This window comes from Nocardioides mangrovicus, from assembly GCF_003674065.1.
Classification (GTDB): domain Bacteria; phylum Actinomycetota; class Actinomycetes; order Propionibacteriales; family Nocardioidaceae; genus Marmoricola; species Marmoricola mangrovicus.
Genome location: NZ_RDBE01000008.1, coordinates 177636 through 225265 on the forward strand (window position 1 = coordinate 177636; position 47630 = coordinate 225265).

Consider the following 47630-nt stretch of genomic DNA (forward strand, 5'->3'; position numbering starts at 1 on the left):
TCCCGGCCGTAGCGATGACGCCGGTCGGCGCGCCGGGGACGTTCGTCTTGGCGCAGTCGGGCACGCCCGCCAGGTGCGCGTCACCGGTGATGTAGACGTTGGACACGAAGCCGGAGGTGGACGGCAGGACGACCCAGGTCCAGTACTTCGAGGTGTAGCCGCCGTCGCTGACGGTGGCGCCGCTCTGCTGGCACAAAGCGGTGATCGTCGAGGGCTGGATCGTCGCGCCCACCGTCGGGCAGTTCGCCACTGACGGGTTGTTGTTGCACGTCGTCCCGCCATGCCGCACGTTGACGCTGGTGGCGTACACGTGGACCGAGGCGGGGTCGCCACTCTGGCAGTCCGGCACGTTCGCCAGGTGCGCATTACCGGTGATGTAGACGTTCGAGACCCACCCGGAGCCGCTCGAGAGCGCCACCCACGTCCAGTACTTCGAGGAGTAGCCGCCGTCGGAGATCGTCTGGCCGGCGCGCTGGCACAGGGCCTTCTGGTTCCCCGCGTTCAGCGTGGCGCCGACGGTCGTGCAGGTCGACGTGCTGGGACTGGAGTTGCAGGCCGAGCCGCCGTGGCGCACGTTCACGCTCGAGGCGTAGAGGTGGACCGTCGGTGCGCTCACCGGCGAGGGAGCAGCCGACGCCGCCCCGGCTCCCAGACCCGTCCCCACACCGGCCAGCAGCAGCGCCGCCATGAGGCTCATGGCGACTCGCCACCAGCGGGGGCGTCCTGATCCGTCGGGTCGAGCGGTGGGTCGAGTCATTCGACGATGAGTGCTCACGGTTCCTCCTGCAACGGGTGACGTGAGCACTCAAGGTGGCTGTGCGCGGCCTGGCAACACGATTCGGGCAGGAGCGAAACTCCGTCGGACCCGCCCGGCAGACCGGCGCTCCCGGCCGAGAGCAGTGCTCTTCGCAGTACTCGTTCCAGGACGGCACGGCGCAAGGATCTTTCGCACATCGCCTCACGTGGTGCAAGATCGGGGGGTCCCTATCTCGGAGGGTGCTGCCCATGTCGTTGGTCTCGTTGCTGTCGTTCCGTCGCGCCCGCGCCGTCCTCACGCTCACCACCGCCGTCGCCTGCGTGTCCGCGGGCGTCGCAGCGACCGTCCCGGCCTCCGCCGCCCCTGGTGCTGCCCCTGGTGCCGCCCGGTCGGCCGACTGCCACCCCGCCGCTCTCGGCCTGGCCGGCAAGGGACTCACCCGCAGCACGGCGAGCTGTGAGCCCGGCACGGCCCGTGCGGGCACGACGTCCGCCACCGCGGAGAGCTCGCCCTACCTGGACTGCCCGGCGAAGCTGCTGTGCCGGTGGTTCGGGGCGCCGTACCAGCAGAACGACCCGGCCGACCCGACGAACTACGGCAACCACGACCTGGCGAACCGTCCGAACGCCGGCAGCCCGAACATCCGTTACATCGTCATCCACGACAGCGAGGCGACCTTCGCGACGGACAAGCAGCTGATCAAGGACCCGACGTACATCTCCTGGCAGTACACGATCAACTCCCGCAACGGCAAGGTGCTGCAGCACGTGCCGACCAAGGACGTCGCCTGGCAGGCCGGCAACTGGTACGTCAACATGCACTCGATCGGCATCGAGCACACCGGCTTCGCCGCCCGCGGCCAGCACTACTACACGGAGAAGATGTACCGGACGTCGGCGAAGCTGGTGAAGCGGCTGGCGCGGCAGTACCACATCCCGATCGACCGGGCGCACATCATCGGCCACGACCAGGTGCCGGGCACCACCCCCAGCACCGTCGCCGGGATGCACTGGGACCCGGGACCGTTCTTCGACTGGGAGCACTACTTCTCGCTCCTCGGCCACCCCATCGGCGGCACGCACGCCGCGGCCAAGGCGAAGCGCGCCGCCAAGCGGAGCAGCTTCCGTGACGGCCAGGTCGTCACCGTGGTGCCCGGCTTCGCCCACAACCGGCAGCCCGTCACGGGCTGCGACGCCCAGGGCTCCGGCCACGCGTGCCGGCGGCAGCCGACCGACTTCGTCTACCTCCACCAGCAGCCGAGCCTCTCGTCGCCGCTCGTGGTCGACGCCGGCATCCGCAGCACCCCGGCCACCACCGACATCGCCGACGTCGGCGCCCGCGCCACGGCCGGCGCGAAGCTGGCCGTGGCCGCCACCCACGGGCACTGGGTGGGCGTCTGGTGGCTGGGCCAGCTCGCTTGGATCCGCAACGCCCCGCGCCACCCCGTGCTGGTGCACTCCCACGGGGTCACGGTCAGCCCGGCGGTCGCCTCGACGCCGACCTACGGCCGGGCCTACCCGGAGGCCACGGCCTACCCCTCCACCATCCCCGCCAGCGACGTGCAGGCGGTGACGCCGCTGCAGTACGTGCTGCAGCCCGGGCAGCGCTACGTGCTCGCCGACGGCGGCATCCAGACCGACTACTACCACGCCACCTCCTTCGCCGACGGTCCCGGACAGCGGGTCGACGTCGTCGGGGCGACGCGGTACTACCAGGTCTGGGCCGGGCACCGGCAGCTCTTCGTGCCCGCGGCCGATGTCCAGCTGGCCAGGCGCTGACGTGCGGCGCCGTCTCCTCGTCCCCGTCCCCGCCCTGGTGGTCACAGTGCTGGTCACGGCGCTGGCCTCAGTGCTGGGCGCGCTGACGCTCGCGCCCACGGCGGTGGCGCACGGCCGGCACCACCAGCGCTCCTTCGCCTGGCACACCACGACGGTCGACGCCACGCAGAGCTTCCGCGGCCTGGCCGCGGTGGACAGCCGGACGGCGTGGGTGGCCGGACAGAGCCTGACCGACGGCGGACCCGGCACGGTCTACCGCACCACCGACGGCGGCCGGCACTGGCGCGACGTCAGCCCGCCCGACACCGACGGTCTGGCCTTCCGCGACGTCGAGGCGCTGGGCCGCGACGGCGCCGCGGTGCTGGCCATCGGCGAGGGCACGGCGTCGCGCATCTACCGCACCTACGACGGCGGACGGCACTGGACGCAAGCCTTCACCAACGCCGACCCCGCCGCTTTCTACGACTGCTTGTCCTTCTACCCCGGCGGGAAGGTCGGGCTCGCGGTCAGCGACCCGGTCGACGGGAAGTTCCAGATCGCGCGCTCGGTCGACGGCGGCCGGTCCTGGCACGTGCTGCCCGGCGACGGCATGCCGAGCGCCGAGGGTCAGTTCGGGTTCGCGGCCAGCGGCGACTGCCTCGTGACGGCGGGCCACGACGCGTGGTTCGGCGGCGGCGGAACGGCCGCGCAGATCTTCCACAGCACCGACCTGGGCCGCACCTGGCGCGCCACCGACTCCACCATCGCGCCCGGCGACGCCGCCGGCGTGTTCGGCCTCGCGTTCCGCGCCGGCCGCCACGAGAGGGGGCGCCAGGGCATCGCCGTCGGTGGCGACTTCTCGAACCCGACGAACGGCACGGACGCGGTGGCACGGACCCTCGACGGCCGGTCCTGGCACAAGGTCGGCAGCCTCACCCACCTCGGCGAGGCCGCCGCCTGGCTGCCCGGCACCCGCGACTCGGTGCTGGTCACCGGCGAGTCGGGCACCACGATGGGCACCAGCCTGAGCCGCGACGGCGGCCACACCTGGACGCTGGTCTCCACGACCGGCTTCCACGCGCTGACCTGCACCCGCGACGGCGTGTGCTGGGCGGCGGGCGGCAACGGCCGGGTCGGACGCGGCTGACCTCAGCCGCGCAGCCGGGCGGGCTGCCGGGTGAGGCGGGTCAGCAAGTACGTCATCTCGGTCCTCCCTCGTCGGTGGGTGTGCTCACCTCAGGGACGGAGCCGGTCGAGGCTTCTCGACATCCGTGCCACCAGCTCCTCGAGCATCTCCTGCGAGGTGGCCAGGTTGACGCGTACGAACCCCTCCCCGGCACGACCGAACGGTGGACCAGGGTTGACCGCGACCCCCGCGTTCTCGAGGAACCAGGCGGCCGGCTCGTCTGGCAGGTCGAGCGCCCGGCAGTCCAGCCACGCGAAGTACGTCGCCGCGGGCGGGGTGTAGCCGACGTCGGGCAGCCGCTCGGCCAGCAGCTCGGCGAACCAGGTGCGGTTCTCGTCGAGGAAGGCGATGGTCTCGTCGAGCCAGGGGCCGCCCCGCACGAACGCCGCCTCGGTGGCCGCGATGCCCAGCGAGGAGGTGCCTTCCGTGCGCAGCACCGGGATCCGCTCCCAGGTTGCCAGGTCGGCCTCGGAGTGGGTGATGGCCACCGCGCACTTCAAGCCGGGGAGGTTCCAGGCCTTCGACGCGGCCGTCACGGTGAGGGTGTGCCCGGTCGCGGCCGCCGAGACCGAGGCGTACGGCACGTGCTCGTCGTCGTAGACGATCGGCCCGTGCACCTCGTCGGAGACCACCCGCGCGCCGTGCCGCTCGACGATCTCGGCCAGGCCGCGCAGGTTCTCCACGTCGAAGACCCGGCCGGTCGGGTTGTGCGGATGGCACAGCACCACGGTGCCCGCACCCTGCGCCAGGGCCGTGTCGATGGCGTCGAGGTCGAGACCCGCCTCGACCAGGGGCACCTCCACGACCTCGCGCCCGGCGTTCGCGCAGACCCCGAAGAACGGCATGTAGGCCGGGGTAGGCAGCACCACCGCCGAGCCGGGTGCCGCGTAGTGCTCGATGCCCAGCTCGACGCCCTTGAGCACGTCGGGGACGAGGTGGACATGGGCAGGGTCCGGGGGCTCGCCGTCGTAGCGGTTGCGGTACCAGTCGACGACGGCGTCGGGCACGTCGGTGAGGTCGTCGCGCGGTGGGTAGCCCAGCCGCTCGTCGTCGACCGCGGCGTGCAGCGCGCTGAGCACCACCGGGTCGGTGGGCAGGTCCATCTCGGCCACCCAGGCCGGCAGCACGTCGTCGGCGTAGGTGCTCCACTTGCGGTTGCGGCGGGCCCGCATCTCGTCGTGGTCGATCCTCATGCATCCTCCCGGGTCGCGTCGGCGACGTCGTCGGGCAGCCGCCGCAGCCCGACGAAGGACACGGTGCCGCCGAGCACCAGCAGCACCGCGCACACAACCATGCCGCGCTGGAACCCGTGGGTCAGCACCTCGGGCCGCTGGTAGTCGGCGCCGCTGAGCCCCACTGCCGCCGGCAGCGCGGCCACCGCCAGCAACGAACCCGCTCGCGAGACGGCGTTGTTGACCCCGCTGGCCGCACCGGCGTAGCGGTCTGGCGCGGCGGCGAGCACCGCTGCGGTGAGCGGCGAGACCAGCCCGGAGAGGCCGAGCGCGAAGACCAGCATGCCCGGCAGCACCCCGGTCCAGTAGGAGGTGCCCGCGCCGACGCCGAGGAGCAGCAGCACGCCCGCGGCGCAGACCAGCGGTCCCAGACTCATCGGCAGCCGCGGTCCGGTGCGCGCGGCGAGCGCCGCGAACCGCGAGGAGAGCAGCAGCATCACGATCGTCAGCGGCAGCGTGGCCAGCCCCGCCTCGAAGGCGGAGAAACCGGCCGTCACCTGCAGCTGCAGGACGAGCAGGAAGAACACCGAGCCGAGCGCGCCGTAGACCAGGAACGTCATCAGGTTCGCGGCGGAGAACACCCGCGAGGTGAACAGCGCCGCCGGCGCCATCGCCCCCGGGTGGCGTTCGGCGAGCACGAAGGCGACCGCGGCCACGGCCCCGACCAGACCGGTCGTCCACACCACCACCGGGTCTCCCGCCCGGCCGGCGGTGAGTGCGTAGGTCACCAGGCCGAGCGCCACCACGCCCAGGACGGCACCCCGGACGTCGAAGTGGGGCGGCGTCTCGCCCTCGTCCTCGGCACAGGACTCCGGCACCCACCGGCACAGCACCACCACGACCAGGCACAGCGGCAGGTTGATCAGGAAGATCCAGCGCCAGCCACCGTGGTCGAGCAGGTAGCCGCCGACGAACGGGCCCAGCGCCGTGGTGATGCCCGAGACGCCCGCCCAGGTGCCGATCGCGGCCGCCCGCTCCTCGCGCCGGAAGCTGCTCTCGATGATCGCCAGCGCGCCCGGGGTGAGCAGGGCGGCGAACACGCCCTGCAGCACCCGCGCGCCGACGAGCTGGTCGGGGTTCTGCGCCACCGAGCACAGCAGGCTGCAGGCGGCGAAGCCGACCATGCCGATGACGTACACCCGGCGCCGGCCGTGCCGGTCGCCGAGTGCGCCGCCGACCAGGATCAGCGACGCCAGCGCCAGCAGGTAGCCGTTGACCACCCACTGCAGCTGGGCCAGCGAGGCATGCAGGTCCTCGCCGATCGAGCGGATGGCGATGTTGACCACCGACCCGTCGAGGATGGCGATGCCCGAGCCGATCGTGACCGCGGCCAGCGTCAGCCGGCCACGGTGCTCGCTGCGGGACAGCGGCTCCTCGGTCACGGTGTGTAGGTCACGCCGCCCAGGCCGGTCACCCAGGCCACGACCTCGACGCGCTCGGCGTGACACATCAGGCCGACGACGTCACCGGGTCGCGCTACCTCCACCAGCGCCTGCAGCGACTCCAGCTCGGTGGGGTACGCCGCCAGGCCGCTCACCCCGACCCGCTCGGCACCGGCGCGCATCAGAACGTCCATCTCCTCAGGCACGCGACCGCGCAGGTAGCGCTGCTTGTGGCCGATGGCCACCACGTCGGCGCCCTTCGCGGCGATCTCGCCCAGGTTGGTGATCAGCTCGTCGGTACGGTCGCCGACGGCGCCGAGGCCGAGCAGCACGCGGCCGGGAGGCGAGGAGCGGTCGGCGAGCCCGCGCAGCACCTCCAGCAGGCCCTCGAGGCCGGCCTCGTTGTGCGCGAGGTCCATCACCACGACGGGACCCTCGGGCAGACGCCACATGTTGAGCCGCCCGAAGTTGTGCTCGACGTCGGGCTGGAAGGTCCGCAGGCCGGTCACGACGGCCTCGCGCGGAAGCCCGGCGCCCAGCGCCGCCGAGGCCGCGGCGAGGGTGTTCTCGACGTTGAACCGCGACAGCCCTCCCAACGTCATCGGCACGTCGGCCACCCGCACCAGGGGGTCGGGCTCCTCCCCCGGCACGAGCACGGTGACCCAGCCGTCGATGACGGTGGTGGCCCGGCCGCCGGCGGCCAGCACCTCGCGGACGGCGGGCGAGTCGGGGTCGCGGGTGAACACCCACGGCTGAGCCGGCGTGGTGGTGCGCATCGCGAGCACGCGCGGGTCGTCGGCGTTGAGCACCGCCCAGCCGGACTTCTTGGTGATGCGCGCGACGACGCCCTTGACCTCGGCCAGCTGGTCGACGGTGTCGATGCCCTGGAGCCCCAGGTGGTCGGCGGTGACGTTGGTGACCACCGAGACGTCGTTGTGCTGCACGCCGATGCCCTTGAGCAGGATGCCGCCGCGGGCGGTCTCGGTCACCGCGAACTCCACCTCGGGACGCGCCAGCACCCGGCCGGCTCCGCTAGGACCGGAGTAGTCGCCGGCCTCGACCAGCTCGCCGTCGACGTAGATGCCGTCGGTGCTCGACCAGCCGACGTGCTTGCCGGCCTGCCGCGCCACGTGCGCGACCATCCGCGAGGTGGTCGTCTTGCCGTTGGTGCCGGTGATGGCCACCACCGGGACCTTAGGGCGGATCGTGGTCGGGCCCGGCCCCGGCTCGGTGTCGCGCACCCGCTGCACCGCGGCGGCCTCGTCGCCGCCGTCGAGCACCGCGGCCACCGCCTCGCCCAGCACCCGGCCGCGCTCGCGCCGCCGCCAGGGGTAGGCCACCACCAGCACGTGCGGGTCGGGAGTGGGTCGCACCCGCACGCCGAGGCGGCTGGTGCCGGCCTCGCGGGCGATGCGGCGCACCAGCTGCTCGACGCGTCGGGCGGCCTTGCGCTGCTGCAGCCCGCCCGCGTCCTCGCCGAGCAGGGCCGAGACGTCGAGCGTCAGCTTCACCGCGGCGCGCGGGAAGTAGAGGTTGGGCCCTTCCAGGATCCGCAGCTCGACGAGGGAGGTCACCCCCGTACTCAAGCACCCATCGCGTGGAAGCCGCCGTCGACGTGCACGATCTCGCCGGTGGTGGCGGGGAAGAAGTCCGAGAGCAGCGCGACGACGGCCTTCGCGGTGGGCGTCTGGTCGGTGTTGTCCCAGCCCAGTGGGGAGCGGCTGCCCCACATCGCCTCGAGGTCCTCGAAGCCCGGGATGGCCTTGGCGGCCAGGGTCTTCAGCGGTCCGGCGGAGACCAGGTTGACCCGGATGCCCTGCGAGCCGAGGTCGCGCGCCAGGTAGCGCGAGCACGACTCCAGGCCGGCCTTCGCCACGCCCATCCAGTCGTAGGCGGGCCAGGCGACGCTGGCGTCGAAGGTCAGCCCGACCACCGAACCGCCGTCCTTCATCAGCGGCGCGCACGCCTGCGTCAACGACATCAGCGAGTAGGCCGAGACCTGTACCGCCTGCGCGACGTCGGCCCACGGACCGCCGAGGAACTTGCCACCCAGCAGCGTCTCGGGATTGCCGTAGGCGATGGAGTGCACGACGCCGTCGAGTGAGTCGACGTGCTCGCCGAGCGCCTCGGGCAGCCGGGCCAGGTGCTCCTCGTCGGTGACGTCGAGCTCGATCACCGGCGCCGGCTCGGGCAGCCGGTTGACGATCCGCTTGGTGATGCCCAGCGCGCGGCCGAAGTTGGAGACCACCACCTGCGCGCCCTGCTCCTGTGCCACGCGTGCCGTGGCGAAGCCGATGGAGCTGTCCATGGTCACGCCCGCGACCAGGATCTTCTTGCCGTCCAGGATGCCTGTCATCTCAGTGCCCCATTCCCAGTCCACCGTCGACGGGGATGACGGCCCCCGTCACGTACGCCGCGCCGTCGGAGGCCAGCCAGGTGACCACCGAGGCGACCTCGGCCGGGCTGGCGAACCGCTGGAGCGGGATCTGCTGCTTGTACGACGCCTGCTGCTCCTCGGGGAGCCCGGCGGTCATGTCGGTCTCGACGTAGCCCGGCGCCACGACGTTGGTGGTGATGCCGCGACCGCCCAGCTCGCGCGTCAGCGAGCGGGCCATGCCCACCAGACCCGCCTTGGACGCCGCGTAGTTGACCTGCCCCGGAGAGCCCAGCAGGCCCACGACCGAGGACACCAGCACGATCCGGCCCTTGCGCGCCCGGAGCATCGTGCGCGAGGCCCGCTTCACCAGCCGGAACGACCCGGTCAGGTTGGTCTCGATGACCTGCGACCAGTCGTCCTCGCTCATCCGCAGCAGCAGCGTGTCGCGGGTGATGCCGGCGTTGGCGACCAGTACCTCCGGCGCACCCTGGTGCTCCTCGGTGGCCTTGAAGGCGGCGTCGACGCTCGCCGGGTCGGTCAGCTCGCACGCCACGCCGTAGGCACCCTCGGGCGCCTCGCCGCTGCGCGTGGTCACCGCGACCGCGTCGCCCTGCGCCACGAAGGCCTCGGCGATGGCCCGCCCGATCCCGCGGTTGCCGCCGGTGACGAGCACCGACCTCTTCACGGGGCTGACTTGTTCCTCGCTCACCGACGCGACGCTATCGACTACTCACCGGTACCTAGTCATCCTCGAGCCGGAAGCCGAGCTTCATGCTGACCTGGTAGTGCTCGACGGTGCCGTCCTTGACCTGACCCCGCACGCCGGTGACCTCGAACCAGTCGAGGTGGCGCAGGGTCCGCGACGCCCGCTCGACGCCGTTGCGGATGGCCTGGTCGATGCCGTCGGTGGACGTGCCGACGATCTCGGTGAGGCGGTAGGTGCGATCTGTCATGCGCGCAGCGTCTCACCCCTGGGGCTGAACGGTGGCCGCCGGTGCCGACGTAGGGTCGGTGGCATGGCGAAGGGTGCGCGCCGTGACGAGGGCGTCGTCGAGATCACCTCGGCCGCGCCCAGCCGCGACGTCGACATCCGGATCCGCCAGCGCCGCTACCTGTTCTCGATGGCCCTGCGCACGATGTGCTTCGTCGGCGCGATCGTCACGCAGGGCTGGGTGCGCTGGACTTTGGTGGCCGGCGCGATCGTGCTGCCCTACGTCGCCGTGGTGATGGCCAACGCCGCCAGCCCCCAGCTGCCCGGCGCGGGCCCCGAGTCCCCCGGTCCGGGCCGCGACCAGTACCCGCAGCTGCCGCCGGGCGCCCAGCGCCACACCTGAGCCCACCGGGCACACCGCGACGGCGACACGCCGAAACAGATCACCCTCACGGGTTTGTTGGTCTGGACGCGGGGTCATGCAAGAATCGAGCCATCACGTCCGGTCTCCCCCGTCCGGATGTGTGCTGAGTGCCGGACGACTCCCCCCCGTAGTCGTCCGGCACTCCCCTTTTTTTCAGGAGTGTGGCCGGAGGCGTGAGTGGACATCTGTTCCGCCCGTGGCTGTCAGCTCCCCGCCCAGTGGGAGCTGCGCTGGAACAACCCCAAGCTCCACATCCCCGAGCGTCGCAAGGTCTGGCTGGCCTGCGAGGAGCACCGCACCTCGCTCTCGGACTTCCTGACGGCGCGGGGTTTCCTGCGCGAGGTGGAGCCGCACCCGGCCGAGACCTAAGTCGGGCCCTGGGGTGGCGGTAAGTCGGACCGGGTTCGGGTGACCGGGTTCCCGGTCTGGCGCACCGCTGCCGGGGCAGCTAGCCGCCGATGGCCGACATCGGACGGGTCGGCTGGAGGAAGGTCTCGTCGTCGATCCCGTGGCCGGGGCGCTTGCCGTGCATGGCGAAGCGCCAGCGCTGGGCCAGCTCGTCGTCGGCGGCGCCGGCGCGCAGGGCGGCACGGAGGTCGGACTCCTCGCGGGCGAAGAGGCAGTTGCGGACCTGGCCGTCGGCGGTGAGGCGGACGCGGTCGCAGTCGCCGCAGAAGGGGCGGGTCACCGACGCGATGACGCCGACCGTCTGCGGGCCGCCGTCGACGTGGAAGAGCTCGGCCGGGGCGCTCCCCCGCGGGGTGTGGGCCGGGGTGAGCACGAAGCTCTGCTCGAGGGCGTCGAGGATCTCCTCGGCGGTGACCATCGCGGTGCGGCTCCAGTCGTGCTGGGCGTCCAGCGGCATCTGCTCGATGAAGCGCAGGTCGTAGTCGTGCTCGAGGCACCAGGTCAGCAGCTCGGCGGCCTGGTCGTCGTTGACGCCGCGCAGCAGCACCGCGTTGACCTTCACCGGCCGCAGCCCGGCGTCGTACGCCGCGCGCAGGCCGGCCAGGACGTCCTCGAGGCGGTCGCGACGGGTGATGGCGGCGAAGGTCTCCGGGCGCACCGTGTCGAGGCTGATGTTCACCCGATCCAAGCCGGCCTCGGCCAACGCGGCAGCGGTGTGCTTGAGCCCGAGCCCGTTGCTGGTGATGGAGACCTCCGGTCGCGGCGCGAGGGCGGCGGTGCGCCGGACGATGTCGGGCAGGCCCCGACGCAGGAGGGGTTCGCCGCCGGTGAAGCGGACCTCGCGGATGCCCAGCCGCTCGACGCCGATGGTGACCAGCCGGACCACCTCGTCGTCGGTGAGGACGTCCTCGCCGGGCAGCCAGTCCAGCCCCTCGGCCGGCATGCAGTAGCTGCAGCGCAGGTTGCAGCGGTCGGTCAACGAGACCCGCAGGTCGGTCGCGACCCTGCCGTAGCCGTCGCTCAGACCAGTGCTCATGAACCCACCCTAGGTGTCTGCCATAGCCTCAAGGCGTGGGATTCCTGCTCTCGCGGCGCTGGCTCGGCTTCTTCCTGGCCGTCGCGGTGCTCGCGGTCGTGGCCTGGCGGCTCGGTGTGTGGCAGTTCCACCGTCTCGACGAGCGGCGCAGCGAGAACCGCACCATCGTCACCAACCTCGCCGCCGCCCCGCTGCCGGCCGACGAGGTGCTCCCGGTGGGTCGCGCGCTGCCCGAGGCCGACGAGTGGCGCCGGGTCACCATCACCGGACGCTGGGACGACCGGCACACGGTGGTGCTGAAGTACCAGACCCGCAAGGAGAACCCGGGCGTCGACGTCGTCACCCCGCTCGTCACCTCCTCGGGCCGGGCGGTGGTGGTCGACCGCGGCTGGATGGTCACCCAGAACAACGGCCAGGAGCGCCCGCGCACGCCCACGGCGACCACCGGGCAGGTCACGGTCACCGGCTACGCGCGCGTGGACGCCACCGGCGGAGCGGCCACCGTGCACGACCTGCAGACGCGCGCGCTCTCGAGCCTCGAGATCGGCCGGGCGACGGGTCACCGGGTCTACCGCGGCTTCGTCATGCTCACCGACCAGGCGCCGACCCCCGCGGTGCACCTGCGGGGCCCGGAGCTGCCCGCCATCAACGACGGGCCGCACTTCTTCTACGGCCTGCAGTGGTGGTTCTTCGCGCTGCTGGCGGTCGGCGGGTTCTGCTACCTCGCCTGGGACGAGCTCAGGCAACGCCGGGCGACCCGGCCCAGCGAGGAGAGGGAGCGGGCCGGGGCCGAGGTGGGCTGATCGCCGATCAGACCGCCGCCTCGTCGCCGGCGAACTGGGTCCGGTAGAGGTCGGCGTAGAGACCACCGGCGGCCAGCAGCTCGGCGTGCGTGCCGTGCTCGACCACGCGGCCGGCGTCGACGACCAGGATCTGGTCGGCCTGCCGCACGGTGGAGAGCCGGTGGGCGATGACCAGCGACGTGCGCCCGACCAGCGCCTCGTCCAGCGCCCGCTGGACCGCGTGCTCGGACTCGGAGTCCAGGTGGGCCGTGGCCTCGTCGAGCACCACCACCGGCGGCGCCTTGAGCAGCAGCCGGGCGATGGCCAGCCGCTGCCGCTCGCCACCGGAGAGCCGGTAGCCGCGGTCGCCGACGACGGTGTCGAGACCGTCGGGCAGTCCACGCACCAGGTCGGCCACCTGGGCGGCGGCCAGCGCGTCCCAGATGTCCTGGTCGTCGGCCGAGGGTCGGGCGTAGCGCAGGTTCGCCCGGATGGTGTCGTGGAACATGTGCGCGTCCTGGGTGACGTAGCCGACGACGTCCTCCAGCGACTGCAGGGTCACCTCGCGCACGTCGACCAGCTCACCGTCCGGCGCCCCGACCCGCACCGCACCGCCGGTGGCGTCGTAGAGCCGCGCCATCAGGTGGGTGATGGTGGTCTTGCCGGCCCCCGACGGGCCGACCAGCGCCACCATCTGGCCGGGCTCGGCGCGGAACGACACGCCACGCAGGACCTCGGCGTTGTCGGCGCTCTCGCGCCGGGTGACCGTCTCCAGCGAGGCCAGGGACACCTCGTCGGCCAGCGGGTAGCGGAAGCGCACGTCGTCGAACTCGACCACCGTCGAGTCGGCCGGCAGGGCCACGGCCCCGGGCTTCTCCTGCACGGTGGAGGGCAGGTCGAGCACCTCGAAGACCCGGTCGAAGCTGACCAGCGCGGTCATCACGTCGACCCGGACGTTGGAGAGCCCCTGGATCGGGCCGAGCAGACGCAGCAGCAGCGTGGCCAGCGCCAGCAGCGTGCCCACCGAGAGCGCACCGGACATCGCCAGGTGGCCGCCGACGCCGTAGACCAGCGCCGTGGCCAGCGACGGCACCAGCACCATCGCGGCGTAGAAGACACGGGAGACGACGGTGATCCTCACCCCCAGGTCGCGCACCACCGCGGCCTTCTGGTCGTAGAGGTCGTCCTCCTCCTCGCGGCGGCCGAACAGCTTGAGCAGCAACGCGCCGCCGACGTTGAACCGCTCGGTCATGACGTTGCCGAGGTCGGCGTTGCCGTTCATCTGCTCGCGGGTGAGTCCGGCCAGCCGTGCGCCGACCCAGCGCGAGGCCAGGAACAGGATCGGGAAGGTGACCAGGCACAGCAGCGTCACCTGCCACGACAGCGCCAGCATGGTGATGCCGACCACGAGGAGGCTGATCGAGTTCGACACGACGCTGGAGAGCACCGAGGTGAAGGCCCGCTGGGCGCCGATGACGTCGTTGTTCAGCCGCGAGACCAGCGCGCCGGTCTGGGTGCGGGTGAAGAAGGCCAGCGACATCCGCTGCACGTGGGCGAAGACGCGGGTGCGCAGGTCGTAGATCAGGCCCTCGCCGATGCGCGAGGACAACCAGCCCAGCACGATGCTGAAGCTGGCGTCGACCAGCGAGACCAGGACCATGACGACGGCCAGCCAGGTGACCACCGAGCCGTCCTTGCGCAAGATGCCGTCGTCGATCAGGTGGCGGATCAGCAGCGGGTTGACGACGACGATGGCGGCGTCGAGGACGGTGACGGCCAGGAAGCCGGCGATGACCGGACGGTGGGGGGCGGCGAAGGCGACGACGCGGCGCACGGTGCGCCGGCTCAGCTTGGCGTCGACGGCGGAGCGGTCGGTGCGGTACCCGCGGCCCAGCGGGCCGCCCATGCCGACCGGCGGTCGCGTCACGCTCATCGGTACCTCCTCGTCGTCATCCCCCGGCCAGGCGTCTCAGCAGCGGCACCTGCGCGGTGCGCTCGGCCTCGCGCTGCTCGGTCAGCGACCGCACGCCGGCCCCCTGCAGCAGTGCCTTGGTGCCGGCCACCGCGTCGTGCGGGTTGGCCAGCAGCGCCGTGACCAGGCCCGCCACGGTGGTGTCGAGCTCGTCCTTCGGCACCACCTGGTTGACCAGCCCGATCGCCTGGGCCTCGGTGGCGGCGACGAAGCGGCTGGTGGCGCAGATCTCCAGTGCCCGCGCATACCCAACCGCGCTCACCAGCGGCTTTGTTCCCGCCAGGTCGGGCACCATGCCCAGCGCGGGCTCGCGCATCGCGAACCGGACGTCGTCGGCCACGACCCGCAGGTCGCAGGCCAGCGCCAGCTGGAAGCCGCCGCCGATGGCGTAGCCGTGCACCTGCGCGATCGACACGATGCGAGGGTCGGCCAGCCACACGAAGCCGTCCTGGTACCGGGAGATCTCCGCGCGCACCTCCTCGTCGGTGTGGGCCAGCAGCTCGCCGAACCCCGACTCCCCCTCGGGGCCCTCGGGGGTGAGCATGGCCCGGTCCAGCCCGGCCGAGAACGCCTCCCCGGCCCCCTTGACCACCACCACACGGACCTCGGCCGGCAGCGCCGCCCCGACGTCGGCCAGCGCGTGCCACATGCCGGGCGTCATCGCGTTGCGCTTGGCCGGGCGGTCGAGGGTCACGGTGAGGACCTCGCCGGCCACGGTCACGGCCAGGCCGGCGCGGGCCAGGGTGTCGGCGTCGGGGAGCATGCGGCGAACTCTGCCACCCGGGTCCGACAGGAATATCGGCAGGCGCGGCGGGCTTCCCGCCTCATGCGCGCAGTCAGGTTCGACCGGTTCGGCGACGTCGACGTCCTCGAGGTCCGCGACCTCGAGGAGCCACGGCCCGGGGCCGACGAGGTGGTCGTCGAGGTGCTGGCCACCTCCATCAACCCCGGCGAGATCATGATCCGCACCGGCGGGGCGCCCTCGGACGCCTACTCCTTCCCGATGGGCCAGGGCAGCGACCTGGCCGGCCGGGTCGTCGCTGTAGGCGGTGGCGTCTCGACCTGGCAGGTGGGCGACGAGGTGGCGGGCTGGACCGACGCCCGCGCGGCCCAGGCGCAACAGGTCGCGGTGCCGGCGCACCAGTTGACCCGTCGTCCTGCGGAGGTCTCGTGGGACCAGGCGGGCAGCCTCTACGTCGCCGGCGGCACCGCGTACGCGATGCGCGACGCGGTCTCCCCGCAGCGCGGCGAGACCGCCGTCGTCACCGCGGCCGCGGGCGGCGTGGGCGCGATCCTGAGCCAGGTGCTGGTGCACGACGGGGTGCGGGTGCTCGGCGTGGCCGGCCCGGACAACGACGACTACCTGCGCAGCATCGGCGTCGAGCCGGTCAACCGCGGCGAGGACCTGGCCGGCCGGCTGGCCGGCGACCCCCACGGCGTCGACGTCTTCTTGGACTGCTTCGGCGCCGGCTACACCGACCTCGGGCTGCAGCTGACCGACCGCGTGGTGACCATCGCCGACTTCGAGGCCGCCCAGCACAACGCGGCCACGGTCGTCTTCGGCTACCAGAGCACCTCCGCCGACACCCTCGCCGTGCTGCTCGGGCTCATGGCCTCGGGTGAGGTGGGCGTCGAGATCGCCGCGAGCTACCCGCTGGAGCAGGTGCGCGAGGCCTACACCGAGCTGGCCGAGCGCCGCACCCGCGGCAAGATCGTGCTACACCCCCACGACTGAGGTCGGCGGTCCCGCCGCTGTGGTTGGATCGTGCCAATGAGCAACGAAACCGCGGTCTGGCCGGGCGAGCCCTATCCCCTGGGCGCCACCTACGACGGCAACGGCACCAACTTCGCGTTGTTCAGCGAGGTGGCCGAGCAGGTCACCTTGTGCCTGTTCGACGCCGATGGGTCCGAGCAGCAGGTCCCGCTGCGCGAGGTCGACGCCCACGTGTGGCACGGCTACCTGCCCCAGGTGCAGCCCGGCCAGCGCTACGGCTACCGCGTGGACGGCCCCTACGACCCGCAGCAGGGGCTGCGCTGCAATCCGCACAAGCTGCTGCTGGACCCGTACGCGAAGGCCACCGACCGCGAGATCGACTGGGACCCCTCGCTGTTCGGCTACGACTTCGACGACCCCGAGCAGCGCAACGACGCGGACTCGGGGCCGCACATGACCCTCGGCGTCGTCACCAACCCGTGGTTCGACTGGGAGGGCGACCGCCGGCTGCGCGTGCCCTACAACGAGTCGGTCATCTACGAGGCCCACGTCAAGGGGCTCACCCAGCTCCACCCCGACGTGCCCGAGGAGCTGCGCGGCACCTACGCCGGCCTGGCGCACCCCGCGGTCACCGACCACCTGACCCGTCTCGGCGTGACGGCCATCGAGCTGATGCCCGTGCACCAGTTCGTGCAGGACAACACGCTGCTGGAGAAGGGGTTGCGCAACTACTGGGGCTACAACACCCTGGCCTTCCTCGCCCCGCACCGCGAGTACGCCGCGAGCCGCAGCAACGGCCAGCAGGTGCAGGAGTTCAAGCAGATGGTCAAGGCGCTCCACCAGGCCGGGATCGAGGTGATCCTCGACGTCGTCTACAACCACACCGCGGAGGGCAACCACCTCGGCCCGACGCTCAGCTACAAGGGCATCGACAACCCGGCCTACTACCGGCTGGTCGAGGACGACCAGCAGTACTACATGGACTACACCGGTACCGGGAACTCGCTCAACGTCAGGCACCCGCACTCGCTGCAGCTGATCATGGACTCGCTGCGGTACTGGGTCACCGAGATGCACGTCGACGGTTTCCGCTTCGACCTCGCGTCGGCGCTGGCGCGCGAGTTCTACGACGTCGACCGGCTGGCCACCTTCTTCGAGCTCGTGCAGCAGGACCCGGTGGTCAGCCAGGTCAAGCTGATCGCCGAGCCCTGGGACGTCGGTCCCGGTGGTTACCAGGTGGGCAACTTCCCGGCGCAGTGGACCGAGTGGAACGGCAAGTACCGCGACACCGTGCGCGACTTCTGGCGAGGCGAACCGGCCCTGGGCGACTTCGTGAGTCGACTCGCCGGGTCCAGCGACCTGTACGAGCACTCCGGGCGGCGCCCCTTCGCCAGCATCAACTTCGTCACCGCCCACGACGGCTTCACCCTGCGCGACCTGGTCTCCTACAACGACAAGCACAACGAGGCCAACGGCGAGGACAACAACGACGGCGAGAGCCACAACCGCTCGTGGAACCACGGCGAGGAGGGCCCGACCGAGGACACCGACATCCTCGAGGCCCGGGCCCGCGCGCAACGCAACTTCTTGACGACGCTGCTGCTGAGCCAGGGCGTGCCGATGATCCTGCACGGCGACGAGCTGGGACGCACGCAGGGCGGCAACAACAACACCTACGCCCAGGACTCGGAGATCTCCTGGATGGACTGGGAGAACGCCGACGAGCCGCTCATCGCCTTCACCGCGGCGCTGGTCAAGCTGCGCCGCTCGCATCCCACCTTCCACCGCAAGCGCTTCTTCACCGGTACGACGGTGCGCACTGGCGACGACCGGCTCAACGACATCGTCTGGCTGCACCCCGACGGCCGGCCGATGGAGGACGACGACTGGACCGCCGAGGACGCCAGGGCGATCGGGATGTACCTCAACGGTCAGGGGATCGCCGGGCCCGACGCCCGCGGCGAGCGGATCGTCGACGACCACTTCCTGCTCTACTTCAACGCCGCCACCGAGCCCGCCACCGTCACCCTGCCGGCCGAGGAGTACGCCACGGCCTGGGATGTCGTGCTCGACACCGCCGACGGCACCAGCACCGGGCACGAGGCGGGTTCCGCGATCGAGCTCGCCGCGGGGAGCGCGATCGTGCTGCGGGAGGCCACCGAGCCCGATGAGGTGCCCGACGTGTCGGTCGAGGCCTCCCTGGCCTCCTCCATCGCCAGCGCGAAACGGGCGGCCGAGAAGGCCGAGCAGCAGAACTCATGACCGGTCCGGCCCCAGCCTCGACCTATCGCATCCAGGTCACCGCCGAGTTCGACCTGTTCGCCACCGCCCGGCTGCTCCCCTACCTGCACGACCTCGGCGTCGACTGGGTCTACCTCTCCCCCGTGCTGCAGGCCGAAGCGGGCAGCAGCCACGGCTACGACGTCGTCGACCCGTCGGTGGTCGACGCCTCACGTGGCGGGCCCGACGGCCTGGCCGCGGTGTCCGCGCAGGCGCGAGAGCTCGGGATGGGCGTGCTGGTCGACGTCGTGCCCAACCACCTCGGCGTGGAGTCGCCCGGCGAGGAGGTCGGCCAGAACGCCTGGTGGGCCTCGCTCCTGAAGTCCGGTGAGGCCTCGCCCGTCGCCGGCCACTTCGACGTCGACTGGGCCTACGGGCAGGGCCGGCTGGTGCTGCCCGACGCCGAGAACGGCGGCGACCTGAACTACCGCCGATTCTTCACCGTCAGCGGTCTGGCCGGCGTGCGCGTGGAGGACGAGGGCGTCTTCGCGGCCACCCACGGCGAGATCGAGCGGTGGTTCGCCGAGGACCTCGTCGACGGGCTGCGGATCGACCACCCCGACGGCCTGCGCGACCCGCGCGCCTACCTCGACGACCTGGCGGCCGCGACGGGTTCGCCGTACGTGCTGGTCGAGAAGATCCTGGAGGAGGGCGAGGTGCTCCCGGCGGATTGGGCGACGGCGGGCACCACCGGGTACGAGGCGCTGGCCGCCATCGACCGGGTGCTCACCGACCCCGCGGTGGCCGCCCGGCCCGCGACGGACTGGCACGAGCTGATCCACGACACGAAGCGCGAGGTGGCCGACGGGGCGCTGCACCCCGAAGTGGCCCGGATCGTGCGCGAGCTGAGGACCGACGGGTTGCGAGACGGTGCTGGCGCACCTGCTCACCCCGCGTCGGCTCTTGAGGATGCCGTGGCCGAGCTCCTGGCCTGCTTCCCCGTCTACCGCTCCTACCTGCCCGAGGGTCGCGAGCACCTGGATCAGGCCTTCGCGCAGGCGCGCCGCCGTCGGCCCGACCTCCCCTTCGACGACCTGGAGCCGCTGCTTTCGGACGCCTCGCACCCGGCGGCGCTGCGGTTGCAGCAGACCTCGGGCATGGTGATGGCCAAGGGCGTGGAGGACTGTGCGTTCTACCGCTACGCCCGGCTGACCTCGCTCACCGAGGTGGGCGGCGACCCGTCGGTGGTCTCGTTGAGCCTTGAGGAGTTCCACCGGCGGATGGCCGAGCGGCAGCGCGAGCGGCCCGATGCGATGACCACCTCGACCACCCACGACACCAAGCGCGGAGAGGACACCCGCGCCCGGATCGCGGTCCTAGCGGAGATGGTGCCGGCCTGGGACGACGTGCTCTCCCGGCTGCAGCGGCTGGCGCCGATGCCCGACGCCGGCTTCGCCGACCTGGTCTGGCAGGCCGTGGTGGGTGCCTGGCCGATCTCCGCGGACCGGATGCACGCCTACGTCGAGAAGGCGATGCGCGAGGCCGGCGACCATACCGGCTGGCTCGACCCCGACGAGGACTACGAGCGGGCCGTGCACCGCGCCGTCGATGCGGCGTACGAGGACCGCGAGGTGCGCCTCGTGCTCGACGAGGTGCTCGAGCGCGTGGCCGGGCCCGGCTGGAGCAACGCGCTGGCCGCGAAGCTGCTGACGCTGACCGTCCCCGGTGTGCCCGACGTCTACCAGGGCAGCGAGCTGTGGGAGCAGAGCCTGGTCGACCCCGACAACCGACGTCCGGTCGACTTCGCGCACCGGGCCGAGCTGCTGGCGGCGGTGCGCGACGGGGCCGCGGCCCACCTCTCCGACTCCCTCGACGACCCTGCCGTGGCCAAGCTGCTGGTCGCCCACCGCGCGCTGACGCTGCGCCGCGACCGGCCCGAGCTGTTCGGCGGCTACACCCCGCTCGTGGCCGGCGGCAGCGCCGCCGACCACGTGCTCGCCTTCGACCGGGGCGGTGCGATCACGGTGGTCACCCGGCTGCCGCTGGGCCTGGGCGCCTCCGGGTGGGGCGACACCGAGATCGAGCTGCCCGACTGCGTCGACACCCTCACCGGGTCGTCGTGGGGTGGGCGGGTGCGGCTGGCCGACCTGCTGGCGACGTACCCGGTGGCGCTGCTGGAGCGGGCATGAGGGGCCGGTTCGACGTCTGGGCGCCGCTACCGTCGCGGGTGCGGCTCAGAGTCGGCGACGGCGTGGTCGACATGACCCGCGGCGAGGGCGACTGGTGGACGCCGGCCGGCGAGGTGCCGCCCGGCGAGGTCGACTACGCCTACCTCGTCGACGACGACCCGACGCCGTGGCCCGACCCGCGGTCGCGGCGCCAGCCCCACGGCGTGCACGAGCCCTCGCGTACCTTCGACGCCACGGCCTTCGGCTGGACCGACCAGGCCTGGACGGGGCGCCAGCTGGCGGGGTCGGTCCTCTACGAGCTGCACCTGGGCACCTTCACCGCCGAGGGCACCCTCGACGCGGCGATCGGCCGCCTCGACCACCTCGTCTCCATCGGGGTCGACCTGGTCGAGCTGATGCCGGTCAACGCCTTCAACGGCGAGTGGAACTGGGGCTACGACGGCGTCCTCTGGTACGCCGTCCACGAGGCGTACGGCGGCCCGGCGGCCTACCAGCGCTTCGTCGACGCCGCCCACGCGGCCGGCATCGGCGTGGTGCAGGACGTCGTCTACAACCACCTCGGCCCCAGCGGCAACGACCTGCCGAAGTTCGGTCCCTACCTCTCCAGCGAGGGGCGCAACACCTGGGGCGAGCACGTCGACCTCACCCAGCCCGAGGTGCGTCGCTACGTCCTGGACAACGCCGCGATGTGGTTCAGCGACTTCCACGTCGACGCGCTGCGGCTCGACGCGGTGCACGCACTGGTGGACGACGCCCCCGGCCACATCCTGGAGGAGATGGCCACCGAGACCGGTGTGCTCGCCGCGCACCTGGGCCGGCCGCTGACGCTGATCGCGGAGTCCGACCTCAACGACACCGTGCTGGTGCGACCGCGCGAGGGCGGCGGCTACGGGCTCGACGGGCAGTGGAGCGACGACTTCCACCACGCGGTGCACACCGCGCTGACCGGCGAGACCGACAGCTACTACGGCGACTTCGCCACACCGCAGGCGCTGGTGAAGGTCTGTGAGGCGGGCTTCTTCCACGACGGCACCTGGAGCTCGTTCCGCGAGGCCGACCACGGCCAGCCCGTCGACGTCGCCCACATGCCGGCCTGGCGCCTGGTGGTGTGCACCCAGAACCACGACCAGATCGGCAACCGGGCGCGCGGCGACCGGCTCACCGCCAGCCTCGACGAGGACCAGCTCGGGTGTGCGGCGCTGCTCAACCTGTGCTCGCCGTTCACCCCGATGCTGTTCATGGGCGAGGAGTGGGGCGCCACCACGCCGTTCCAGTTCTTCACCAGCCACCCCGAGCCCGAGCTGGGCGAGGCGGTCGCGAAGGGCCGCATCGAGGAGTTCGCCCAGATGGGCTGGGACCCCGACGTGGTGCCCGACCCGCAGGACCCGATGACCTTCGAGCGCTCGAAGCTGGACTGGGCCGAGCTGCAGAGCGGACAGCACGCCCGGTTGCTGGCGCTCTACCGCCGGCTGGCCGAGATCCGGCGCGAGCACGCCGACCTCACCGACCCCCGGTTCCCGGCGCTCACGGCGTCGGCCGATGACCGGGTGTTCCGGCTGCGGCGCGGCGCCCTGGAGCTGGTGGTGAACTTCGGGGACTCCCCCGTCACCGTCGAGGACGTGCCCGCCGTCGTGCTGGTGGCCACGGCCTCGGGCGCCATCCTCAGCGGCAGCACGCTGAGCCTGCCTCGCCACGGCGGCGCGCTGCTCGGCGGGGGCTGACGCCGTCGCGGACGTGCCGCAGCCCACCGCGTCCGCCGGAACCCCCGTCCCCGGCGACCGCGATGGGCTGCGTTGCTCGACCAGCGAGCTGGGCCGCGCCCGGGAGATCAGCGACCTCCCCGGTGGGCCCTACGCGACGGCCTCACCCCCCGTGTCGGTCGTCGCTTCGAGAAGGGCCTGGTGGCGGCTGGCGGTGTGGGTGTCGGCCAGCAGCGCGCGTGCTTCGGACAGCGGCACCGGGCGAGACCAGAGGTAGCCCTGGCCGATCTCGCACCGGGCCAGCGTGAGCCGGCGGGCCTGGGCGGCGGTCTCCACGCCCTCGGCCACGGTGGACAGGCCGAGGCTCTCGGCCAGCCCGATGATGGTCCCGACCAGCGACTCGCCGCCGAGGCAGACCTGGTCGACGAAGGACTTGTCGACCTTCAAGATGTCGACGGGCAGGTCGGCCAGGTAGGCCAGCGAGCTGTAGCCGGTGCCGAAGTCGTCGACCGCCACCTGCACGCCGTGCTCGCGCAGCGCGGTGAGGCCCTGGACGACGACGGCCCGGTCGGTGAGCAGCATCGACTCGGTGATCTCCAGCTTGAGCCGGTGCGGCTCGAGCCCGGTCTCGCGCAGGATCTCCAGCACCTGGTCGCCGAACTCGGGGTCGGCCAGCTGCAGGGCGGCGACGTTCACCGCGATCCGGGGCCGCAGGTCGCCGTGGACCAGCTCGTCGGCGGCGGCACGGCAGGCTTCGCGCAGGACCCAGGTGCCCATCGGCACGATGAGCCCGCTCTCCTCGGCCAGCGGTATGAACTGCGCCGGCGGGAGCATGCCCAGCTCGCGGTGCTGCCAGCGGACCAGCGCCTCGTAGGAGTGGATCTCGCCGCTGCGCAGCTCGACCGTCGGCTGGTAGTGCAGGGTCAGCTCGTCGCGGGCGATGGCGCGCGACAGGTCGTTCTGCAGCTGCAGCCGGGCCAGCGCCGAGGAGTGGATCTCGGGGTCGAAGACGGTCAGCTGGCGCGCGCCGCGCTCCTTGGCCCAGTGCAGCGCGACGTCGGCGTTGCGCAGCACCGTCTCGTCGGAGTCCGTCCCGGGGATGCCGACGGCCAGCCCGATGCTGCTGCCCACCACCACGGGCTCGCCCTGGACCACGATGGGCTCGCTGAGCACAGTGAGCGTGCGCTCGGCCACGTCGCGAGCCGCCACGGGGTCGATGTCCTCCATCAGCACCGCGAACTCGTCGCCACCCACCCGGGCCGGGGTGTCGCTCTCGCGCAGGCTCTCACGGAGCCGGTCCGCGGTGCGGCGCAGCACCTCGTCGCCCACCTGGTGGCCGCGCGCGTCGTTGACCGCGCTGAAGTCGTCGAGGTCGATGAGCAGGACGGCCAGCGGGTGCAGCGCGCCGTCGCGGCGGCGCAGGCCGTGGCGCAGCCGATCGGTGAACAGGCGGCGGTTCGCCAGCTCCGTCAGCGGGTCGTGCACGGCCTGGTGAGCCAGCTGCTCGCGCAGCTGCAGCTCCTCGGTGACGTCGCGCAACGTCAGCACCCAGCCGGCCCCGCCGGCCTGCGAGCGGTGCAGGTAGCCGTCGAGCACGAGCAGCCGGCCCTCGACGTGGCGCGGCCGCAGGCGCACGCGGTGCTGGACCGGGCTCTCGACGGCCATGACGGTGTGCAGCACCTTGGCGTCGCGCACGGCCAGGTGGTCGGTCAGCAGCCGCCCCACGAGCTCGGCAGGATCCAGGCCGAGCACCAGCGCCGTGGCCGGGCTGGCGTACTGGACCCGCGTCACGTCGTCCAGCACGAGCACGACGTCGGACCCGTGCTGCAGCAGGGCCGCGAAGCTGCGCTCCTGCTCCGACCTGGTCTCATCGGCTGAGGTGAGACGTCGCCGCAGGGCGTCGATCTGGTGCCCGTGCTCGCGGGCGGCGCGCCGAGCAGTGGTCGACCAGGCCAGGCAGACCGCGAACGGCGGAAGCGCGAGTGCGGCGGCACGGCGCCATCTCGAGACCGACAACGCCACCATCACGCACCTTCCTAGTGCCTGGTCCGGCGGGCCTTCCATGGCCGCGCCACTACGTCCATCGGCCGCGGATGCCTCCACCTGAGGCATCCGCGGACCGAATCGACGTCAGCGCTTGATGTTGACCAGGTCCTCGAGGACCTGGTCGGAGGTGGTGATGACGCGCGAGCTGGCCTGGAAGCCCCGCTGGGCGAGGATCAGGTTGGTGAACTCCGAGGCCAGGTCGACGTTCGACATCTCGACCGAGCCGGTCAGCAGGGTGCCGTTGAGGCCCGAGCCGGGCACGCCCACGGTCGCGGTGCCGGAGTTGGCGGACGCGCGGTAGGAAGTGTCGCCGACCTTCTCCAGGCCGGCCGGGTTGTTGAAGCTGGCCATGGCGATCTGCGCGACGTCGGCGGTGGAGTTGTCGGAGTAGACGACGTGGAGCTTGCCGTCGCTGCCGATGTTGTAGGAGGTCATCTCGGTGCCGGTGGGCGGCGTCGGCAGCTTGACGTCGGTCAGCCCGCCGGTGGGGTTGCCGCTGGCGTCGAGGGCGTAACCCTGCACCCGGGCGCCGGTCGGGGTCTCCAGCGTGCCGGTCTCGTCGAAGGTGAAGGAGCCGGCGCGGGTGTAGAGGTCCTCGCCGTTCTTCTTGACGATGAACATGCCGTCGCCCTGGATCATCAGGTCGGTGGCCTTACCGGTGACCTCGGCCGAGCCCTGGTTGAAGTTGGTGGTCACGCCCGCGACCTGGACGCCCAGGCCGATCTGGATCGGGTTCGTGCCGCCGCGGGCGGTGCTCGACCCGGAGGCCGGGGTGAGCATCTGGCTCAGCGTGTCCTGGAAGACGGTGTTGCTGGCCTTGTAGCCGATGGTGTTGGCGTTGGCGATGTTGTTGCCGGTGACGTCGAGCATGGTCTGGTTGACGCGCATGCCGGAGATGCCGGCGAACAGCGAGCGAAGCATGGTGGTACCTCTCAGAGAAGAAGAGCGATGGCGGCGGACGCCGCCGGGGACGGGACTACGGAGTGGGTCAGGACCCGGTGGTGCTGCTGGTGGTGGAGCTGGTGCTGCCCTTGACCGACTGCACCTGGCTCAGCGAGAGCTGGGTGCTGCCGACGTCGAGCATCGGACCGTCGGTGCTGAAGGTGACGCCGCTGACCGAGCCGGTCTGGGTGGCGCCGTTGCTGTCGGTCCAGCTGACGGTCCGACCGACCAGGCTGCTGGCCCCGAACGCCATCTGGCTGGTGAGCAGCTGCGACGTCTGGTCGGCGACGTCCTGCATCTTCTCCAGCGAGGTGAACTGCGCCGACTGCGAGAGGAACTGGCTGGAGTCGGTGGGGTTCATCGGGTCCTGGTACTTCATCTGCGCCACCAGGAGCTGGAGGAACATGTTCTTGTCCGTCGAGCTGCTGGTGGTGGTGCTCGCTCCGGTGGAGCTGGTGGTGCTGGTCGTGCCGAGCATCCCGGTGTAGCCGGTGGCCTCGGTCGCGGAGACGGACATGGCGTCCTCCTTCACATCCGAAGGTCGACCCCGCCCCGGGAGGGGACGGCGGCGACCTCGTGGATCGGCCGGCTCCCGCGGTCGCGGGATCCGGTGTCGGGGCCGTCCGTGGCCTGCTGGTCATCGCCCGTCCATGGCTGTGATGACTTCTGCTGAGTGCTGCTGTCGAAGTCGGCAGCAGGCTGCTGCCGCTCCTGGGACCGGTCCTCGGTCCCGTTCCCGCCGGCCGACCCGGACCCGGTGTCGGTGGTCGTGCTGGCCCCCGACAGGTCCGTGACGGTGAGGCGGTGGTCCTTGACGCCGATCTGCTCCAAGGCCCGGGTGAGCTCTGAGGACCCCGATGCGAGGGCCTCGCGGGCCTCCGCACCGGCGGCCAGTCGCACGTGCACGTCGCCGTGGCGCACCGTGAGCACGACGCGTACGTCGCCCAGCGCGCGTGGGTTGAGCTGCAGCGTCACGCGGTGCACGCCCTCGCCGTTGCTCGCCAGCCGGGTGACCTCGGGCACGACCTGGCCGGTGACGGCCGCCGACGTGGCGGTCGTCGTGGTCGCCGTGGGGGTCGCCGTGGGGCTCGTCGTCGTGGTCGTGGTGGTCGGGGCGATCGCACCCGCGGCCGCCGACTGCGCGACGGCCTGGTCCGGCTGGCTCGCCTGGCTGGGCTGGCTCGTCTGGGTCTGGCTCGTCTGGGTCTGGCTCGCCTGGCTGGGCTGGCTCGTCTGGGTCTGACTCGCCTGGGTCTGACCCGCCTGGTCGGTCTGGCCCGACCCGACCGCCGGAGCGGCGGACGCGCCCGCGTCGGGCGTGCTGGTCGCCGCGGTCGCCGCGTCGTCGTGACCGGTCCTGGGCTTGTCGGCCGTGCCCTGGGTCGTGTCGGTGGTGCGCGCCGGGGTCGCCGGGGCCGTCGGCCTCGTCGGCTGCGGCGCGGCCTGGGCCGGCAGCGCCGTCGCGGTGGTGCCCGCGGTGGCGGACTCCTCGCCCGTCTGCTGGGCGGGCGCCGTGGTACCTGCCTGGCCGGCCGGGGTCGCGCCGGTGGCCGTGACGCCCTGGACGCCCTGGACGCTCGGGACGCCCGGGACGCCCGGGACGCCGCTGTTTCCGCCAGCGGCCACCGCCTGCTGCGCGGCCGGGGCGCTCAGGGCGGCCGAGACCGCGGCGGCCAGCCCGGCGGCTACGGGTGCGGTCACCACGAGGGACGAGAGCGCCAGCGCATCGGGCACCAGGCTCGCTGCCGAGGTCGGCTGGTTCGCCGCAGCAGTGGGGTCCGCCGCCGTGTCGGCGTCCTCGCCGGCGGTCGCGGACGCGGTCTGCTTGCCCGCGCGGCCCGTGCCCGGTTGGCCGGGCTGACCCGTCTGGCCGGGCTCACCGGCGTTCGCGCCGGTCGGGTCCGGGGCCACCGTGGGCACGGTCGTGGCCGGGACGGCCTGCAGGGCCTGCGACATCTGCTGGGCGAAGTCGCTCCCGGCGGCGGCGGGCTGAACGCTCGACGGGGTCGGCTGGGCGCCCGGCAGGATGGTCGGTTGGGCGGCCATCGTCGGCATCGCGGGGGCGCTCACGACGCGCTCCGCAGGTTGCTCATGATGGCGCTGACGTAGTGCTGGGTCTCCGAGTAGGGCGGGATGCCGCCGTACTTGAGCACCGCACCGGGCCCGGCGTTGTACGCGGCCAGCGCGAGCTGGGTGCTGCCGAACCGGTTCTGCAGGTCGCGCAGCATCCGGGCCGCACCGTCGACGGCCTGCGTGGGGTCGGTGGCGTCGGTGACGCCGAGCCCCTTGGCCGTGCCGGGCATCAGCTGCATCAGGCCGCGGGCGCCCGCGGGGCTGACGGCGTCGGCGCGGTAGCCGCTCTCCTGCTTGGCCACGGCCGAGAGCAGGCTCGGGCTCACGCCGTACTTGGCGCCGGCGGCGTTGAACAGGTTGGCGTAGGGCACCCCGGAGACCGCGGTGTCGGACGTGGCGGCGGCGGTGGTGCGCTGGGTGGCGCTGGTGCTCGACGTGGCGGTGGTACCGGCGTCGGGCAGGATCCGGCGGATGTAGTCCGGGGTAGAGGGCACGTCCACCAGTCGGACGTCCAGCCCGGTGCGGGGGGCCTCGATCATCTTGCCGTTGCCGACGTAGATCGCGATGTGGTCGGCGCCGTTGTTGCGCGAGGAGTTGTTCCAGGCGATGAGGTCCCCGGGCTGGGCCTCCTCGAGGCTGGCCACCGCGCGGCCGGAGCGGGCCTGGTCGGCGGAGAGCCGCGGGAGCGAGATGCCGAACTTGGCGTAGGTCTGCTGCACCAGGCCCGAGCAGTCGACGCCCTTGCTCATCGAGTTGCCGCCCCACACGTAGGGGACGCCGATGGCGGTGGAGGCCTCCTTGACGATGTCCGCGCCGGTGACGCCGCCGTCGTCGGCGGTGGCCGTGGCGCTGGTGGTGCCGGCGTCGCGCAGGGCGGAGGCGAACGAGGTGGAGTCGAGGCTCTGCAGCGAGCTGGTCTCGACCGGCGTCATCTGCGCGAGCCGCGACTGCAGCTCCTGGATGCGCGAGGTGATGGTGTCGATGCTCATGAGGCCACCGGCCCGGTGGTCCGGGTGCGCAGCCAGAGCTGGGTGGCGACCTCGTCCTGGCTGCGTGCCTCGGCGCGGGCCCGCTCGGCGCGCGCCTCGTCGCGGCGCCGCTCCTGGAGCATCTCGATCGAGCGGAGCCGGGTGCGGTCGGCCTGCCAGTGGGCACGGGCCGAGAGCGAGACGTTCTGTGCGCTCTCGAGGTCCTCGCGGGCCTGCTGCAGCAGCTCGCCCAGGGCCAGCAGCCCCTGCCGCAGCTGCACCAGCTCGCCGGCGCTGCTGACGGTGGTGGTGCCGTGGCTGGTGAGCTGCCGGTCGAGCCGGGCGACCTGCTCGCCGGCGCGGTTGACCTCGCGCTCGGCCATCAGCAGGCCGTAGCGGCTGTCCTCCTCGCGCACGCGACGCACCCGCGCCACGGCCTCGAGCCCGCTCATGCGTTCACCATCAGGTGCAGGCGCTGCCAGGTGGCGGCGACGTCGGTCGGGTCGTCCATCGACTGGCGCAGGAACTGATCGATGTGCGGCATCAGGGTGAGCGCGGCGTCGGCGTCGGCGTCGGAGCCGGCGACGTAAGCGCCGATCTCGACCAGGTCACGCACGTCGCGGTGGGCCGCGAGCAGCCGACGCAGCCGGGCCGCGTCCTGCTGCTGCTCCTTGGTGGTCACGGCGCCGGAGACGCGGGAGATGGACTCCAGGACGTCGATGGCCGGGAAGTGGGCGGCGGTGGCCAGCCGGCGCGAGAGCACCACGTGGCCGTCGAGGATCGAGCGGGCGGTGTCGCCGATCGGGTCCTGCAGGTCGTCGCCCTCGATGAGGATCGTGTAGAGGCCGGTGATGCTGCCGTGCTCGCTGGTGCCGGCCCGCTCGAGCAGGCGGGGCATCAAGGTGAACACGCTCGGCGGGTAGCCGCGGGTGGCGGGCGGCTCGCCCGCCGAGAGGCCGATCTCGCGCTGCGCCATCGCCACCCGGGTCAGGCTGTCCATCATCAAGACGACGTCGTTGCCGGAGTCGCGGAAGTGCTCGGCGATGCGGGTGGCGACGAACGCCGAGCGCAGCCGCTCGACCGGCGGAGCGTCGGAGGTGGACACGACCACCACGGAACGGGCGAGGCCCTCGGGGCCGAGGTCGTTCTCGATGAACTCGCGGACCTCGCGGCCCCGCTCCCCCACCAGGGCGATGACCGAGACCTGGGCGTCGGTGCCGCGGGCGACCATCGAGAGCAGGCTGGACTTGCCGACGCCGGAGCCGGCCATGATGCCGATGCGCTGGCCGCGACCGCAGGGCACGAGGCCGTCGAGGGCGCGGACGCCCAGGCCGACCTGCTGGTCGATGCGGGGGCGGGTCAGGGCTCCGGGCGCAGTGTTCTCGACGCTCACGCGCGGCAGGTGCGACAGCGGCGGCCCGCCGTCGATGGGACGGCCCAGGCCGTCGAGCACCCGGCCGCGCAGCTCGTCGCCGACACCCACGGTGAGCGGACCGCCGGTGCCCTGCACCGGGGCGCCGACCATGAGGCCGGCCGTCGTGCCCAGCGGCAGGCACACCAGGCCCTGCGGCCCGGCGGCGACCACCTCGGCCATGACCGGCGAGGCGCCCTCGATGAGCAGCAGGTCGCCGACGGCGGCGGCCAGTCCGGTGACCCGGACCTGGAGGCCGAGCAGCTCGGCCACCCGGCCGAGCCGGACCGGGCGAGCGGCCTCGGTGAGGCGCTCGAGCAGCAGGTTCGTGGTCATGAGAGCACCTGCCGGACCCGGGCCAGCGCGCGGTCCACACGCAGGTCCACGACGCTCTCGTCGAGCTCGACCAGGGCGTCGGCGGGACCCAGTGCGGCGTCGGCGACGACGGTGACCGAGGCGGGCAGGTCGACGGCCGCCTCGTCGGCGTGGCTCGGGTGCAGCCGGACGACGGCCGCGGCCCCGCTGGGCAGCTCGGCCCGGACGCGGTCCACGACGTCGGCGACGCTCTGCGCGGCGGCGGCCTCGCCCAGCGCCGCGGCGGTGACGGCGTAGGCCAGCTCGCTCACGTCGGTCTCCAGCCGCCGGCTGAGCACGGCGGCGGCGGCGGCCAGGTCCTCGGCGGCGGCGATGAGGGCCTGGCGGGCGGCCGCGAGCTCCTGGCGCCGCCGGGCGGCGACGTCGGCGGCCTCGGCCCGGGCCTGGGCGACGACCCGCTCGGAGGCGGCAGCCGCCTCTCGCATGCCCTGGGCCCAGCCGACGGCGTAGCCCTCGCTGTGCGCGGCCTGCCGGGCGCGGTCGGCCAGCGCGTCGAGGGTGTGCTCGAGCACGGCGTCGCCGCGGGTGTGGTCGTGGCCCAGCCGGGTCCACACGCCCGAGCGGAGGTCGGGCGTCGGCAGCGGCGTGGCGGTCGCGGCCGAGGCCCCGCCGCCGCGCAGCACGCGCTCAGACGATGAGGTCATCGTCGCCCCCGCGGTGCAGCATGATCTGGCCCTGCTCCTCGAGCTGGCGGATCGCGCGGATGATCTCCTGCTGCGCCTCCTCGACCTGCGCCAGCCGCACCGGGCCGAGCAGCTCGACCTCCTCGAGCAGGTTCTCAGCGGCCCGCTCGGAGAGGTTGGAGGTGATCTTCTCGCGCACGACGTCGGGCACGCCCTTGAGCGCCAGCGCCAGCTGGCCGCTCTCGATCTGGCGCAGCACGAGCTGCACCGACCGGTCGTCGAGGCTGGTGATGTCCTCGAACATGAACATCCGGCTCTTGACCTCGTCGGCGAGCGCGGCGTCGAGTGACTCCAGGCCCTCCACGATCTGCCGCTCGGTGGAGCGGTCGGAGCGGTTGATGATGTTGACCAGCGGGTCCAGGCCGCCGACGCGCGACATCTGGCTGGGCTGCAGCATCGAGGACAGCTTGCGCTCCAGGACGCTCTCGACCGCGCGGATGATCTCCGGGGAGGTCTGGTCCATCACGGCGATCCGGTGCGCGACCTGGGCCTGCTGCTCCGGCGGCAGGCCGGAGAGCAGCAGGGAGGCCTTGTCGGCGGTCATGTGGGCGAGCACCAGCGCGATGACCTGCGGGTGCTCGTCGACGATGAACTGGCGCAGCTGGGCCGGGTCGGCCTGGTGCAGGAACTGGAAGGGCATCGAGATCGCGGCCGCGTTGAGCCGGTCGATGATCTCGGCCGCCCGCTCGCTGCCCAGCGACTTCTCCAGCAGCTGCTGGGCGAAGCCCAGGCCGCCCTTGGCGATGTGGGCCCGCGCGGTCATGATGTCGCGGAACTCGCTCATCACGCGCACCGACTCGTCGGCCTCGACGGCCTCCAGCCGTGCGATCTCGGCCGTGATGGTCTCCACCTCGGTAGGACTGAGCTTGGACAGCACCGCGGAGGCGCGCTCCCGGCCCATCTGGATGAGCAGCACGGCGGCCTTGCGGACGCCGGGGCTGGCGACGAGCTGCGACATCAGCGGTCAGCCATCCAGCCGCGCAGGAGGGCGGCGACGTCGTCGGGTTGGCTCTCGACCAGCTGGGTCAGCTCGGACTGCAGGTCCTTGGTCGGGTCCGGTGCCTCGAGGCTCAGCAGCTGCGTGGCCGGGCTCTCCACCACGCGCTGGGCCTCCTCGCGCCGGGCCGCGTCGTTGCGCAGCTGCTCGACGACGTAGGTGGTCTGCTCGGCGCGCTGCTTGGCGCGCTTGCGGCCGCGCAGCCAGAGGAACAGCAGGCCCAGCAGGACCAGGACCCCGACGCCGATGTTGCGGTAGAGGCTCATCTTCGAGGCCTTCGCGGCTGCGGCGTCGCTGGCCTTGAGCTCGGCGGCGGCGGACTTCTCAGCGCTGCGGTCGAAGGGCAGCACCGAGACCCGCAGGGTGTCACCGCGGGCCGGGTCGATCCCCAGCGCGGAGGTGATCATCTTCTGGATCTCGGCCGGCTTGGTCGAGGCGGCGGCGGTCTGGTCGAGCGCGACGGCCACGTGCAGCTGCTGCACCGAGCCGGGGGCGCTGGTGACCTGCTGGGTTGTGGTGTCCAGGGCGCTGTCGGAGGTCTCGGAGGACTTCTTGTAGGTGGAGGCGGAGCTCCCCGAGCCGGTCGTGGTGGTCGTGGTCGAGGTGTCCATCTGGCCGTCGGGGCCGACCACGCCGGTGGGCGTGGAGCCGCCGGCGCCGGTGTAGTCCTCGGTGTTCTTGGTGCTCGACAGGGTCAGCCCGTTGGGGTCGGACTGCTTGTAGGTCCGGCTCTGGGTGGTGGTCTTGTCGAAGTTGAGGTCGGCGGTGACCTGGACGTCGGCGTTGCCGTCGCCCACGACGCGGTTCAGCAGCGTCTGGGCCTTCGCCTCGGCCTGCTTCTGGTAGGACTCCACGTACTGGTTGCGCGAGCTGGCGCCGGCCGCGCCGGTGTCGCTCTGGTTGGAGAGCAGCTGGCCCTTGGAGTCGGCGACCGTGACGTCGCTGGCCTTCATGCCGTCGATGCTGGCGGCGACCAGGTGGACGATGGCCTGCACCTGGTTCTGGTTCAGCGTCACGCCGCTGCGGGTCTGCACCAGCACCGAGGCGGTCGGCTTGCCCTGCTTGTCGGAGAAGACCTGCTTCTCGGGGATGGCCAGGTGCACGACGGCGGTCTGCACGCCGTCCATCGCCTCGATGGTCTTGGTGAGCTCACCCTCCATCGCGCGCTTGAAGTCGGTCTGCTGCTGGAACTCCGAGGTCGAGAGGCTCTGCTTGTCCAAGATGGAGTAGCCGCCGTCGGAACCGCTGGGGATGCCCTCGCCGCTGAGCTGGATGCGGGTCTTGTAGACCTCGCTGCGCGGCACCATCACGGTGTCGCCGCCGTTGGCGATCTTGTACTTCACACCCTCGGTGTCGAGCTGCTGGACGACCGCGGAGGCGTCGGAGTCCGAGAGCCCGCTGAACAGGGGCGCGTAGTCGGGCTGGGAGACCCAGCGGAAGACCAGGACCGCACCGAGCAGCAGGGCACCGGTGCCGATGAGGGCCACCACCTTCTGCCCGGCGGTGAAGCCGGAGAAGGTGCGCTGCATTCCGGAGAGCCGGCCGAGAACCAGGTCCTTCATCAGACGGGCATCCTCATGATCTCGTTGAACGCGTCGAGCGCCTTGTTGCGCACGGCGACGGTGAGCTGGGTGGTCACGGCGGCCTCCGTGGCCGCGATCGTGTAGTGGTGCATCGCGTCGAGGTCACCGGTGGCGGCCTTCACGGCCAGCTGGTCGGTGTTCTTCTGCACCGACTCCAGCCGGTCGATCCCGTCGAGGACGAGGTCGCCGAACCCGGAGCCGGAGGCCTCGGACGTACCGGTCGTGCCGGAGGTGCCGCTCAGGCTCGTGGTGGCGTTGTTGCCGTTGACCGCGGAGGCGGCGCTGAGCTGCTGGGTGGCCAGGGGGCTGAAGCCGCTGACGGCCTCGACACCGGAGACGCTCATGTCAGCCACGTCCGATCGAGAGGGCGGACTCGTAGGTCTCCTGGGCGTCCTTGGTCACCTGGACCGAGGCCTGAAAGCCGCGCTGGGCCATCACGAGCTGGGTCATCTGGCTCGACATGTCGATGTCGGGCTCGCGCACGTTGCCGTCGGCGTCGGCCAACGGGCTGTCGGGGTCGTTGACGACCCGACCGGTCGGGTCGCCCTCGACGACACCGGCCACCTGCACCCCGCCGCCCGGCTTGGCCTGGGCGACGACGTACTGCGCCTGGAAGGCGTTCTCGCTGGTCGAGGTGGCGGTGTTGACGTTGGCGATGTTGTTCGCGAGCGCGTCCAGCCAGGTCTGGTGGAAGCCCATGCTGGAGCTGGCGATGTTGAGCAGGTCGAAGGCGCCCATCACGCACCGGTCCCGATCGCGTCCTTGATCACGGTGAACTGGTCGTTCACCGCGCGGCTGAGCAGCTGGTACTGGTACTGCGACTGGGCCGCGGACAGCGTCTCCTTGCGCAGGTCGACGTTGTTGCCGTTGGCCCCGACCGGGGTGTCGGTGGCCTCGGTGGAGTACGTGACGTCGCCGCTGGAGGTGTCGGTGATGTCGCCGGACTCGACCGCGTCGCGCAGCGAGCTCTCGAAGTCGAGGCTGCTGGCGCGGAAGTTCGGGGTGTCGACGTTCGCGATGTTGTTCGCGGTCACCTGCTGGCGGGCGGTGACCCCGTCGAGCGCGACGCTCAGCACGCGGGTCACGGCATCGTTGACGGCCAGGGACATGGCGCTCCTTCGCGGACGGGGAACTGACGGCGGTACTGCGCCAATCCGTCGGCGAGGAGGTGAGCGATCCGTGCTCGGGTGGGGGGTCGGCCGCGAGATGCGGCACTTGAGACGTTCGTGGGGATTGAGGACATATGTCCCGGCCCGGCGCCCTCAGCGCTCGAACGGCGCGGGCGTGCCACCGCCGGCGCACCCCTGGAGGAGTACGCCGGCGAGGTCCGGGTGGGTGGTACTCAGCCGGGCGTGCCGACGAAGGACAGCCGTCCCCCGCCGTACCCGGCGATGTCGACCTTGAGGTCGAGCCGGCGACCCAGCGTGAGCGTGCGGACGAGCGCGTCGGGCGGCGTCGGGAGGCCGACCGGGTGCATCGCGTGCAACTTCACGTGCGTGTGCTCGCCGACGTTGAACAACGACGCGGCGATGTTGAGGATCTCGTAGAGGTTGTCGCGCAGGGTGTCGTCGAGGGTGCCCGCGCCCAGGGCGTCCTCGGCCTGCGAGGCCGGCACCAGGCCGACGGCGGCCGCGGCGCGCACCGAGAACGCCTGGTCGGCGCAGGAGACCGCGGTGACCTCGAGGTGGTCGGTGACGTAGACGCCCACGGTGACCGGGTTGATGGCGTTCGGCACCAGCGGCGGCGCCATTGCGACCGTGACGTCGCGACCCAGCAGCCCTTCCAGCAGCTCGCGCACCTGCATGGGCGCGGGCACCGGGATGGCGAGCGCGGTGCTCATCGCAGGACCGGCGCCAGGGCGGACTCGAACGACTCCGGGGTGAACGGCTTGGCGATGAGGAACAGGGCGCCGCCCTGCTCGGCCCGCGTCCGCATCTCCTCCGAGCCCTCCGAGGTCACGAAGCCGAACGGCACGGTCGAGCCGCTCGAGCGCAGCGCGTCGAGAACGTCGATGCCGTTCATCTCGGGCATGTTCCAGTCCGAGAGCACCAGGTCCGGCGCCTCGGAGTGGACCTTGTCGAGCGCGTCGCGCCCGTTCTCGGCCTCCACGACGTCGTGGCCGTCGAAACCGGCCTGGCGAAGGGTGCGGATGACGATCTGGCGCATCACGCGGCTGTCGTCGGCGACGAGGATCTTCATGAGACTGCTCCAGGATCGAGAAGGTAGGTGGTCAGGCTGATGGGACGGCCGTCCAGGACGGCGACGCAACGCCCCTGCTCCTCGGCGTGCGAGGGAGGTGCGACCTCGCCGGTGACGGTCACCGGCAGCGACAGGGTGCTGGGGCCGGGCAGCATGCTCTTGAGGTTGCCGCCGAGCACGTTGACCAGCTCGCCGAGGGCGTCGGCGACGTCCTCGGTGGTCGGGTCGTCGACCATCAGCAGCCGCGACGCGACGTCGACGGCCGCCTCGCGGGGCATCGCGGTCGCGATGAGCATCGCGACGGGCCCCGAGACGGTGACGGTGGCGGTCCAGGTCTCCCCCGCCGACGCGTCGACGTCGGGCAGCGGGCCGAAGGCGGGCTCGACCTCGAGCAGCGAGGACCACACCTGCTCGACGATCGCCTCGACGTCCTCGGGGGCGAGTAGCGAGATGGTCATACCTGGGCTCCTTCCGGCAGCAGGCCCAGCAGGCTGAGCTTGTCGGCGATGGCGTCGGCGGTGAAGGGCTTGAGCACGTACTCGTGCGCCCCGGCCGCGAGCGCCTTGACGATCTGGGAGTGCTCGCTCTCGGTGGTGACCATCATCAAGGTGATGTCGCGCCACTCGGCGTGAGCACGGACGGTGGTGATGAACTCATAGCCGTCCATCACCGGCATGTTCCAGTCGACCAGGCACACCGCGGGATGGTGGCCGGCCTCCAGCACGTCGAGCGCCTCGCGGCCGTGACCGGCCTCCAGCACCTCGAACCCCAGCGGCGTCAGCGTGCGCCGCAGGATGCTCCGCATCGCGCGAGAGTCGTCGATGACGAGAGCCAGCGTGCCATTTTCCATGTGCAGGTGATCGGCGGCAGGACCGCGATCTTGAGGAAATCGGACCGGGCCGGCCAGTGGTCCACACCGGTTCCCGCTCCCCCTCGGCGGGGATGCCTCCGACGCGCCTGCTCGCCGGGGCTCCCGACAAGACGCCTCGTCCCTCGGCTCCTCAAGACGGCGCGGAGAGCTGCTCGACCACCCGTCGTCGCGGTGGTCGAGCAGCGAGGCTAGGAACGAGCGAGCGCGTCGGGACCACCCCTCCGCCGGCGGCGGCTGGGCAGGTCAGCCGACGACGTCGACGAACCGCGGCAGGTGCGTCGTCGCCGGCTCGGCGACGTCGACGTAGGCGCGGACCTGCGCGGTCGCGCGCATGGCGGCCAGGACCTTGCCGGCCAGCTCCTGCTGGCGTCGGTTGAGGTCACGGGCACGCGCGGCCAGGGTGGCCGGGAGCGGGCTGTGGACCTCCGGTGGGGTCCAGGCAACGGCCAAGGCCTCCTCGAAGCTGGCCTCGCCGTGCAGGGAGTCGGAGTAGAGCACCTCGCCGCGCAGGGCGCGCTCGCTCGTGGCCAGCTCGGCCTCGAGGCCGTCGAGGTGACGGCTCCACTCCTGCTCCGGGGTCATCTCACCGGCCTCCGGCGACGGCCATGGCAGCCTGCTGCCAGGTCTCGGCGATGCTGCGGACCAGCACCTCGCACTCGGCCGCGGCGATGACGTCCTTGTGCAGGTTGGCCTGCAGCAGCCGGCGGTAGACGTAGTCGTACAGGGCGGCCAGCTCGTGGCCGCCGGCGAAGCCCGTGGGGTCCAGGCTGGTGCGCAGCTCGGTGACGATGTCCTGGGCGTGCACCAGGTTGCGGTGCGCCTCGGCGAGGTCGTCGCCCTCGAGGGCGGCGACCGCCCGGCGCAGGTCGAGCACGAGCCGCTGGCACAGCAGCACGAGCAGGCGTGCGGGGTCGGCGGTGGCGACGCTGTTGTCGACGTAGGCGGCGCGAACGTCGCTCATCATCATGGTCATGGTGCCCTCCGTGGCTTCCGTGACTGGTGGGTGGATGTCCCGCATCAGCTCGAGGAGCTGGAGAGGGAGTCGATCTGGCTGCTGAGCCAGGTGGACTGGGAGTTCAGGTTGCTCAAGGTGGTGGCCAGGTTCGTGTAGAGCGTGGTCAGCGAGGTCTTCTTGGCCGCGAGCCGGACGTCCCAGTCGGCGATGTCGTCGGTGAGACGCCTCGCAGTGGTCTGGTGGTTGGTGATCGTGGAGGTCAGGGTGCCGGTGTAGGTGTCGCTCGCGCCTGCGGCGATCTTTTGAATACGGTCGGCGAAGCCGGTGGTGCCCGTGGTGCTGGCGGTGAACTTGGCCTGCACGGCGGCGGGATCGGCGTTGTAGGCCGCGGTGAAGGCATCGGAGTCGAAGACCAGCTTGCCGTCGCGATCCGTCTGGATGCCGATGCTGGACAGGCTGGTGCCGTCGCCGGGGTACACGGCGTCGAGCAGCGAGTCGCGCAGTGCCGAGACCGACGCGTCCCCGGACAGGGCGCCGGCGGCCTTGGTGCTGGTGTCGTAGGCGGTGAGGGAGTCGATCTTGGCCAGCAGCGTGTTGACGTTGTCGACCAGCGACTTGACCGCCGCGGTGGTGGTGCTCGTGTCCCGCGCCACGGTGAGGTCCACCGTGCTCCCGACAGCGGCCGACGAGACCGTGAAGGTGGCACCGGGCACCACGCCGGTGAATGTGTTGCTGGCCGAGTGGATCGTGTCGCCACCGATGGTGATCGCGGCGTCTCGTCCCTGGGTGACGTTCGCCCCGCCCAGCAGGTCCGAGCCGTCGGCGTTGGTGAGCGTGAAGGCGGCCGCCGCGCCCGTGGCGTTGGCCGTGACGTTGAGCCGGTAGCTGCCGTCGTCGAGCTTGAGCTTGCTGGCGCTGACGCCAGTGCCGGTGGCGTTGAGCGCCGAGACGAGGCTGTCCAGCGTGCCGGTGCCGGTGCTGATCGACTTCGCGACGCCGTTGACGGTCAGCGTCACCGAGCTGCCGGACACGACGGTGTCGGTGCCGGCGGCGCTGGTGGCGAAGGCCAGCTTGTGGGCCTGGGCGGTCTGGTCGACCGAGAAGTTGTAGGTGCCGGCCACGGTGCCGGTGGTGGCGGAGGCGGCGACGTTGCTGCTGGAGGAGCTCACAGACAGGTTGCCCCACCCGCTGCTCGTCGCGAGCGCCTTGGCCTGGGTGGCCAGGGCGGCCACCTGGGTGTTGAGCGACTGGAGGGTGGAGATCGTGCTGTTCTCGGTGGTGAGCTTGGTCTTCAGGTTGGTCTGCGGCTGCGCCTCGACGGTCATCAGCTGGGTGACCAGGGTGGTGGGATCGAACCCGCTCACCAGGCCGCTGACCAGGCTGCTGACCGAACTCGTGCTGCTGCTCGTGGTGGTCACGCCGAGGTCCTTCCTGCTCGAGGTGGTGCTGTGACGCGACACGGGCGGGACCGGCTGGAGCCGATCCCGCCCGCCTCACGTGGTACTGCTGACGCTACGCAGGGGTCACTGCAGCAGCTTCAGCACCGACTGCGGAGCCTGGTTGGCCTGCGCCAGCATGGCGGTGCCGGCCTGCGACAGGATCTGCGAGCGGGTGAAGGACGCCATCTCCGAGGCCATGTCGGTGTCGGCGATGCGCGACTCCGACGCGGTCAGGTTCTCGATGGCGACGTTGGTGCTGTTGATGCGGTGCTCGAACCGGTTCTGCACCGCGCCGAGGTCGGCTCGGGTGGCGGACACGGTGTTGATCGCGTCCGTGATGCCGCTCTGCGTGGTGATCGACAGGGTGCTGGCGTCGAACTTCACCGGGGTGTCGATGTCGATCGTGTCGGTCGAGCTGGAGCCCACCTGGAACGACAGCGTCGAACCGGTGGCGGCGGCGAACAGGTTGACGCCGTTGAAGTTGGCGTTGTCCTGGACCTTGCCGATCTCGGTGGCGAGCTGGCTGAACTCGGTGGAAAGGGCCGTCTGCGACTCGGAGTTGTTCGTCGCGTTGGCGTACTGCGTGGCGAGGTCGTTCATGCGCTGCAGCATGGAGTGGACCTCAGTGAGCGCACCTTCAGCGGTCTGCGCGACGGAGACGCCGTCCTGGGCGTTGCGCACCGCAACGTTCAGGGAGCCGATCTGCGACTTCAGACCCTCCGAGATCGCCAGGCCGGCGGCGTCGTCGGCGGCGCGGTTGATGCGGGAGCCGCTGGAGAGCTTCTCCAGGGACTTCGACATCTGCGACTGCGTGACCGAGAGGTTCCGGTAGGCGTTGAGGCTGTCGGTGTTGGTGTTGATGCGGAGACTCATGATGGTTCCTTCCTGGATGGTGAGTCGTGGTTCGCGGATCCCGTCCGTGGGCTCCGTGGTGAGGTGATCGGCGGGGCTCTGGTTCGGTTGAGCGGTTCGGAGAAGTTTTTTCTGCCGAGTTGGCGCGGGCGCGCTCAGGCGGTGGCGTCGATGCGCATCGGCGTATGGTGCCGCTCGAGACCGGAGGCGTGACGGGCGGCCACGGCGGCGTAGTAGGACTCGCGGCGCCGCACGGCGCAGCCGGTGCCGGTCTCTGCCGGGGCCAGCTCGGGGTCCAGGGCTCGGTGCAGGGCACCGCGCAGCAGCACGAGCGCCTCGCCGCGCATCTGCGAGACGCGCGACTCGGTGACGCCGAGCTCGGCGGCGATGTCGGCCATCGGCCGCTCGGCCAGGAAGTACTGCTCGACGACGACGCGCAGCCGCTCGGGCAGCTCGGCGACGGCCTCCACCATGTACGTCATGCGCTCGCGGTCCTGCACGACCTGCTCGGGCGTGGGACCGGCGGTCGGCAGCAGGTTCTCGATGTCCTCGCGCTCGGTCTCGTGGATGGAGACGAGCTGGGCACGGGAGATGTCGTCCTCGTTGCGGGCGAGCTCCTCGGTGGTGATGCCCAGGGCGGCGGCCACCTCCTGGGAGCTCGGCAGACGGCGCAGCGCGGTGGCCAGCTGCTGGCGCACCTCCTCGGCCGCACGAGCCTTGCGGCGCACCGAGCGCGATGCCCAGTCGATGCTGCGCAGCTCGTCGAGGATGGCACCGCGCACCCGGGTCGAGGCGTAGCCGGCGAACGGCACCCCGCGGGCGGTGTCGAAGGAGCGGGCGGCCTGCACCAGGGCGAACATGCCGGCCGAGGTGAGGTCGTCGCGGTCGACGTGAGCAGGCACGCGGGCCATGGCTTCGCGGACGGCGTGGGCGACGAGCGGGAGGTGGGCGCTGACCAGCTCGTCGATGTCGTCGGCGACCGGTGCCACGGGCGTCTGTGCGTTCACGAGGTGGAACATTTGCAGGGTCTATGTCCGGTTATGAGCGGTTTCAAGTAATCCGTCGGCAACTGAGGACCTTTGTCCCAGATGGAGCGAAGAACCGGGAATCCGCAGTGCCGTTTCGCTCAGGTGGTCGCGCCCCCCGCCGATCAGCCCTGGGTCACACCGCTCGACCCCGCACGGAAGGACCCCGCATGGACAAGCTCTCCGACATCTTGTGGCGTGAGCGCGAGCTCTTGGACTCGTTGCTGTTCAAGCTCGAGGTCGAGCAGATGGTGCTGGCCACCGGACGCACCCACTGGCTGGGACGCGCCGCGCGCGAGGTCGAGCTGGTCCTGACGGTGCTGCGCGAGACCGAGATCCTGCGCTCCGTGGCCGCCGACGAGGCCGCGGAGACGGTCGGACTGTCGCCCAACCCGAGCCTGCGGGCGCTGGCCGAGGCCGCTCCCGAGCCGTGGCGCGGCATCCTGCTGGACCACCGGCAGGGCTTCGAGGAGGTCAGCCGGCAGATCACCGCGCTCGCCGAGAACAACCGCGAGCTGCTGACCGTCGGGCTGCGCTCGGCCCGAGAGGCGCTGCTCGACCTCGAGCAGTCCGCCGAGGGCTACCGTCCCGACGGCGGCGCCGTGCTCACCGAGCTCACCCCCCGGCTGGTCGACCGGAGCCTGTGACATGAGCTCCTTCTCCACGCTCAACACCGCGCTCACTGCGCTGCAGTACAACCGCGCGGCGATGGACGTCGCGTCCGGGAACGTCGCCAACGCCTCCACCGAGGGCTACACGCGCCGCACCGTCGACGCCTCGACGATCGACGTCACCGCCCGCGTCGCGCTGTGGTCGAGGCAGTCGACGTCCGGCCAGGGCGTCAAGGTCGACGGCGTGACGCGGCTGAGCGATGAGCTGATCAACGCCCGCGTGCGCCGCGAGCACGGCACCCAGAGCGGCCTGGACGTGCAGCAGGCCTCCCTCGAGCGCGTCGAGGACGGCATCGGCGAGCCCGGCTCAAGCGGCCTGGCGGCGATGATGACGGACTTCCGCACGTCGTGGAGCACCCTGGAGAACAGCCCCACCTCCAGCGCCGCCCGCGCCGGGGTGCTGACCAAGGCCGCCTCGGTGGTCAGCGCGGTGAAGAACCAGGTCAGCAACATCAACTCCGAGGCCGGCGACCAGCGCAGCCGCACCCTGACCGACGTCAACCAGGTCAACACGCTCGCCACCAACCTGGCCAGCCTGAACCGCTCGATCTCCGCGGCCTCGGCGGGCGGGACCGACACCAGCGCCCTGCTCGACAGCCGCGACCAGGTGCTGCAGCAGCTCTCCTCGCTCACTGGAGCGGTGGCCTCGATCAAGTCCGACGGGTCGGCCGACGTCTCGATCAACGGCACCGCGCTGGTGAGCGGCACGACGGCCGGCACCTTCGGGGTCGCCTCGGGCATCACCTCGAACGGCGACGCCGACGGCAGCCTGGTGACGTTCTCGATCACCAGCTCCTCGGGCACCGCCACCTCGGTCGGCTCGATCGGCGGCGAGCTCGGCGGCGTGGCCACCCTGCTCAACACGACCTTCCCGAGCTACCTCAGCAGCCTGTCCGCGGTCGTGACCGGTCTGGCCGACCAGGTCAACAGCCTTCACGAGTCCGGCTACGACGCCGACGGCAACGCCGGCGGCGCGTTCTTCAGCTACAGCTCCAGCGACCCGTTGGGCACCTTCGCCGTGGCCATCACCGACCCGCAGAAGGTGGCGGCGTCCTCGACCGCCGGCGGGGGCACCGACACCGGCATCGCCGACCAGCTCTCGAAGGCCGGCGCGGCCGAGTCTTCCTACCAGCGGCTGGTCAGCACGTTCGGGACGCAGGTCGCCGACATCAAGACCCAGGCCAGCAACCAGCAGATCGTGACCACCCAGGTCGACAACGCCAAGGAACAGCTCGGCGGCGTCAGCCTCGACGAGGAGATGGTGAACATGGTGACGGCGCAGCACGCCTACGAGGCGGCCTCGCGCGTGATGACCACCGTCGACGAGATGCTCGACACGCTCATCAACCGCACCGGGGTGACCCGATGACCCGCGTGACGCAGAACATGATCACGCAGCGCTCGCTGAGCTCGCTGCAGACCGGGCTGTCGCGGCTCTCCACCACCCAGGAGCAGCTGAGCTCCGGCAAGGCCATCAACCGGCCCTCCGACTCCCCCGTCGGCACGGCGTCGGCGATGCGGCTGCGCACGTCTATCGCGGTCAACGAGCAGTACCAGACCAACGCCACCGACGGCCTGGCCTGGCTCGGCGAGATCGACACGACGCTGGGCTCCGTCACCGACCAGCTGCGCACCGCCCGCGACCTGGCCGTCCAGGGCAACAGCGGGTCCATTGACCAGACCGGTCGCGACGCGCTGGCCACCCAGGTCGACCAGGTCAAGGCCAGCATCCTGTCGGCCGCGAACACCACCTACCTCGACCGCCCGGTCTTCGGCGGCACCACCTCAGGCACCACGGCCTACGACTCCACCGGCGCCTACACCGGCACCTCGGGCAGCGTCTCGCGCACCGTCGGCGACAGCACCCGGGTGCGGGTCGACGCCGATGCCCAGACCACCTTCGGCGCCGACGGCGACAACGTCTTCACCCACCTCGACGCGCTGTCCACGGCGCTGCGCAGCGGCGACCAGAGCGCCATCGCGAGCGCCTCGGCCACCTTGAGCACGGACATCGCCCGCGTCACGGCCTCGCGCGCCGAGGCAGGCAGCCGCTACAGCCAGATCGAGCAGGCGCAGAGCACCGCGAGCACCCAGCAGGTGAGCCTGAAGAGCTCGCTGTCGAGCGTCGAGGACGTCGACATGGCCTCCGCCGTGGTCAACCTCCAGATCCAGCAGACCGCCTACCAGGCGGCTCTGACCGCCACCTCCCGTGTCATGTCGCCGAGCCTTGCGGACTTCCTGAAATGATCTCTACCGACCTTCACCCCCACCAGACCGCACCGGCCGCTCAGCCGGACGCCACCACCTCTCGGAGCGACATGTCCGACGTCCCGCTGCTGGAGATGGTCCAGCCCATGCCCGGTTTTCCCGCGGCGCGCCAGTTCGCCCTGGTGCAGCTCGACGAGGGCAGCCCGGCCTGCGACCTGCGCGCCGTCGACGACCCCGACGCCCGCTTCCTGGTGGTCCCGCCCGACGTCTTCTTCCCCGGCTACGAGCCGGTCATCGACGACGCCACCGTCGAGCGCCTCGGCATCGACTCGGCCGAGGACGTGCTGGTGCTGGTCGTCGTCAACGTCGGCGGCTCCCTGGCCGAGTCCACGGCCAACCTGCGCGCCCCCGTGGTCGTCAACACCACCACGCGGCTGGTCCAGCAGGTCGTGCTGGACGACGTCGACCTCTCCCTCACCACGCCGCTGCTCGCCAGCTGAGCCCCGCGGCCGGCCACCCGGCAGCGGTACCTCGGACCGCAAACCGACCTCACGGACCCGGCCTGGCGCACCGCCACCCCCCGGCCGACCAGCCACCCGCCCCGGCAGCGGTGCCTCAGACCGCGAAGCCGCTCCGCGAATCCGGTCCCCCGCACCGCCGCCCGGCTGCCCAGCGCGGTGGGCCACGACCTGTAGCGTTGCCCCATGCTGGTGCTGAGCCGACGGATCGGCGAGAGTGTCGCGATCGGCGACGACGTGGTCGTCACGGTCCTCGACGTGCGAGGTGACGTGGTGCGGGTCGGCGTGGACGCCCCCCGCAGCGTGGCGGTCCACCGGGCGGAGGTGCTGGCCGAGCTGGAGAGCAGCAACCGGCAGGCGGCCGCCCCCAGCGACGACGTCGTGCAGTCCTTCGGGCGGGCGGTGCGCGACCGCGGCGACGCAGCGACGCCCGAGCCGGGCACCGCCGAGGGCCCCGAGCCGGGCGACCCGCGCCGTCGGCGCTGATCAACGCGGACGGCGAGCCCGATCGACCCTGATCCGGCCGACCGGGTCAGGGTCGACGCGCAGGATGAGCCGGCAGCCTCAGCGCGCGGGGCGGTAGATCGCCTGACGCCCCACCGACATCCGCTCCCAGCCGTCGTCGACTCCCATCGGCGTCTCGGCGGCGCCGAGGAACAAGAACCCGTCGGGTGCCATCGTCTGGCGGATCCGGCGCAGGATGTCGGCCTTGGTGGGCACGTCGAAGTAGATCAGCACGTTGCGCACGAACACGATGTCGAGCCGGCCGAGGCCGACGAAGGGCCGCATCAGGTTCAGGGTGCGGAACGAGGTCATCGCAGCCAGGTCGGGCGCGATCTGCCAGTGGGCACCGGCCCGCGTGAAGTTCTTGACCAGGGTGGTCGCGGGCAGGCCGCGGTTCACCTCGAGCTGGGAGTAGCGACCGGCGCGGGAGCGCTCGACCATCTCCTCGGAGAGGTCGGTGCCGACGATCTCGGTCCGAAAGCCCGCCACCTCGGGGGTGTCGCGAATGGTCATCGCGATGCTGTAGGACTCCTGGCCGCTCGAGCACGCGGCGCTCCAGACCCGGATCGAGCGGGTCGGACGCGTGCGGGCCAGCTCCGGGAGCACGGTGGTGCGCAGGGCGTTGAACGGCTCGGCGTCGCGGAAGAAGGAGGTCTCGTTGGTGGTCAGCGCCTCCACGACGGCCTTGGCCAAGGTGGCGTTGGGCCGGCTGCGCAGCGTGGCCACGAGCTCGTTGACGTCGCCGAGGCCGGCGCTGCGGGAGACCGGACCGAGCCGGGACTCGACCAGGTATTCCTTACCGGCCTCCAGCACGATGGCGCTCTCGCGACGCACCAGGTCGCTCACGTAGCTGAACGACTCCATGGTCAGGGCGGTCATGGTCGGCTCCCTACGCCCACCGCGGCGGGCACACGCTGTCGGACGGCCGGAGCGAGCTCGGCCAGTGGCAGGACGGCCTCGGCCAGCCCTGCCTCGGCGATCGCGCCGGGCATGCCCCACACGACCGAGGTCTGACGGTCCTGGACGATGACCGAGCCGCCGGCCCGGACGATGTCGCCCGTGCCGAGGCAGCCGTCCTGGCCCATGCCGGTCAGGACGACGCCGAGCGTGCCGGCGCCGGTGGCGGTGGCCGCGGAGCGGAACAGCACGTCGACGGCCGGGCGGCAGTAGTTCTCGGCGGGCGCCTGGTCCAGAGCGGTCTGCAGGCCCTGACCTCGCCCCACCACGCGCAGGTGGTAGTCGCCGGGCGCGATGTGGACGACGCCGGGCTCCATCGGCCGGCCCTGTTGGGCCTCGACGACCTCGTAGGGCAGGGCGCGGTTGAGGCGGGCGGCGAACTGCGCGGTGAAGACGGGGGGCATGTGCTGCACGACGGCGACGGGCACCGGGAGGCGCGGGAGTCCCTCGAGGAACCGCGCCAGGGCCTCGGGCCCGCCGGTCGAGCAGCCGATGACCAGCAGTCGTACCGGGGCGGGTGAGGTCGGTGCGGGTCGTGTCGTGACGACCGGTGCGGGCCGGGACGCCGGCGTCGCCGCTCCCGCTGCGCGCGAGCTCGTCGGAGCGCTCGTGCGGGTGCCGCTCGGGGCGAGGCCCTTGATCCGCGGGATGAGCGCCGAGCGCACCTGGTCGAAGGACTGGGTGACGCTGCCGACGTTCGCGGGCTTGGCGACGTAGTCGGTCGCTCCCGCCGCCAGCGCGTCGAAGGTGGCGGTCGCACCGCGCTCGGTGAGCGTGCTGAACATGATGATCGGCGTGGTGTTGCCCGACCCGCGCAGGGCTCGGACGGCCTCGATGCCGTTCAGCTCGGGCATCTCGATGTCCATCGTGATGACATCGGGGCGCAGCTGCTCGGCCTTCGTCAGCGCGACCCGACCGTTGATCGCAGTGCCGACCACCTCGATGTCGGGGTCCTCGCTGAGAAGGTCGCCGACCAGCTTGCGGATGACGACCGAATCGTCGACCACCAGCACACGGATGCTCACCGACACTCCTCCTCGAGCTCGCCGGACCGCCGGCGGGTGCCGACACCTAGGTCATCGGCAGCCGCGGCCGACAGCTGAGCCGGAACCTGCGAGGTCGGATCGGAAATCCTGCGCGGAGTGAGGATCAGGCGGGCCCGGTGCCCACCAACCGGTGCACCAGGGTGAGCCGCGCACGGTGCTCGTCGGCCAGCAGGTCGTCGGCCAGCGTCGCGTGCACCAGGCCGCTGAGGGCGTTCCAGACGCCGTAGGCGGCGTCGTGGGCGTTGAACCCACCGCTGCGGAAGGCGAGCACGGCGGCCAGCTGGGCGTCCGCGGCGAGCCGCAGCCGGTCGGTGAGATGCAGCGCCCAGGTGGCCTCGTGCATGGCCGGTGCCCACCGGGTGGTCCAGACCTGCATCTGGGTCACGGCCTGGCGCCACGCCTCGCGAGCGGCGATGTCGGCAGCAGCCACCTCTGCGAGCAGCTGGTCAAGGCGCGCGTGGCCGGTGGGCATGGTCTCGTCCGCGTGCTCGATCTCGGCCCCGAGGAAGCCGGTGACCGCCAGACGGCGCCAGTGGTCGGTGACGCCGTCGGCGTAGGCCGGGGCGGCAGCGGCGACCAGCACGTCGGCGGCACGCGAGGCCACGGGCGCGGAGACCGCCTCGGCCGCCCAGTCCAGCACGTCGTGACGCACGAAGCGGTCTAGCTGGGGGACGTCGCCGAGCAGCGAGGACTCCAGCAGCCGCAGTCGCTCCGTACCGAGGTCCTCCTGAGCGCCGAGCGCCTCGAGCATCGACATCGGTCCCGCCGGCCTGGGCTGTGCCGGCGGTCCGGACGGCGCCGGGGACCCCGACGATCCCCTTGACGCGACCCTCTGCGAGGCGAGCCGACGCAGATCGGCGGGGGTGCACCGCAGTGCGGTGCGGATGACGACCGCGGCTCGGTCGCCGTGCGGTCGACGGGCGAGGTCGTAGCCGAGTGCAGGCGTGTTGACCCATGAGTACGGCATCGGTTCCCCCGAACACTGTGCGTACGCACCCCAGACGCGGTGCGGACGCACAGCATGACCCCGCTCGAGGGCAAAGAGCAATCCCCGCCCGGCACGATGGCCGGGCGGGGATCGCCGGGGCACAGGGCCCCGGTCAGCGGATCAGAGGCTGAAGCGGCTGATCTCCTGGCGCATGTCGGAGGACATGCGGGCCAGCTCCGCCACCGCGGCGTTGGCCTGGTGGACGGCGTTGGTGGTGGTGTTGGCGGCGTCGGCGACGCCGTCGATGTTGTT

At 71.8% G+C, this 47630-nt stretch carries 48 protein-coding genes and 1 pseudogene; 14 read left to right on the forward strand and 35 right to left on the reverse strand.

Going from position 1 to position 47630, the window contains the following annotated elements; translation table 11 throughout:
* A pseudogene (locus tag D9V37_RS20275) lies at positions 1-697 on the reverse strand (hypothetical protein); the annotation flags it as partial.
* Positions 698-1005: 308 nt separating this feature from the next.
* Between D9V37_RS20275 and D9V37_RS13610 the strand changes: the two are divergent.
* Positions 1006-2535, forward strand: a complete 1530-nt coding sequence (locus D9V37_RS13610; RefSeq protein ID WP_147455947.1) for an N-acetylmuramoyl-L-alanine amidase — start codon at positions 1006-1008, stop codon at positions 2533-2535.
* A 1-nt stretch (position 2536) separates the two neighbouring features.
* Positions 2537-3661, forward strand: a complete 1125-nt coding sequence (locus D9V37_RS13615) for a beta propeller repeat protein (RefSeq protein WP_198412542.1) — start codon at positions 2537-2539, stop codon at positions 3659-3661.
* Positions 3662-3750: 89 nt separating this feature from the next.
* Here the strand turns inward: D9V37_RS13615 and D9V37_RS13620 are convergent, their stop codons facing one another.
* Genes D9V37_RS13620 through D9V37_RS13645 form a run of 6 tightly spaced genes read right to left on the reverse strand, consistent with a single transcriptional unit; the run spans position 3751 to position 9644 of the window.
* Positions 3751-4893, reverse strand: coding sequence for a MalY/PatB family protein (locus D9V37_RS13620; RefSeq protein WP_121806717.1), 1143 nt, complete (start codon positions 4891-4893; stop codon positions 3751-3753).
* The gene (locus D9V37_RS13625; protein WP_121806718.1) at positions 4890-6314 is read right to left on the reverse strand and encodes an MFS transporter; all 1425 of its coding nucleotides are present in this window, start codon (positions 6312-6314) and stop codon (positions 4890-4892) included. Before D9V37_RS13625 ends, D9V37_RS13620 begins: the two co-directional genes overlap by 4 nt.
* A complete protein-coding gene (locus D9V37_RS13630) occupies positions 6311-7888 on the reverse strand; it encodes a Mur ligase family protein (protein WP_232524918.1) in 1578 nt (525 codons plus the stop codon). The genes D9V37_RS13625 and D9V37_RS13630 overlap by 4 nt, the downstream gene beginning before the upstream one ends.
* Before the next feature lie 8 nt (positions 7889-7896).
* On the reverse strand, positions 7897-8670 hold the full coding sequence (fabI, locus tag D9V37_RS13635) for an enoyl-ACP reductase FabI (RefSeq protein ID WP_121806719.1): 774 nt from the start codon (positions 8668-8670) through the stop codon (positions 7897-7899).
* A 1-nt stretch (position 8671) separates the two neighbouring features.
* Complete coding sequence (locus D9V37_RS13640; RefSeq protein WP_198412547.1) at positions 8672-9376, reverse strand: beta-ketoacyl-ACP reductase; 705 nt, start codon at positions 9374-9376, stop codon at positions 8672-8674.
* A gap of 55 nt (positions 9377-9431) precedes the next feature.
* Positions 9432-9644 (reverse strand): dodecin, encoded by a 213-nt coding sequence (locus D9V37_RS13645; RefSeq protein WP_121806721.1) that lies wholly within the window; start codon positions 9642-9644, stop codon positions 9432-9434.
* A gap of 63 nt (positions 9645-9707) precedes the next feature.
* On the opposite strand from D9V37_RS13645, the gene D9V37_RS13650 reads away from it, so the two are divergent.
* Both D9V37_RS13650 and D9V37_RS13655 read left to right on the forward strand, forming a co-directional pair.
* Entirely contained in the window at positions 9708-10025 is a 318-nt protein-coding gene (locus D9V37_RS13650; RefSeq protein WP_121806722.1) for a DUF3099 domain-containing protein, read from the forward strand.
* 198 nt (positions 10026-10223) lie between these two features.
* Positions 10224-10415 carry an acetone carboxylase gene (locus D9V37_RS13655; protein WP_121806723.1) on the forward strand — a complete coding sequence of 64 codons (192 nt, stop codon included), beginning with the start codon at positions 10224-10226 and terminating at the stop codon, positions 10413-10415.
* A gap of 79 nt (positions 10416-10494) precedes the next feature.
* Here the strand turns inward: D9V37_RS13655 and moaA are convergent, their stop codons facing one another.
* Positions 10495-11490, reverse strand: coding sequence for a GTP 3',8-cyclase MoaA (gene moaA, locus D9V37_RS13660; protein ID WP_121806724.1), 996 nt, complete (start codon positions 11488-11490; stop codon positions 10495-10497).
* 35 nt (positions 11491-11525) lie between these two features.
* On the opposite strand from moaA, the gene D9V37_RS13665 reads away from it, so the two are divergent.
* The gene (locus tag D9V37_RS13665; RefSeq protein WP_121806725.1) at positions 11526-12293 is read left to right on the forward strand and encodes an SURF1 family cytochrome oxidase biogenesis protein; all 768 of its coding nucleotides are present in this window, start codon (positions 11526-11528) and stop codon (positions 12291-12293) included.
* A gap of 7 nt (positions 12294-12300) precedes the next feature.
* Here the strand turns inward: D9V37_RS13665 and D9V37_RS13670 are convergent, their stop codons facing one another.
* Positions 12301-14205, reverse strand: coding sequence for an ABC transporter ATP-binding protein (locus D9V37_RS13670; protein ID WP_232524919.1), 1905 nt, complete (start codon positions 14203-14205; stop codon positions 12301-12303).
* A gap of 16 nt (positions 14206-14221) precedes the next feature.
* On the reverse strand, positions 14222-15007 hold the full coding sequence (locus D9V37_RS13675; RefSeq protein WP_121806726.1) for an enoyl-CoA hydratase/isomerase family protein: 786 nt from the start codon (positions 15005-15007) through the stop codon (positions 14222-14224).
* A 63-nt stretch (positions 15008-15070) separates the two neighbouring features.
* On the opposite strand from D9V37_RS13675, the gene D9V37_RS13680 reads away from it, so the two are divergent.
* From D9V37_RS13680 to treZ, 4 genes are read left to right on the forward strand one after another with little or no spacing between them, the layout of a single operon-like run.
* On the forward strand, positions 15071-15979 hold the full coding sequence (locus tag D9V37_RS13680; RefSeq protein ID WP_121806727.1) for an NADP-dependent oxidoreductase: 909 nt from the start codon (positions 15071-15073) through the stop codon (positions 15977-15979).
* 36 nt (positions 15980-16015) lie between these two features.
* Complete coding sequence (gene glgX / locus D9V37_RS13685) at positions 16016-18220, forward strand: glycogen debranching protein GlgX (RefSeq protein WP_121806728.1); 2205 nt, start codon at positions 16016-16018, stop codon at positions 18218-18220.
* Positions 18217-20367, forward strand: coding sequence for a malto-oligosyltrehalose synthase (gene treY, locus D9V37_RS13690; protein ID WP_121806729.1), 2151 nt, complete (start codon positions 18217-18219; stop codon positions 20365-20367). Before glgX ends, treY begins: the two co-directional genes overlap by 4 nt.
* Positions 20364-22088, forward strand: coding sequence for a malto-oligosyltrehalose trehalohydrolase (treZ, locus tag D9V37_RS13695; protein WP_121806730.1), 1725 nt, complete (start codon positions 20364-20366; stop codon positions 22086-22088). Before treY ends, treZ begins: the two co-directional genes overlap by 4 nt.
* Before the next feature lie 129 nt (positions 22089-22217).
* Here treZ and D9V37_RS13700 read toward each other — a convergent pair whose 3' ends face one another.
* The 22 genes from D9V37_RS13700 to D9V37_RS13810 form a co-directional block, all read right to left on the reverse strand.
* The gene (locus D9V37_RS13700; protein WP_232524925.1) at positions 22218-24092 is read right to left on the reverse strand and encodes a putative bifunctional diguanylate cyclase/phosphodiesterase; all 1875 of its coding nucleotides are present in this window, start codon (positions 24090-24092) and stop codon (positions 22218-22220) included.
* A gap of 105 nt (positions 24093-24197) precedes the next feature.
* Positions 24198-25034 carry a flagellar hook-basal body complex protein gene (locus tag D9V37_RS13705; protein WP_121806732.1) on the reverse strand — a complete coding sequence of 279 codons (837 nt, stop codon included), beginning with the start codon at positions 25032-25034 and terminating at the stop codon, positions 24198-24200.
* A 67-nt stretch (positions 25035-25101) separates the two neighbouring features.
* Positions 25102-25572: a flagellar hook assembly protein FlgD gene (locus D9V37_RS13710; RefSeq protein ID WP_147455948.1), complete on the reverse strand. Its 471-nt coding sequence runs from the start codon at positions 25570-25572 to the stop codon at positions 25102-25104.
* Positions 25573-25583: 11 nt separating this feature from the next.
* The gene (locus D9V37_RS13715; RefSeq protein WP_158604473.1) at positions 25584-27125 is read right to left on the reverse strand and encodes a flagellar hook-length control protein FliK; all 1542 of its coding nucleotides are present in this window, start codon (positions 27123-27125) and stop codon (positions 25584-25586) included.
* Positions 27122-28117: a transglycosylase SLT domain-containing protein gene (locus D9V37_RS13725; RefSeq protein ID WP_121806736.1), complete on the reverse strand. Its 996-nt coding sequence runs from the start codon at positions 28115-28117 to the stop codon at positions 27122-27124. The genes D9V37_RS13715 and D9V37_RS13725 overlap by 4 nt, the downstream gene beginning before the upstream one ends.
* Positions 28114-28548 carry a flagellar FliJ family protein gene (locus D9V37_RS13730; RefSeq protein WP_121806737.1) on the reverse strand — a complete coding sequence of 145 codons (435 nt, stop codon included), beginning with the start codon at positions 28546-28548 and terminating at the stop codon, positions 28114-28116. The genes D9V37_RS13725 and D9V37_RS13730 overlap by 4 nt, the downstream gene beginning before the upstream one ends.
* Positions 28545-29843 carry a FliI/YscN family ATPase gene (locus D9V37_RS13735; protein WP_121806738.1) on the reverse strand — a complete coding sequence of 433 codons (1299 nt, stop codon included), beginning with the start codon at positions 29841-29843 and terminating at the stop codon, positions 28545-28547. Before D9V37_RS13735 ends, D9V37_RS13730 begins: the two co-directional genes overlap by 4 nt.
* Positions 29840-30526, reverse strand: a complete 687-nt coding sequence (locus D9V37_RS13740; protein WP_121806739.1) for a FliH/SctL family protein — start codon at positions 30524-30526, stop codon at positions 29840-29842. Before D9V37_RS13740 ends, D9V37_RS13735 begins: the two co-directional genes overlap by 4 nt.
* Positions 30510-31523 (reverse strand): flagellar motor switch protein FliG, encoded by a 1014-nt coding sequence (fliG, locus tag D9V37_RS13745; RefSeq protein ID WP_121806740.1) that lies wholly within the window; start codon positions 31521-31523, stop codon positions 30510-30512. Before fliG ends, D9V37_RS13740 begins: the two co-directional genes overlap by 17 nt.
* On the reverse strand, positions 31523-33124 hold the full coding sequence (fliF, locus tag D9V37_RS13750; RefSeq protein ID WP_121806741.1) for a flagellar basal-body MS-ring/collar protein FliF: 1602 nt from the start codon (positions 33122-33124) through the stop codon (positions 31523-31525). The genes fliG and fliF overlap by 1 nt, the downstream gene beginning before the upstream one ends.
* Entirely contained in the window at positions 33124-33489 is a 366-nt protein-coding gene (fliE, locus tag D9V37_RS13755; RefSeq protein WP_121806742.1) for a flagellar hook-basal body complex protein FliE, read from the reverse strand. Before fliE ends, fliF begins: the two co-directional genes overlap by 1 nt.
* 1 nt (position 33490) lies before the next feature.
* Entirely contained in the window at positions 33491-33883 is a 393-nt protein-coding gene (locus D9V37_RS13760; RefSeq protein ID WP_121806743.1) for a flagellar basal body rod protein FlgC, read from the reverse strand.
* Entirely contained in the window at positions 33883-34254 is a 372-nt protein-coding gene (flgB, locus tag D9V37_RS13765) for a flagellar basal body rod protein FlgB (protein ID WP_121806744.1), read from the reverse strand. The genes D9V37_RS13760 and flgB overlap by 1 nt, the downstream gene beginning before the upstream one ends.
* Positions 34255-34487: 233 nt before the next feature.
* On the reverse strand, positions 34488-34985 hold the full coding sequence (locus D9V37_RS13770; protein ID WP_121806745.1) for a hypothetical protein: 498 nt from the start codon (positions 34983-34985) through the stop codon (positions 34488-34490).
* Complete coding sequence (locus D9V37_RS13775; protein ID WP_121806746.1) at positions 34982-35344, reverse strand: response regulator; 363 nt, start codon at positions 35342-35344, stop codon at positions 34982-34984. The genes D9V37_RS13770 and D9V37_RS13775 overlap by 4 nt, the downstream gene beginning before the upstream one ends.
* Entirely contained in the window at positions 35341-35802 is a 462-nt protein-coding gene (locus D9V37_RS13780) for a chemotaxis protein CheX (protein ID WP_121806747.1), read from the reverse strand. The genes D9V37_RS13775 and D9V37_RS13780 overlap by 4 nt, the downstream gene beginning before the upstream one ends.
* Complete coding sequence (locus D9V37_RS13785; protein ID WP_121806748.1) at positions 35799-36194, reverse strand: response regulator; 396 nt, start codon at positions 36192-36194, stop codon at positions 35799-35801. Before D9V37_RS13785 ends, D9V37_RS13780 begins: the two co-directional genes overlap by 4 nt.
* Before the next feature lie 264 nt (positions 36195-36458).
* Positions 36459-36797 carry a hypothetical protein gene (locus D9V37_RS13790; RefSeq protein WP_121806749.1) on the reverse strand — a complete coding sequence of 113 codons (339 nt, stop codon included), beginning with the start codon at positions 36795-36797 and terminating at the stop codon, positions 36459-36461.
* 1 nt (position 36798) lies between these two features.
* The gene (gene fliS, locus D9V37_RS13795) at positions 36799-37176 is read right to left on the reverse strand and encodes a flagellar export chaperone FliS (protein WP_158604474.1); all 378 of its coding nucleotides are present in this window, start codon (positions 37174-37176) and stop codon (positions 36799-36801) included.
* 56 nt (positions 37177-37232) lie between these two features.
* A complete protein-coding gene (gene fliD / locus D9V37_RS13800; protein WP_147455949.1) occupies positions 37233-38588 on the reverse strand; it encodes a flagellar filament capping protein FliD in 1356 nt (451 codons plus the stop codon).
* A 105-nt stretch (positions 38589-38693) separates the two neighbouring features.
* Positions 38694-39482 (reverse strand): flagellin N-terminal helical domain-containing protein, encoded by a 789-nt coding sequence (locus tag D9V37_RS13805; protein ID WP_121806752.1) that lies wholly within the window; start codon positions 39480-39482, stop codon positions 38694-38696.
* A 134-nt stretch (positions 39483-39616) separates the two neighbouring features.
* Complete coding sequence (locus tag D9V37_RS13810) at positions 39617-40480, reverse strand: sigma-70 family RNA polymerase sigma factor (protein WP_121806753.1); 864 nt, start codon at positions 40478-40480, stop codon at positions 39617-39619.
* A gap of 176 nt (positions 40481-40656) precedes the next feature.
* On the opposite strand from D9V37_RS13810, the gene flgN reads away from it, so the two are divergent.
* The 5 genes from flgN to csrA all read left to right on the forward strand — a co-directional run bounded on the left by flgN (position 40657) and on the right by csrA (position 44369).
* Positions 40657-41133, forward strand: a complete 477-nt coding sequence (gene flgN / locus D9V37_RS13815; protein WP_121806754.1) for a flagellar export chaperone FlgN — start codon at positions 40657-40659, stop codon at positions 41131-41133.
* 1 nt (position 41134) lies between these two features.
* Entirely contained in the window at positions 41135-42526 is a 1392-nt protein-coding gene (flgK, locus tag D9V37_RS13820) for a flagellar hook-associated protein FlgK (protein ID WP_121806755.1), read from the forward strand.
* Complete coding sequence (gene flgL, locus D9V37_RS13825) at positions 42523-43404, forward strand: flagellar hook-associated protein FlgL (protein WP_121806756.1); 882 nt, start codon at positions 42523-42525, stop codon at positions 43402-43404. The genes flgK and flgL overlap by 4 nt, the downstream gene beginning before the upstream one ends.
* A 71-nt stretch (positions 43405-43475) precedes the next feature.
* Positions 43476-43865, forward strand: coding sequence for a flagellar assembly protein FliW (gene fliW / locus D9V37_RS13830; RefSeq protein ID WP_232524922.1), 390 nt, complete (start codon positions 43476-43478; stop codon positions 43863-43865).
* Positions 43866-44069: 204 nt separating this feature from the next.
* The gene (gene csrA, locus D9V37_RS20910; protein WP_121806758.1) at positions 44070-44369 is read left to right on the forward strand and encodes a carbon storage regulator CsrA; all 300 of its coding nucleotides are present in this window, start codon (positions 44070-44072) and stop codon (positions 44367-44369) included.
* 78 nt (positions 44370-44447) lie between these two features.
* Here the strand turns inward: csrA and D9V37_RS13840 are convergent, their stop codons facing one another.
* The 3 genes from D9V37_RS13840 to D9V37_RS13850 form a co-directional block, all read right to left on the reverse strand.
* Positions 44448-45266: a CheR family methyltransferase gene (locus tag D9V37_RS13840; protein WP_121806759.1), complete on the reverse strand. Its 819-nt coding sequence runs from the start codon at positions 45264-45266 to the stop codon at positions 44448-44450.
* Positions 45263-46369: a protein-glutamate methylesterase/protein-glutamine glutaminase gene (locus D9V37_RS13845; protein WP_121806787.1), complete on the reverse strand. Its 1107-nt coding sequence runs from the start codon at positions 46367-46369 to the stop codon at positions 45263-45265. The genes D9V37_RS13840 and D9V37_RS13845 overlap by 4 nt, the downstream gene beginning before the upstream one ends.
* Before the next feature lie 124 nt (positions 46370-46493).
* Positions 46494-47147: a hypothetical protein gene (locus tag D9V37_RS13850; protein ID WP_121806760.1), complete on the reverse strand. Its 654-nt coding sequence runs from the start codon at positions 47145-47147 to the stop codon at positions 46494-46496.
* Positions 47148-47630 lie beyond the last annotated feature (483 nt).

Excerpts from the sequence above, each read along its gene's own strand:
- D9V37_RS13610 (WP_147455947.1), top strand. The coding sequence starts at position 1,006 with ATGTCGTTGGTCTCGTTGCTGTCGTTCCGTCGCGCCCGCGCCGTCCTC.
- D9V37_RS13620 (WP_121806717.1), bottom strand. The coding sequence starts at position 4,893 with ATGAGGATCGACCACGACGAGATGCGGGCCCGCCGCAACCGCAAGTGG.
- fabI (WP_121806719.1), bottom strand. The coding sequence starts at position 8,670 with ATGACAGGCATCCTGGACGGCAAGAAGATCCTGGTCGCGGGCGTGACC.
- D9V37_RS13645 (WP_121806721.1), bottom strand. The coding sequence starts at position 9,644 with ATGACAGATCGCACCTACCGCCTCACCGAGATCGTCGGCACGTCCACC.
- D9V37_RS13650 (WP_121806722.1), top strand. The coding sequence starts at position 9,708 with ATGGCGAAGGGTGCGCGCCGTGACGAGGGCGTCGTCGAGATCACCTCG.
- moaA (WP_121806724.1), bottom strand. The coding sequence starts at position 11,490 with ATGAGCACTGGTCTGAGCGACGGCTACGGCAGGGTCGCGACCGACCTG.
- D9V37_RS13670 (WP_232524919.1), bottom strand. The coding sequence starts at position 14,205 with ATGAGCGTGACGCGACCGCCGGTCGGCATGGGCGGCCCGCTGGGCCGC.
- D9V37_RS13675 (WP_121806726.1), bottom strand. The coding sequence starts at position 15,007 with ATGCTCCCCGACGCCGACACCCTGGCCCGCGCCGGCCTGGCCGTGACC.
- D9V37_RS13680 (WP_121806727.1), top strand. The coding sequence starts at position 15,071 with ATGCGCGCAGTCAGGTTCGACCGGTTCGGCGACGTCGACGTCCTCGAG.
- glgX (WP_121806728.1), top strand. The coding sequence starts at position 16,016 with ATGAGCAACGAAACCGCGGTCTGGCCGGGCGAGCCCTATCCCCTGGGC.
- treY (WP_121806729.1), top strand. The coding sequence starts at position 18,217 with ATGACCGGTCCGGCCCCAGCCTCGACCTATCGCATCCAGGTCACCGCC.
- treZ (WP_121806730.1), top strand. The coding sequence starts at position 20,364 with ATGAGGGGCCGGTTCGACGTCTGGGCGCCGCTACCGTCGCGGGTGCGG.
- D9V37_RS13700 (WP_232524925.1), bottom strand. The coding sequence starts at position 24,092 with ATGGTGGCGTTGTCGGTCTCGAGATGGCGCCGTGCCGCCGCACTCGCG.
- D9V37_RS13705 (WP_121806732.1), bottom strand. The coding sequence starts at position 25,034 with ATGCTTCGCTCGCTGTTCGCCGGCATCTCCGGCATGCGCGTCAACCAG.
- D9V37_RS13710 (WP_147455948.1), bottom strand. The coding sequence starts at position 25,572 with ATGTCCGTCTCCGCGACCGAGGCCACCGGCTACACCGGGATGCTCGGC.
- D9V37_RS13725 (WP_121806736.1), bottom strand. The coding sequence starts at position 28,117 with ATGAGCATCGACACCATCACCTCGCGCATCCAGGAGCTGCAGTCGCGG.
- D9V37_RS13730 (WP_121806737.1), bottom strand. The coding sequence starts at position 28,548 with ATGAGCGGGCTCGAGGCCGTGGCGCGGGTGCGTCGCGTGCGCGAGGAG.
- D9V37_RS13735 (WP_121806738.1), bottom strand. The coding sequence starts at position 29,843 with ATGACCACGAACCTGCTGCTCGAGCGCCTCACCGAGGCCGCTCGCCCG.
- D9V37_RS13740 (WP_121806739.1), bottom strand. The coding sequence starts at position 30,526 with ATGACCTCATCGTCTGAGCGCGTGCTGCGCGGCGGCGGGGCCTCGGCC.
- fliG (WP_121806740.1), bottom strand. The coding sequence starts at position 31,523 with ATGTCGCAGCTCGTCGCCAGCCCCGGCGTCCGCAAGGCCGCCGTGCTG.
- fliF (WP_121806741.1), bottom strand. The coding sequence starts at position 33,124 with ATGAAGGACCTGGTTCTCGGCCGGCTCTCCGGAATGCAGCGCACCTTC.
- fliE (WP_121806742.1), bottom strand. The coding sequence starts at position 33,489 with ATGAGCGTCTCCGGTGTCGAGGCCGTCAGCGGCTTCAGCCCCCTGGCC.
- D9V37_RS13760 (WP_121806743.1), bottom strand. The coding sequence starts at position 33,883 with ATGGGCGCCTTCGACCTGCTCAACATCGCCAGCTCCAGCATGGGCTTC.
- flgB (WP_121806744.1), bottom strand. The coding sequence starts at position 34,254 with ATGTCCCTGGCCGTCAACGATGCCGTGACCCGCGTGCTGAGCGTCGCG.
- D9V37_RS13770 (WP_121806745.1), bottom strand. The coding sequence starts at position 34,985 with ATGAGCACCGCGCTCGCCATCCCGGTGCCCGCGCCCATGCAGGTGCGC.
- D9V37_RS13775 (WP_121806746.1), bottom strand. The coding sequence starts at position 35,344 with ATGAAGATCCTCGTCGCCGACGACAGCCGCGTGATGCGCCAGATCGTC.
- D9V37_RS13780 (WP_121806747.1), bottom strand. The coding sequence starts at position 35,802 with ATGACCATCTCGCTACTCGCCCCCGAGGACGTCGAGGCGATCGTCGAG.
- D9V37_RS13785 (WP_121806748.1), bottom strand. The coding sequence starts at position 36,194 with ATGGAAAATGGCACGCTGGCTCTCGTCATCGACGACTCTCGCGCGATG.
- D9V37_RS13790 (WP_121806749.1), bottom strand. The coding sequence starts at position 36,797 with ATGACCCCGGAGCAGGAGTGGAGCCGTCACCTCGACGGCCTCGAGGCC.
- fliS (WP_158604474.1), bottom strand. The coding sequence starts at position 37,176 with ATGAGCGACGTTCGCGCCGCCTACGTCGACAACAGCGTCGCCACCGCC.
- D9V37_RS13805 (WP_121806752.1), bottom strand. The coding sequence starts at position 39,482 with ATGAGTCTCCGCATCAACACCAACACCGACAGCCTCAACGCCTACCGG.
- D9V37_RS13810 (WP_121806753.1), bottom strand. The coding sequence starts at position 40,480 with ATGTTCCACCTCGTGAACGCACAGACGCCCGTGGCACCGGTCGCCGAC.
- flgN (WP_121806754.1), top strand. The coding sequence starts at position 40,657 with ATGGACAAGCTCTCCGACATCTTGTGGCGTGAGCGCGAGCTCTTGGAC.
- flgK (WP_121806755.1), top strand. The coding sequence starts at position 41,135 with ATGAGCTCCTTCTCCACGCTCAACACCGCGCTCACTGCGCTGCAGTAC.
- flgL (WP_121806756.1), top strand. The coding sequence starts at position 42,523 with ATGACCCGCGTGACGCAGAACATGATCACGCAGCGCTCGCTGAGCTCG.
- fliW (WP_232524922.1), top strand. The coding sequence starts at position 43,476 with ATGTCCGACGTCCCGCTGCTGGAGATGGTCCAGCCCATGCCCGGTTTT.
- csrA (WP_121806758.1), top strand. The coding sequence starts at position 44,070 with ATGCTGGTGCTGAGCCGACGGATCGGCGAGAGTGTCGCGATCGGCGAC.
- D9V37_RS13840 (WP_121806759.1), bottom strand. The coding sequence starts at position 45,266 with ATGACCGCCCTGACCATGGAGTCGTTCAGCTACGTGAGCGACCTGGTG.
- D9V37_RS13850 (WP_121806760.1), bottom strand. The coding sequence starts at position 47,147 with ATGTCGATGCTCGAGGCGCTCGGCGCTCAGGAGGACCTCGGTACGGAG.